The organism is Lysinibacillus sp. FSL L8-0312 (assembly GCF_038003285.1).
GTDB classification, from domain to species: domain Bacteria; phylum Bacillota; class Bacilli; order Bacillales_A; family Planococcaceae; genus Lysinibacillus; species Lysinibacillus fusiformis_D.
In genome coordinates, this window is record NZ_JBBOOV010000001.1 from 804,415 (window position 1) to 862,085 (window position 57,671).

General features: G+C 36.0%; 51 protein-coding genes, 2 pseudogenes and 5 riboswitches (2 of these 58 only partly in view). Of the genes and pseudogenes, 39 read left to right on the forward strand and 14 right to left on the reverse strand.

Annotated features, from left to right (window positions below):
• Positions 1–1,294, forward strand: the 3' portion of a protein-coding gene (locus MHI22_RS04195; RefSeq protein WP_036126369.1) for a DHA2 family efflux MFS transporter permease subunit. Its footprint begins 236 nt before the window's first position; the window shows 1,294 of its 1,530 coding nt (coding positions 237–1,530); its start codon lies off the left edge, out of view; its stop codon occupies positions 1,292–1,294.
• A gap of 518 nt (positions 1,295–1,812) precedes the next feature.
• Here the strand turns inward: MHI22_RS04195 and MHI22_RS04200 are convergent.
• A complete protein-coding gene (locus tag MHI22_RS04200) occupies positions 1,813–2,727 on the reverse strand; it encodes a C40 family peptidase (protein WP_058844408.1) in 915 nt (304 codons plus the stop codon).
• 469 nt (positions 2,728–3,196) lie between these two features.
• Between MHI22_RS04200 and MHI22_RS04205 the strand changes: the two genes are divergently transcribed.
• Together MHI22_RS04205 and MHI22_RS04210 are read left to right on the forward strand one after the other, a co-directional pair.
• Positions 3,197–3,463: a DUF4304 domain-containing protein gene (locus MHI22_RS04205; RefSeq protein ID WP_340812695.1), complete on the forward strand. Its 267-nt coding sequence runs from the start codon at positions 3,197–3,199 to the stop codon at positions 3,461–3,463.
• A 20-nt stretch (positions 3,464–3,483) separates the two neighbouring features.
• Entirely contained in the window at positions 3,484–3,687 is a 204-nt protein-coding gene (locus MHI22_RS04210; RefSeq protein ID WP_340811117.1) for a hypothetical protein, read from the forward strand.
• Positions 3,688–3,753: 66 nt separating this feature from the next.
• Here MHI22_RS04210 and MHI22_RS04215 read toward each other — a convergent pair whose 3' ends face one another.
• A complete protein-coding gene (locus MHI22_RS04215; RefSeq protein ID WP_036126364.1) occupies positions 3,754–4,371 on the reverse strand; it encodes a YczE/YyaS/YitT family protein in 618 nt (205 codons plus the stop codon).
• 124 nt (positions 4,372–4,495) lie between these two features.
• On the opposite strand from MHI22_RS04215, the gene MHI22_RS04220 reads away from it, so the two are divergent.
• The gene (locus tag MHI22_RS04220; protein WP_340811118.1) at positions 4,496–5,014 is read left to right on the forward strand and encodes a GNAT family N-acetyltransferase; all 519 of its coding nucleotides are present in this window, start codon (positions 4,496–4,498) and stop codon (positions 5,012–5,014) included.
• A 48-nt stretch (positions 5,015–5,062) separates the two neighbouring features.
• Here the strand turns inward: MHI22_RS04220 and MHI22_RS04225 are convergent, their stop codons facing one another.
• Entirely contained in the window at positions 5,063–5,680 is a 618-nt protein-coding gene (locus tag MHI22_RS04225) for an FMN-binding negative transcriptional regulator (RefSeq protein WP_340811119.1), read from the reverse strand.
• A gap of 168 nt (positions 5,681–5,848) precedes the next feature.
• On the opposite strand from MHI22_RS04225, the gene pdxR reads away from it, so the two are divergent.
• Positions 5,849–7,264: a MocR-like pyridoxine biosynthesis transcription factor PdxR gene (pdxR, locus tag MHI22_RS04230; protein WP_340811120.1), complete on the forward strand. Its 1,416-nt coding sequence runs from the start codon at positions 5,849–5,851 to the stop codon at positions 7,262–7,264.
• 233 nt (positions 7,265–7,497) lie between these two features.
• Here pdxR and MHI22_RS04235 read toward each other — a convergent pair whose 3' ends face one another.
• The 3 genes from MHI22_RS04235 to MHI22_RS04245 form a co-directional block, all read right to left on the reverse strand.
• Complete coding sequence (locus MHI22_RS04235; RefSeq protein WP_036126354.1) at positions 7,498–7,863, reverse strand: hypothetical protein; 366 nt, start codon at positions 7,861–7,863, stop codon at positions 7,498–7,500.
• A gap of 229 nt (positions 7,864–8,092) precedes the next feature.
• Positions 8,093–8,785, reverse strand: coding sequence for a DUF3888 domain-containing protein (locus tag MHI22_RS04240; RefSeq protein ID WP_340811121.1), 693 nt, complete (start codon positions 8,783–8,785; stop codon positions 8,093–8,095).
• Between the two features lie 213 nt (positions 8,786–8,998).
• On the reverse strand, positions 8,999–10,480 hold the full coding sequence (locus MHI22_RS04245) for an Lsa family ABC-F type ribosomal protection protein (RefSeq protein ID WP_340811122.1): 1,482 nt from the start codon (positions 10,478–10,480) through the stop codon (positions 8,999–9,001).
• 555 nt (positions 10,481–11,035) lie between these two features.
• Positions 11,036–11,214, forward strand: a riboswitch (cobalamin riboswitch).
• A gap of 179 nt (positions 11,215–11,393) precedes the next feature.
• On the opposite strand from MHI22_RS04245, the gene metE reads away from it, so the two are divergent.
• From metE to MHI22_RS04290, 9 genes are all read left to right on the forward strand, one after another.
• On the forward strand, positions 11,394–13,691 hold the full coding sequence (gene metE / locus MHI22_RS04250; protein WP_340811123.1) for a 5-methyltetrahydropteroyltriglutamate--homocysteine S-methyltransferase: 2,298 nt from the start codon (positions 11,394–11,396) through the stop codon (positions 13,689–13,691).
• Between the two features lie 171 nt (positions 13,692–13,862).
• Positions 13,863–14,055, forward strand: a riboswitch (cobalamin riboswitch).
• A gap of 386 nt (positions 14,056–14,441) precedes the next feature.
• Positions 14,442–16,055: a nickel ABC transporter substrate-binding protein gene (gene nikA, locus MHI22_RS04255; RefSeq protein WP_271913446.1), complete on the forward strand. Its 1,614-nt coding sequence runs from the start codon at positions 14,442–14,444 to the stop codon at positions 16,053–16,055.
• A 70-nt stretch (positions 16,056–16,125) separates the two neighbouring features.
• Positions 16,126–17,079, forward strand: a complete 954-nt coding sequence (gene nikB / locus MHI22_RS04260; RefSeq protein ID WP_036126343.1) for a nickel ABC transporter permease — start codon at positions 16,126–16,128, stop codon at positions 17,077–17,079.
• Between the two features lies 1 nt (position 17,080).
• The gene (locus MHI22_RS04265) at positions 17,081–17,893 is read left to right on the forward strand and encodes an ABC transporter permease subunit (RefSeq protein ID WP_036126340.1); all 813 of its coding nucleotides are present in this window, start codon (positions 17,081–17,083) and stop codon (positions 17,891–17,893) included.
• A gap of 11 nt (positions 17,894–17,904) precedes the next feature.
• Positions 17,905–18,678: an ABC transporter ATP-binding protein gene (locus tag MHI22_RS04270; protein WP_340809008.1), complete on the forward strand. Its 774-nt coding sequence runs from the start codon at positions 17,905–17,907 to the stop codon at positions 18,676–18,678.
• Between the two features lie 10 nt (positions 18,679–18,688).
• Positions 18,689–19,489 (forward strand): ABC transporter ATP-binding protein, encoded by an 801-nt coding sequence (locus tag MHI22_RS04275; protein WP_036126334.1) that lies wholly within the window; start codon positions 18,689–18,691, stop codon positions 19,487–19,489.
• A 272-nt stretch (positions 19,490–19,761) separates the two neighbouring features.
• Complete coding sequence (locus MHI22_RS04280; protein WP_141904351.1) at positions 19,762–20,127, forward strand: DUF2089 domain-containing protein; 366 nt, start codon at positions 19,762–19,764, stop codon at positions 20,125–20,127.
• A 13-nt stretch (positions 20,128–20,140) separates the two neighbouring features.
• Positions 20,141–20,527 (forward strand): SHOCT-like domain-containing protein, encoded by a 387-nt coding sequence (locus MHI22_RS04285; protein WP_036126329.1) that lies wholly within the window; start codon positions 20,141–20,143, stop codon positions 20,525–20,527.
• A 9-nt stretch (positions 20,528–20,536) separates the two neighbouring features.
• A complete protein-coding gene (locus MHI22_RS04290) occupies positions 20,537–20,818 on the forward strand; it encodes a hypothetical protein (protein WP_036126328.1) in 282 nt (93 codons plus the stop codon).
• Positions 20,819–20,873: 55 nt separating this feature from the next.
• On the opposite strand, the gene MHI22_RS04295 is transcribed toward MHI22_RS04290, so the two are convergent.
• Positions 20,874–21,347 (reverse strand): NUDIX hydrolase, encoded by a 474-nt coding sequence (locus tag MHI22_RS04295; RefSeq protein WP_340809009.1) that lies wholly within the window; start codon positions 21,345–21,347, stop codon positions 20,874–20,876.
• A gap of 248 nt (positions 21,348–21,595) precedes the next feature.
• A riboswitch (cobalamin riboswitch) is annotated at positions 21,596–21,790 on the forward strand.
• Between the two features lie 193 nt (positions 21,791–21,983).
• Here MHI22_RS04295 and mmgD point away from each other — a divergent pair.
• The 24 genes and pseudogenes from mmgD to MHI22_RS04415 all read left to right on the forward strand — a co-directional run bounded on the left by mmgD (position 21,984) and on the right by MHI22_RS04415 (position 48,518).
• The gene (gene mmgD, locus MHI22_RS04300) at positions 21,984–23,105 is read left to right on the forward strand and encodes a citrate synthase (RefSeq protein ID WP_340811124.1); all 1,122 of its coding nucleotides are present in this window, start codon (positions 21,984–21,986) and stop codon (positions 23,103–23,105) included.
• Between the two features lie 98 nt (positions 23,106–23,203).
• Positions 23,204–24,637: a 2-methylcitrate dehydratase gene (gene prpD, locus MHI22_RS04305; RefSeq protein ID WP_271913460.1), complete on the forward strand. Its 1,434-nt coding sequence runs from the start codon at positions 23,204–23,206 to the stop codon at positions 24,635–24,637.
• A 174-nt stretch (positions 24,638–24,811) separates the two neighbouring features.
• Positions 24,812–25,726: a methylisocitrate lyase gene (prpB, locus tag MHI22_RS04310; protein ID WP_036126321.1), complete on the forward strand. Its 915-nt coding sequence runs from the start codon at positions 24,812–24,814 to the stop codon at positions 25,724–25,726.
• 44 nt (positions 25,727–25,770) lie between these two features.
• Positions 25,771–27,438: an acyl-CoA dehydrogenase family protein gene (locus tag MHI22_RS04315; protein WP_036126319.1), complete on the forward strand. Its 1,668-nt coding sequence runs from the start codon at positions 25,771–25,773 to the stop codon at positions 27,436–27,438.
• Positions 27,439–27,454: 16 nt separating this feature from the next.
• Positions 27,455–28,240: an enoyl-CoA hydratase-related protein gene (locus MHI22_RS04320; protein ID WP_036126315.1), complete on the forward strand. Its 786-nt coding sequence runs from the start codon at positions 27,455–27,457 to the stop codon at positions 28,238–28,240.
• Positions 28,241–28,254: 14 nt separating this feature from the next.
• Positions 28,255–29,319 carry an enoyl-CoA hydratase/isomerase family protein gene (locus MHI22_RS04325; protein WP_036126313.1) on the forward strand — a complete coding sequence of 355 codons (1,065 nt, stop codon included), beginning with the start codon at positions 28,255–28,257 and terminating at the stop codon, positions 29,317–29,319.
• Positions 29,320–29,454: 135 nt separating this feature from the next.
• Positions 29,455–29,642: riboswitch (cobalamin riboswitch) on the forward strand.
• Between the two features lie 200 nt (positions 29,643–29,842).
• Entirely contained in the window at positions 29,843–30,043 is a 201-nt protein-coding gene (locus MHI22_RS04330) for a hypothetical protein (protein WP_036126310.1), read from the forward strand.
• A gap of 39 nt (positions 30,044–30,082) precedes the next feature.
• Entirely contained in the window at positions 30,083–30,739 is a 657-nt protein-coding gene (locus MHI22_RS04335; protein ID WP_340811126.1) for a hypothetical protein, read from the forward strand.
• Positions 30,740–31,022: 283 nt separating this feature from the next.
• A riboswitch (cobalamin riboswitch) is annotated at positions 31,023–31,200 on the forward strand.
• A 114-nt stretch (positions 31,201–31,314) separates the two neighbouring features.
• Entirely contained in the window at positions 31,315–31,539 is a 225-nt protein-coding gene (locus MHI22_RS04340) for a glutaredoxin family protein (protein ID WP_271913469.1), read from the forward strand.
• Positions 31,536–31,895 (forward strand): class Ib ribonucleoside-diphosphate reductase assembly flavoprotein NrdI, encoded by a 360-nt coding sequence (gene nrdI / locus MHI22_RS04345; protein WP_141904342.1) that lies wholly within the window; start codon positions 31,536–31,538, stop codon positions 31,893–31,895. The genes MHI22_RS04340 and nrdI overlap by 4 nt, the downstream gene beginning before the upstream one ends.
• Entirely contained in the window at positions 31,892–33,985 is a 2,094-nt protein-coding gene (nrdE, locus tag MHI22_RS04350) for a class 1b ribonucleoside-diphosphate reductase subunit alpha (protein WP_340811127.1), read from the forward strand. The genes nrdI and nrdE overlap by 4 nt, the downstream gene beginning before the upstream one ends.
• The gene (gene nrdF, locus MHI22_RS04355) at positions 33,973–34,941 is read left to right on the forward strand and encodes a class 1b ribonucleoside-diphosphate reductase subunit beta (RefSeq protein WP_340811128.1); all 969 of its coding nucleotides are present in this window, start codon (positions 33,973–33,975) and stop codon (positions 34,939–34,941) included. Before nrdE ends, nrdF begins: the two co-directional genes overlap by 13 nt.
• 11 nt (positions 34,942–34,952) lie before the next feature.
• Positions 34,953–35,390 carry a dUTP diphosphatase gene (dut, locus tag MHI22_RS04360; protein WP_036126296.1) on the forward strand — a complete coding sequence of 146 codons (438 nt, stop codon included), beginning with the start codon at positions 34,953–34,955 and terminating at the stop codon, positions 35,388–35,390.
• Between the two features lie 386 nt (positions 35,391–35,776).
• A complete protein-coding gene (locus MHI22_RS04365; protein WP_340811129.1) occupies positions 35,777–37,228 on the forward strand; it encodes a M1 family metallopeptidase in 1,452 nt (483 codons plus the stop codon).
• A gap of 202 nt (positions 37,229–37,430) precedes the next feature.
• Positions 37,431–38,105 carry a copper amine oxidase N-terminal domain-containing protein gene (locus MHI22_RS04370; protein WP_330493305.1) on the forward strand — a complete coding sequence of 225 codons (675 nt, stop codon included), beginning with the start codon at positions 37,431–37,433 and terminating at the stop codon, positions 38,103–38,105.
• 524 nt (positions 38,106–38,629) lie between these two features.
• A complete protein-coding gene (locus tag MHI22_RS04375; RefSeq protein ID WP_340811130.1) occupies positions 38,630–39,754 on the forward strand; it encodes an ABC transporter in 1,125 nt (374 codons plus the stop codon).
• A gap of 55 nt (positions 39,755–39,809) precedes the next feature.
• Positions 39,810–40,982, forward strand: coding sequence for an ABC transporter permease (locus MHI22_RS04380; RefSeq protein WP_340811131.1), 1,173 nt, complete (start codon positions 39,810–39,812; stop codon positions 40,980–40,982).
• Positions 40,983–40,993: 11 nt separating this feature from the next.
• Entirely contained in the window at positions 40,994–41,920 is a 927-nt protein-coding gene (locus MHI22_RS04385; RefSeq protein ID WP_058844400.1) for an ABC transporter ATP-binding protein, read from the forward strand.
• A gap of 259 nt (positions 41,921–42,179) precedes the next feature.
• Positions 42,180–42,686, forward strand: coding sequence for a MepB family protein (locus tag MHI22_RS04390; protein ID WP_036126282.1), 507 nt, complete (start codon positions 42,180–42,182; stop codon positions 42,684–42,686).
• A gap of 262 nt (positions 42,687–42,948) precedes the next feature.
• Entirely contained in the window at positions 42,949–43,545 is a 597-nt protein-coding gene (locus tag MHI22_RS04395) for a hypothetical protein (RefSeq protein WP_058844399.1), read from the forward strand.
• Positions 43,546–44,297: 752 nt separating this feature from the next.
• Positions 44,298–45,758, forward strand: coding sequence for a serine hydrolase domain-containing protein (locus tag MHI22_RS04400; RefSeq protein ID WP_340811132.1), 1,461 nt, complete (start codon positions 44,298–44,300; stop codon positions 45,756–45,758).
• A 399-nt stretch (positions 45,759–46,157) separates the two neighbouring features.
• Positions 46,158–46,696, forward strand: a pseudogene (locus MHI22_RS04405) (FadR/GntR family transcriptional regulator).
• Between the two features lie 21 nt (positions 46,697–46,717).
• Positions 46,718–47,566 carry an acetyl-CoA carboxylase, carboxyltransferase subunit beta gene (gene accD, locus MHI22_RS04410; RefSeq protein WP_340811133.1) on the forward strand — a complete coding sequence of 283 codons (849 nt, stop codon included), beginning with the start codon at positions 46,718–46,720 and terminating at the stop codon, positions 47,564–47,566.
• The gene (locus MHI22_RS04415) at positions 47,559–48,518 is read left to right on the forward strand and encodes an acetyl-CoA carboxylase carboxyltransferase subunit alpha (RefSeq protein ID WP_340811134.1); all 960 of its coding nucleotides are present in this window, start codon (positions 47,559–47,561) and stop codon (positions 48,516–48,518) included. The genes accD and MHI22_RS04415 overlap by 8 nt, the downstream gene beginning before the upstream one ends.
• A gap of 1,003 nt (positions 48,519–49,521) precedes the next feature.
• Here MHI22_RS04415 and MHI22_RS04420 read toward each other — a convergent pair.
• Positions 49,522–50,733: an endonuclease domain-containing protein gene (locus tag MHI22_RS04420; RefSeq protein WP_340811135.1), complete on the reverse strand. Its 1,212-nt coding sequence runs from the start codon at positions 50,731–50,733 to the stop codon at positions 49,522–49,524.
• A gap of 188 nt (positions 50,734–50,921) precedes the next feature.
• The gene (locus tag MHI22_RS04425) at positions 50,922–51,260 is read right to left on the reverse strand and encodes a GNAT family N-acetyltransferase (RefSeq protein WP_340811136.1); all 339 of its coding nucleotides are present in this window, start codon (positions 51,258–51,260) and stop codon (positions 50,922–50,924) included.
• A gap of 335 nt (positions 51,261–51,595) precedes the next feature.
• Between MHI22_RS04425 and MHI22_RS04430 the strand changes: the two are divergent.
• A pseudogene (locus MHI22_RS04430) lies at positions 51,596–52,510 on the forward strand (IS1182-like element ISBsp5 family transposase); the annotation flags it as partial.
• Here the strand turns inward: MHI22_RS04430 and MHI22_RS04435 are convergent.
• The 5 genes from MHI22_RS04435 to MHI22_RS04450 form a co-directional block, all read right to left on the reverse strand.
• On the reverse strand, positions 52,457–53,218 hold the full coding sequence (locus MHI22_RS04435; protein ID WP_340811137.1) for a competence protein CoiA family protein: 762 nt from the start codon (positions 53,216–53,218) through the stop codon (positions 52,457–52,459). The pseudogene MHI22_RS04430 and the gene MHI22_RS04435 sit on opposite strands and share 54 nt — an antisense overlap.
• Before the next feature lie 273 nt (positions 53,219–53,491).
• A complete protein-coding gene (locus tag MHI22_RS04440; protein ID WP_336637846.1) occupies positions 53,492–53,848 on the reverse strand; it encodes a hypothetical protein in 357 nt (118 codons plus the stop codon).
• Positions 53,841–54,122, reverse strand: coding sequence for a helix-turn-helix domain-containing protein (locus tag MHI22_RS23380; protein ID WP_419719895.1), 282 nt, complete (start codon positions 54,120–54,122; stop codon positions 53,841–53,843). The genes MHI22_RS04440 and MHI22_RS23380 overlap by 8 nt, the downstream gene beginning before the upstream one ends.
• 29 nt (positions 54,123–54,151) lie before the next feature.
• Entirely contained in the window at positions 54,152–55,201 is a 1,050-nt protein-coding gene (locus tag MHI22_RS04445; protein WP_340811138.1) for a hypothetical protein, read from the reverse strand.
• Between the two features lie 1,901 nt (positions 55,202–57,102).
• Positions 57,103–57,671: the 3' end of a hypothetical protein gene (locus MHI22_RS04450; RefSeq protein WP_340811139.1), read on the reverse strand. It continues 1,786 nt past the right edge of the window; the window shows 569 of its 2,355 coding nt (coding positions 1,787–2,355); its start codon lies beyond the right edge, outside the window — the gene reads right to left on this strand; it ends in the stop codon at positions 57,103–57,105.

Below are 57,671 nucleotides of genomic sequence, written 5' to 3' on the forward strand. Positions count from 1 at the left end.
TAAAAAATTATTTATTACCGCGATGGCCTTGTTCACATTGGGTACATTTTTAGCTAGTATTGCACCTGCATTTGGTGTGTTACTAGGGGCGCGAATGATTCAAGCTGCAGGATCAGCGATTATGATGCCTCTATTAATGAATGTTATGCTGACTGCATTTCCGGTCGAAAAACGAGGCGCTGCAATGGGGATGTTCGGTCTCGTAATGATTACAGCTCCAGCTATTGGACCGACTCTTTCGGGGTGGCTAATTGAGCATTACAGTTGGAGAATGTTATTTGATCTTGTACTACCAATTGCCATTCTAACATTAATTTTCGCAGCCTTTAAATTAAAGAATGTGACGCCACAACGTCCTATTAAGCTCGATGTAATTTCACTTATTTTATCAAGTATTGGATTTGGTGGCTTGCTTTATGGCTTTAGTTCTGCTGGAGAAAAAGGATGGGATAATGCCCTTGTATACGGAACGATCATTATTGGAACGCTCGCTTTAATTACCTTTATCCTTCGTCAGCTACGACTGGAGGAACCAATGCTTGAGTTTCGTATTTTCAAATATCCAATGTTTGCCTTATCATCAGCCATCTCCATTGTCATTTCGGTGGCAATGTTTTCAGCTATGATTTTAATGCCGATTTACGTTCAAACAATCCGTGGTATTTCACCAATGGATTCAGGTCTACTCATGCTACCTGGTGCGATTGTGATGGGGATCATGTCACCTATTACAGGGAAGCTTTTTGATAAATATGGGGCAAGAAGCTTGGCCGTATTTGGCTTGATTATCACCATTGTGACGACGTATTACTTTAGCAAAATTAGTATGGATACGGCTTATTCTACACTAGTGGTGCTGTATACATTACGTATGTTTGGGATGTCCATGGTAATGATGCCAGTAATGACAAATGGTTTGAATCAGCTACCAGCGCATAATAATCCACATGGAACAGCGATGAACAACACATTACAACAAGTTTCAGGCGCAATAGGTTCAGCAGTATTGATTACGATTATGAACAATAAAACAACTGTCAAAGCAGAGGAATTAGCTGCAAGTGCGATGAACAATATGAGTGCTAATGCAACTCAAACAACGTCACAGTCTGCTGCGGAATTAAAGCAACAATTGATGAACGAAGCCATGCTACATGGTATAACTTATACATTCTTCCTGTCAACATTGATTGCAGCGATTGCACTCGTCCTTGCCTTCTTTATTAAGCGAGTTAAACCTAGTCATGAAAATCATGCTAGTGGGGAAGTTAATGAAAAAATAGTGGAAGAATAAATAAACGGGCGTTGCTAAGCTTAAGCAACGCCCATTTTTATTTGGATAAAGGGGATTTATAAAAAATTATCGATACAACTCAATAATTTGGCCGGCTATCTATTCAGAGCTAAAATGAATCCCATCTTTGAGCAACTCCTAGTACAGAAGAAGCAAGAATATCCATTGATAATGTTATTTCTTTAGGATTCGCAAACTCTCTCTATCACGATCAAGTCCGTTAACATCATATAAACTTTTCTTTTGAAGCAAGGGTGTCAATCTGCAAAGTCAGCGTTATTTTTACCGACAAATCGTTGGAAATATCGTACACTACTTGTTTTAATAGATCGTTCATATCTATAAAATGCAAATAAAAAGTGGCTCGATTTAGCTCGGTACGTTCGGCTAATATAGCGTTTATCTTAATCTATTTATATAATTTTGATGTGAATATAATTAGTGCGGGCTTTGGAGGTGGGGGAGCTACAGAACAAAAAGGCGTCTCATCCATAGATGAAACACCTCTTTGAAGTTAGTTATTGAGCTAATCGTTGGATAAAAGCATCTAATTGTACGAGTGTAACATTGTCATTCACCCCAAATACATTGTCACCTTTACCAACTGTAACTTTATTGGAAGCGAGGATGGATACATAATTGTTTGCCCAATGCGCACTTGGAACATCGACAAATTGTTCTGCCGCTCCTTGTTGTTTTAAATGAAATGCTTCCACTAAAACTTTCGATAATTGACCGCGTGTCATAGGAGAACCTGGATTGAATTTGCCATTTTCATCCCCCGTAAAAACGCCGATTTTTTTAAGTGCCTCAGCAGCACCCGCATATTTAGACGATGGTTTTACATCAGGAAAACTTGAATTGGTGCTACTAGTATCTAATTGTAATTGCTTAGCCAGTTTAAGAGCTACTTCTCCACGTGAAGCATAAACGCTAAAGTCGATTTCAGCATCTTTTACTTCTCCAAACTCATTTTCAGTGAAGTTCGCCACGCGTTTTGCCCCTACGTAACGAGATCCCCAGTAATAAGGGTCATTGATGTTATCAATTTTAACACCAGAACTTGTAGTAGCTGAAATAAAACTGTTGTCACCTATGTATATGCCGACATGGGAGATACCACTTCCCGAAGTATTAAAAAATACTAGATCACCAGTCTTCAATTGATCTTTAGCAATCGAAGTTCCTTGCTGATATTGAGCTTTGGATGTACGTTCTAGTGAAATCCCTAGCTTTGAAAAAACAATTTGTGTAAATGCAGAGCAATCCACACCTGTCTTAATATTTGTGCCCCCGTATTGATAAGGTACACCTATATATGCTTTTGCTGTATTTGTTATATCTGCTATTGTTGCCGCTTTCGCTTCATGAACACCTATGCCTGTGAAGAACATAAATGAGGCGAAAATGGGTAGTAACCATTTTTTCTTCAATTAAATCTTACTCCTTTCAAAAAACTTTCGCTTTTGAACTAAAGTAAGAATAGCATGAAAGAGACAAGCGTTATTTTTCAATAATATTACCGATTACCCCTAAACAGCTAAATTGAAACCTTAATTTTAACTGTGTAAAACTTCTGCAATAATCACGGGTAATTTTACCAAAAATATATGAAATTATTGGATGTGTAGGGATATAAGTGCTATTTTATATATTTCATCTATATTAAAAAACCAAAAACCATTGAACAAAATATAAAAACATAGAATTATGACAAATGATTTGGGAAGAATTAGTCGATAATCAAGAGGTGAAAAAATCCATTCAAAAGAGAAGGACATCATTTTAACAGGAAATGAAATTAACCTGTGAACCTCATTACTTAATAACCTGATAGGAGGGATTCTATTGCAGCAGATTTTTAATAAGTTAATAAAACAGAACATCAAGCCATTCCTTTCGATGCTTGGCTACAACAAGAAAAGTTTGAATTTCTATAAAACAACCGACAATCTTAACTATATGTTCAATTTCCAAAAGTCTGCTAATAACATGTGTTATATGAATTGCTATATTTACGCAACCGAGTTGGCACACGTTCAATCGAAAGAGATTCTGACAGCATCAAAAGAAGCAGAATGTCACTTCCGAGCAAGAATTGAATCAATTGTCGAAGGTATACCTGATCTCGATGTCCCATCAGTCCTACTACGAATATGGATGATTTAAGAAAAATGCTACTTCGTGGGATGAAAGAGGCTCATCATTTCTTTGAATCGATGACTAATGCCAGATCCATTATAAACTATTACACGTCTGGCCCATTTCTACATTTAAATGATGTAACAGCAGCTAAGCGTTATTATCATGAATGGCAGAAAAAGCATGGAACTGAACAGCGATGGGCCATTTTCGAAAAAAATATAAGGCTATCTTCAATCAATTTGGAGTGAAACTTGATGAAGAGTAGCTATCACAAAACTAGAACTCCTTCTTCATCGAGTAGCTGGTTTTCTATTTTAGCTTTTATTTTGATCATTTACAGTCGTATTCAGTAGAGTATCTAGTATTCTTCCAGTAATGGGCATAAAGAAATGCAGGATAAAGCCACCTAAGCAAACCGTTAATAATGTACCGACACCGATTGGTCCTTTACACAACATCGCCAACACTAAGAAAAAGAGGTAAATAACCGTTCTTGAGAAAAAAATCGATTTGTTTGTTAGCTCTTTTATAATTAAGGTTAGTCGGTCTACAGGAATTGGCGCAAAATTTGTATGTAAATAGGTTGCCGTTCCTAATCCTGTCACAACTAGCCCTATGCCAAAATAAACCACCTGATTATACCATAGTATTGCTAAATCATTTAATAGCAGTAACCACATATCAATTCCTATACCTGTGATAAATGCTGTGATCAGCCCTACTATTTCAGGCTTTTGTCTAGCTAATATGGAGTTACTACCGACTAATAGGATAGCCAAAATGATTTCCCAGCTTCCTACAGTTAGACCTACATGATTAGACAATCCGACTAAAACCGCATCAAAAGGGGAAGTCCCAAGGTTGGAATGAATTGTTAGAGAAATACCTAGCGTTAAAATGAAAATGCCTACTACATAAAAGATATATTTCAAACGAAAGCCCTCTTTTCATTTTTATTGCAAATACAATAAAATTACGTTAAATTGACTATATACTCTTTTTGTTGCATTTGCAATATAAAATCTAGAAAGAGTTCACGATAAGGGAGTGGAAGCAATGACCGTTAAATTAGAGGAATGTAGTCTAGCAAACTTAAAAAAGCTTCAAGAAATAAGCATCGAAACATTCAATGACACGTTTAAAGACCAAAACTCGCCTGATAATATGAAAGCTTATTTAGAGCGTGCATTTCATGATCATCAGCTAGAGCATGAATTGACCAATGTCGATTCAGCCTTCTATTTTATCTATGATGATGAAGAAGTAGCTGGCTATTTAAAAGTAAATGTCAATGAGGCACAATCCGAACAAATGGGGGATGAGTCACTCGAGGTGGAGAGAATTTATATTCGACATAAATTTCAAGGCAAAGGGCTCGGTAAATACCTCATCAATAAAGCAATGGAAGTAGCTATTGCACACAACAAAATAAGCATTTGGCTAGGCGTTTGGGAGAAAAATGACCATGCTATCGGTTTTTATAAGAAACTTGGCTTTGTTCAAACAGGTGCTCATTCTTTTTATATGGGGGATGAAAAACAAATGGATCTCATCATGACCAAAACGCTCGAATAAAGTGAAAATGGCAGAAACGTTGATAAAACAACATTTCTGCCATTTTTATTAGTCATTTCTATTTTTCTTCATGGCATCTGCCAATGCATCAGCTTGAGGTTGTTGTTCTTTATAAAGCTCGCTAATAATATTGGCATAATCATTAGCATTACGATTTTGGCTTAATTTATAGGCAGCCTGCACTTCGTCTACCTTTATTTTAAATCCTTTAATCCCTTTTATTTCTTGCTGTAAAAGCTCAGGCGATAGTTTATCCCACAAAACAGGCTTTTCACGGAATTTCTCATATTTTTCTAGTAAGCTAGTCAAATCTTGCTCTAACTCTTTTCCGTTCATAAGGCTTGCTTTTCCGTATATATGGACAGCTTGATAATTCCAAGTTGGCACATTTTCATGCTCATACCAAGAGGAAGAAATATAGGCATGAGGCCCATTAAATATGACGAGAAGGTCATTCACGTCCTCAAAGGTCTTCCATAAAGGATTTCCATAAGCTAAATGACCTGTCAGGTAATAGTCATCCTGAATTTTATTCAGCAGTACAGGGATATGGGCTGCTATTGGTTTACCTTTTCTAATTGAAACAATTGTCGCAAAGGCATTGTTTTGAATAAAATCTTTGATTTCTTCAAAATCTGTTATTTTGTAGTACTTTGGAACATACATGCAAACCTCTCCTTATCTCATCAAACCATTGTGAGCTTTTTGAATAAACAAACTATTGTGATTACACGTCTTTACATTTTCCCCTCTACAATGTAGATTTTATTATAATCAATCACTGGTACCTCTTAAAAGTGCCAGTAAAGCTATTTTCAAAGGAGCCAATAAGCCATGCTCGAAATGACACCTAACTTGCATAATGAAGAACCACTTTATCTTCAGTTATATAGCTATATAAAAGCTGAAATTCAAAATGGAAATATTTTAGCTCAAACCAAATTGCCGTCTCAGCGCAGCTTAGCTAAACATTTACAGATTAGTCGCAACACGGTTGATGCAGCTTACCAGCAGCTCCTTGCAGAGGGCTATGTAATTAGTAAAGAACGAGAGGGGCTTTATGTTGTAGAACTCGAAAGGGGCTATTTTCAAACAAGTTCTAATCATTTTGAGCCGCAGTTAGCAACTCCGCAAGAACAACAACTACCTTCAATTAAGTACAACTTTAATTATGGAGATATCAATTTAAAAGATTTCCCCTATAAAATATGGCGTACATTAACACTGCAAAGCCTGAATGAAGAGCAGGCTCATCTGCTTTTATATGGAGATCCGCAAGGGGAGCTTGAATTAAGGAATTACATTGCAAGCTATCTTTATGAAGCAAGAGGGGTACAATGCCAAGGAGACCAAATTGTCATTGGTGCAGGTTTGCAATTTCTAATGGGCATCGTATGTAATTTAATTGGAAGAAATGAGCTTTTTGCTATGGAAGATCCAGGGTATTATCGCGTTCGTTACTTGTTTAAGGATCATGGTATAAAGGTGAAACCTATCCCTCTCGACGAACATGGCATTCATATCAGCCAGTTAAGAAATAGTAGGGTCAAGGCTGTTTATGTCACCCCTTCCCATCAATTCCCCATCGGAACGGTCATGCCGATTTCAAGAAGACTAGCATTATTAGAATGGGCCAAGGATGAAAATGCTTATATTATTGAGGATGATTATGATGGGGAGTTTCGATATGCAGGTAAACCTATACCTGCTCTACAAGGATTAGATTCGAATGACCGCGTCATCTATATGGGCACTTTTTCAAAATCATTGATTCCTTCCATCAAGCTAAGCTATATGGTTTTACCAAGGGAATTAACCCTTTTATTTAATAACAACAACTACTATGTTCAAACTGTATCGAGACTTCATCAGCATACCTTACAGTTATTTATGGAAAGTGGGCATTGGGAGAGACATTTGAATAAAACACGAAATGGCTATAAAAGAAGATATGAGGCTTTACTAAAGTCCATTCATCAAATATTAGGGGATAACGTGAAAATACATGGGGCTAGTAGTGGCTTACATATTCTACTCGAACCAAATAATAAAATGTCTGAAGAAGAACTAATTGAAACAGCAAAACGGGTAGGTGTAAAAGTATACCCAACCTCTATTTTTTACGCCAATCCTTCCGTCATACAGCACGCAAAAGTTTTGCTTGGATTTGCAAATTTAGGGGTAGAAGAGATTGACAAGGGGATTAAGCTATTAAAACATGCTTGGTTTGATAGCCCCAGCATGTTGTGACTGTCTTTGAAAGCTCTATTTCTATAGATTAGTGGAAGTGGAGAGGGACTTATGCATGTAACAGCAAAAGTTATGTTAAATCATATTATTGCGGAATCAGCATATTTTATTGGCATTGCACAAACCATCTTATTTCAACAGAAATGCTAAGACTTGGCGAGTTAAAAAATGGAGTTTGGTAGAAGAAACTCTTACCAAATTCCATTTTTCATAACGCTATCTCTGTCACAATATTAACTATTCGGAATTTTCTCTTTATACTTTAAGGAAAGAAGGCTTAAAGAATAATTCTTAAGTGTATCTGTGTTAATAAAATCATTTAGAATACCTTCAATGGAACTACAATGCTGATTAATTAAATTGATTTCTTCTATATAATTTGAATCAATCGAAGCTTCTCTTAACGTTTTAAACACTACTTTCTGTTCATTAAACAAATAGACCAATTCAAACCTAGCATTCAGTATCAAAATAGTAATCTCCGGGAAAACAATTCGATCTTTTAAAACTTCAAGAATGCAATCGACAGACTTTACGCCTTCTATCGCATGCAAAGATGAAAAAACACCATGTAATAATTCTTCAAAATCAACCTTCATTTAAATCCTCCATCAATCATAAATCCTTTCTGATCATAACACTTTTTCAGAAAAATTTTAATGCTTAATATTTTCCTTCAATAATGTGGAATGGACTCATGCAAACGATAAAGATAATAAAGATTTAGCCATTAAGGAGTTCCCACAAATGGGATGATAGAAAAATGTTAATTATAAAATTATTTAACAAAAGAAGAAGAATCGGAAAAATTACATTTCCCATTCTTCTTTATATATACCAGGGTAATTGATGCTGCATTTTCTTACCTGGCTTACTTGCTTTATTTATTACGGTCCATGTGCCGTCTTTCTTTTGCAGCTGATAGCTTACATTGGTCCCATCTGCCCTTTTAAAGAGCATATAGCCTGTATTGTCTTTGATAAAGGTGACAGGGTCAACTACATTTTTATAGGGTATCTTTCGCTCAGGAAATAAAATATTGTTTGCTATTTCATCTGCAATCGTAGCAAGAGGCTTCATTTCATTATTTATTTCAGCCTTGTATTGCAATTGATTGTATCGATAGGAAATGAACGAGGCTAAATTCAAATTAAAGCTCTGCTGTATATCTGAAAGTGTTGTGCGATAGAATGCATCTATTGCTTTTTCTACATTATCTGCCTCATGTTTATAGTGAAGGGTGTTCACATCAGTTGGACTGATTTCAAACGTAATGATTTCCTTGCTATATGGTGGGGAATGGGCATGTTCAAAAGTAGTAACTTGAACGTTAACCCTAAAGCTAAACTGACTTTCCCTAGTAACGTTCAAAATGTTCGCATCATACAAGCCATACTGCTTAGGATAGCCGTAGTAATGGTCAATTTCCTTTTCTATAAATGGATTAAGGATTGTTATCAATGTATCAGTGATGAGTTTCTCATCAGCTTGTTCGCTTTGTGCATAAATCTTACTGGGCATAATCAAAATAATGACTATAGTCATTAAAGTAGCGATTTTTTTCATGGGATTGCTAGCCTTTCTATAAAATATTTCTTTATAGTGTGCGTCGATCACAGAAAATTATTAAACGTTTTATAGTTAAAGATAAAAATAATAAAGGTGTCACTTGGTTTCAATATCATTAAAAAGAAGAATCCATTTTGAAAATGGACTCTTCTCTATATGATTCCTTTATGACAAAGATATTGTTTTCGTTGCCACGGTTTGTTGAAAGGCTTGGTCATGCTCCACAAAAATCATTGTAGGATTAAAACTTTGAATAAGCTCTTCAATCTGCATGCGCGAATAAATATCAATAAAATTTAAGGGTTCATCCCAAATATAGAGATGTGCTTTTTCACACAAACTTTTGGCAATCAACAGCTTTTTCTTTTGCCCACCTGAATAATGTGAGATGTCTTTATCAAATTGAATCCGCTCAAAGTCCATCTTCCGCAGAATAGATTTAAATAACGTCTCATCTATAGCATGCTCTTCAATAAAATCCGATAACGATCCCTTCAAATGAGCAGTATCCTGTTGAACATAGGAGATAATAAGGCCAGCAGCTAAATGTATAGAGCCTGTATGCTGTATAGGCTTGCCAAGAAGCAGCTTTAGGATACTACTTTTTCCGCTTCCATTTTTGCCATCGAGAACAATACGATCACCTTGCGTCACTTTGAAGCTAATAGGCTGATTCACAAAGTTGTCATCGTACTGAATTGATACATCCGTTGCAACAACCATGTCTTTTGATGGAAATGCTAATGGTTGTACTTTTAAAGATTCCGTTTTTTCAACATTTTTTAGCAGTTTTGATTTTTCATGAATCGCTTTTTGCTGCCTAGATTCCAAGTTCTTTGCTCGCTTCATCATCTTGGCTGCTTTATGTCCAACAAAGCCTTTATCCAGCTTAGAACCCGAATTCGTAGTTCCATTTTTGGAAGCCTCCACTTGATTAGACCAACCTACCGAACGCTTGGAAGACAGCGTTAAACGGTCGATATCTTTTTGCAGACGTTGATTAGTTGCTTCTTCATGTTCCTGCTGTCGATCAAAATTTAACTTCCAAGTCGAGTAGTTACCACTTTGAACATCAATATTGGCTCTATTGATCGATAAAATATGATCAACACAGCCATCTAAAAAGGCTCTGTCATGCGAAATTAAAATAAATCCTTTTTTCTTGCGTAGATAATCAGAGACCGTCTTTCGTGCATCTGTATCGAGATGATTGGTTGGCTCATCAATTAATAGAAACTGTCCCTCTGTTAAAAAGAGCGCTGCAAGCAACACCTTTGTTTGCTCTCCATTAGATAATGTTTGAAAAGGGCGATACATGACCTCAGCATCGACATCTAGATAGGCTATTTCACGAATATATTCCCAATCTTCTGCCTGAGGGCAAATTTCTTCAAAAATTTCGTACGTATATTTATTTGGGTCTGAAACAGGATAGGGGAAATAAGTAAATTCTACTGAAGAAATGATGTTCCCACTATACTCATAATTCCCTAATAGCAAATTAAAAAATGTTGTCTTCCCACGACCATTCCTACCGATAAATCCAAGTTTCCAATCTGTATCAATCTGAAAGTTGACACCCTCAAAAATATAATCAAAGCTGCTTGGGTAAGAAAACGTTAAGTCTTGTACTTGTATCATTGACATGATAATTCCTCCTTTGTATAGCAAATCATTTTTCTTTTATACAAAGTCGGTACATCCATCTATGCTAAATTTCTCCGTATAAGTTGATGGATGCTAACGACTTATACGGAGCATCACATGCGTCACAATAGGTTCAGAATCGCTCATTTTTTTCTCTCCTTTATTAGGTAGATGAAAGATACAGAATAAACTATGAGAGCAAGAAAAAATCCCCCCAATTGGATATTGGAAGGATTAGTCTCTCACTGAATAAACTTTATTTGCCAATGACATCATGACAAATAAACGCAAACTGATTGTTAAAAATGGATAGACTAATCCTATATTTTGTCGTTTGAAGTGATTCATTTCAAATAAAAATATAGATTAGTTCATCATTGTCCATTCATCAGTCCTCTCATAATTGTATTTTTATAGTAACAAATTTTTTTATGGAATACAATGTAGCCTTATCTTCTTAAACCAATCCCTACAATAATTATAGAAATAATTTAGATAATCGTATAAAAATTATTTCTACTATTCTGAAAGATATGTTATAGTAGGAGCATAATTGAATAATGTGTAAGAATTGGTGCCAAATGAAAGTTTGGCTTAAAAGGGAAGTCGGTGCAAATCCGACGCTGTCCCGCAACTGTTATTCGGAGCAAATCACAAAGGCCACTGGGAAACCGGGAAGGCTGTGAGGCGTGTTGATGAGAAGCCAGGAGACCTGCCAATTTCTAGTACACACCAAATACCTACGTGGAAATAGGTGGTGAAAAGTGACCAAATCGGCACTGTGCGATAACAAATGATTTATGCGAAAGTAGATACTTTTTTCGTATTGTTTTAGCATTAAAAATTTTAACTAGCAGCCATTCTCCTCCTTGGAAAATGGCTTTTTATTTTTTTCTGAAAAGGAGATATAAAAATGACCTATACAAGCACACTCATTGGTTACCCGTATATCGGGGAAGATCGCGAATGGAAAAAAGCATTAGAAGCATTTTGGCGCAACGAGCTTTCTGAAGAAGATTTTGAGGATAGTTTAAAGAAAATCCGTTTAGCTAGAATTGACAAGCAGCTACAGCTTGGCATCGACATGGTGACAGTTGGCGATTTTACGTATTACGATAGAATGTTAGATACAGCATTAATGTTTGGTCTCATCCCAAAACGCTTTAACTGGCAGGGAGGGAAAGTAGATTTATCTACCTACTACAGCGTAGCAAGAGGGAATAAAACAGCTGTAGCTAGTGAGATGACAAAATGGTTTAATACAAACTATCACTATATTGTTCCTGAATACGAGGGACAGGCCTTGAAACTAACAGAAAATAAAGTGTTGGCCGATTTCTTAGAGGCGAAAGAAACGTACGGTATTATTGCAAAGCCAACATTGATTGGTCCCTATACATTCTGCAAGTTAACAAAAGGCTATAGCAAATTCACACAGGTTGAATACTTATTAGCTCTAATACCGCTCTATACGCAAGTATTAAAAGAATTAGTGGAGGCAGGTGCAAATTGGATTCAACTAGAAGAGCCATCACTTGTCACAACCCTTGATCCAGCAGACATCAAGCTTGTGCAAGAGATTTACGACCAGTTAGCCGTTGCGGTTCCAGAAGCGAAAATCATGCTGCAAACTTATTTTGAAGCATTATGCAGCTATGAAACATTGATTACATTGCCTGTAGAAGGATTTGGCCTAGACTTTGTTCATGGCTATAAAGGAAATATGGCGTCACTTCGTCAATATGGTTTCCCTCAGGACAAAGTATTGGCAGTCGGGGTTGTTAATGGACGTGATATTTGGCGTTCCAACTTAGCGGAGGTCAATGCTACAATTCAGGCAATTGAGCATTTAAGTAATGCGGCAGAGCTATGGATTCAACCATCCAGCAATCTACAACATGTACCGATCACAACTGCTCTTGAAAATGAGATTGACCCTGTTCTGAAGCATGCCTTAGCCTTCGCAGATGAAAAAATTGTAGAAATCACGGAGCTAACTAAATGTAGACGAGATACAGAGGGTATCTTACAGCATAATTTTTCTGAAAGTATGAAGGCAATTGAGGCTCTTAAAAACCATCCGATCCGTCAAAACAAGTTGATCCATCAAGCAGTTCAAACTGTGACAACGCAAGATTTTGAACGACATAGTGAATTTGCTCAGCGTCAAAAGATGCAGCAGCAAGCGTTAGCGTTACCGCTATTCCCAACAACAACAATCGGAAGCTTCCCACAATCTGATGAGGTGAAAAGGAATCGTAATGCTTGGCGTAAAAAACAATTATCAAATGAAGCCTACGAGGCATTTATAGAGCAGGAAACAAAACGCTGGATTACGATACAAGAGGAACTAGATATCGATGTACTCGTTCACGGTGAATTTGAGCGTACAGACATGGTCGAATACTTTGGTGAAAAGCTGACTGGCTTTGCCTTTACAAAAAAAGCATGGGTCGTTTCCTATGGCTCACGCTGTGTCAAGCCACCGATCATTTATGGAGATGTTGCGTGGTCTTCAGCAATAACTGTAAAAGAGTCAGCCTATGCTCAAAGCTTAACAAAGCGCTTTGTAAAAGGTATGCTGACAGGACCAGTGACGATATTAAATTGGTCCTTTGTACGAGACGATCTGTCACGTAAAGATGTCGCTTATCAAATTGCATTAGCACTTCGCAAAGAGGTTGAGGCACTCGAAAACGCAGGTATTTCAATTATTCAAGTGGATGAGCCAGCTCTAAGAGAAGGTTTACCGCTACGAAAAGAAGAATGGGGAGCTTACTTAGAATGGGCTGTTAATTCCTTTAAGCTGGCTACAGCTAGTGTCAAAGATGAAACACAAATCCATACACATATGTGCTACTGCGAATTTAACGATTTCATCGAACCGATTAGTGCACTTGATGCAGACGTGATTTCCATTGAAACATCAAGAAGTCACGGGGAGCTCATTACATCACTGCAAGGGCAACCTTATCAAAAGGGCATTGGCTTAGGCGTTTATGATATTCATAGTCCTCGTGTGCCAAGCAATGAAGAAATGCTAACTATTATGAGAGATAGTTTACAGGTGTTAGATTCCCATCAATTTTGGGTGAACCCAGATTGTGGTTTAAAAACAAGAAAAGAAACTGAAACTGTTGCAGCTTTGGCTAATATGGTTGCTGCAACGAAAACATTACGCCAGGAAGTACAACAATCTATCTCGAGATAACGACATCATTTTATAAATCTACTACAACTACTACATCTTCTCTCCGAAATACAACAAAGACCAGGAAAAAAATGGACCTGGTCTTTTGTTGTTTCATTCTTTTAAGATTTTTATTATATTCAGAAAATAAAATTGACGTGAACAATCGAGCATGTTATGTTTATAACGAATTTCATAGCGATCATTACAAGTTTGAGTGAAAAAGACTTTCATTCAATTAAAAGGAAAATGGGTGTAAATCCCATGCTGTCCCGCAGCTGTAAATGAGGAGTTTTGTTTCAAATACCACTAAGTGATTACTTGGGAAGGTGAAGCAAAATCATGATTCATGAGCCAGAATGCCTGCTTGTAAGGAGATTCATTGATGATCTACGAAAGATAGGGAGATGGATGGAGGCTTACTCATTGTAAGTTTTTCTGTCCTTATTCTTTTTTAGAATAAGGTTTTTTTAGTTTGATTCAGCAAATGTTTTTGTAGTAGCACATACAGAAGACTTCTTTTTCTATAAGAAGATAAATAGTCAATGGCTGTTTAAATGCCCTCTGAACGTCAAAAAGCACCACGTCCTGTGGCAATGTCGGTGTGTCTAAAGCCTCTAGCGGATATCACAAACTTTGAAAAGGTGTCTGCACAATGCAAATCAACTTCTACTCGTTAGCTCGAAAAATTTGAACGCATTGTTGATACCTTCTTTCCATCTATCTATAACTAGATTCATTTGTACCACGAATAGAGATAGGAGACAGAAAATGAGATTGACTAAGTATGTACTTCCCTTCATCCTTGTGTTAACTTTCAGCGTACTTGCTGGTTGTACAAGCACAGATCAAGAAAAGGGAGAGACAGGAACACAGCAAACAAATGAAAAAATGATAACAATTGGGTGGCCATTAGATGTCGGCCCATTGAACCCCCATACATATTTACCCAATCAAATGACCGCACAAGCGATGGTCTATGAATCTTTGGTGGAATACAACGACGATGGAACTGTTAGTCCAAAGCTAGCAGAAAGCTGGGACATATCAGAAGATAAAACGACTTATACTTTTCATTTAAGAAAAGATGTTAAGTATTCAGACGGAACTGCGTTTAATGCAGATAATGTGATTCGTAATTTCAATGCAGTATTAGCGGATCGGGAAATGCATTCTTGGATGGGTATGGTCAACCATATGAAAGAGGTTGTGAAAGTGGATGATTTTACAATTCGCTTGCAATTAGATGAACCTTATTATCCTGTCTTAAACGAGCTTGCCTTTGTAAGACCATTCCGTTTTTTAGGGGATAATGGATTCCCAGCCGGAGATGCGACACAAGATTCGATCAAGGCACCTATTGGAACAGGTCCATGGGTATTAACCGAGTACAAAAAAGATGAATATGCTTTATTTAGTCGCAATGAAAACTATTGGGGAGAAAAGCCTCTCGTAGAACAAATTAAAGTTAAAATTATCCCAGATTCAGAATCGATTTCATTAGCATTTGAAAACGAGGAATTAGATTTAATTTATGGTCGTGGCATCATTAGTTTAGATAACTATACGTATTTAAAAGATAGCAGTAAATACAAAACCGCTACCTCTGAGCCTTTGTCTACGAAAGCGTTACTCTTCAATACTCAGTCGGGACCGTTAGCCGAATTAAAGGTTCGTCAGGCCATTCAATATGCTATCAATAAGGAACAAATGGTTGACAGTATTACACATGGTACAGAACAAGTGGCTAACACATTATTTTGGGATGCCATTCCTTATGCCAATATAGAGTTAGCGCCAATCTTATATAATCCTGAAAAAGCGCAGCAACTACTAGATGAGGCAGGGTGGACGTTACAGAAGGGCGAAAAAATTCGTTCGAAAAACGGGCAACCATTATCATTAGATTTAATCTACATCGCAACAGATGCAATCCAAAAGCCAATGGCGGAATTAATGCAAGGTGAACTAGCAAAAATAGGGGTACAGTTGAATTTAGAAGGTGCAGATGTGATGGTCGGTCTTCAAAAATTAATGGATGATCAGGTGGATATTAATTTCTGGCGTACAAACGGACCACCAACCGACCCACATAGCTTTGCAAATGAGTCAGCTACGCCAAATGCTAGTGGTGTTTATGAGGCAAAATTAGGCTTATCTAACGCTACAGACATCGATACGAAAATTCATCAATTATTAGTGGGAACAGATGAAGAGGAACGAGTGCAACTTTACACGGATATTTTATCCATATTCCATGATCAAGCACTTTTCTATCCTATCTCTTACGAAACAAATAATGTAATTTATCAACCATATATGAAGGATTTTGCTCCACGTGCATCTGAATATGATATTCCCTATGCACAAATGGATAAAGAGTAATAAAAAAGAGAGAGTATGTCTTGCACAGACAGCTCTCTCTTTATCATAGGAGTGAGTAGGAAGTGACAGCATGTATGAATCGACATGGATGTTTTGTTTAAAAAGAATTTTGACTTTGCCGTTTGTCTTACTAGGAGTTTCCATCCTAACCTTTGTATTTATTCGTTTTGTACCGATAGAGCCTGCTGAGGTCATCCTACGATTGGCAAGAGTTGCTCCAACCGAGGAAGCTGTTCAGGCATTACGCGAAGAACTAGGGACGGACAAACCTTTCGTTCTTCAATATTTACTATGGGGAAAAGGCGTTTTACAGCTAGATTTTGGTACATCCTTTGTGAGTAAATTACCAGTAGCACATGAGCTATTCGCGAAATTACCTGCAACCATTGAATTAGCTCTTGCCGCATTTGTCCTCATTTTAGTATTCAGTATACCATTAGGGATTATGAGTGCATTGTCTAAGTATGCCATCATCGATAAAATCATTAGATTCTTTAGCATATTGAGCGTATCCATTCCAACATTTTGGTTAGGTTTCCTACTGCTCTATCTATTTAGCTTAAAATTAGGGCTCTTTCCGACAAACGGAAAGGGCACACTCGCTCATTTAGTTTTACCAGCCTTCGCACTGGCATTGCCAACCATTGGTCTGTTCATCCAGTTTATTCGTTCCACTATCCAGGAAGAATTACAGCAGCAATATGTTCAATATGCGCAGCTAAGAGGATTAAAAAATTCTGTAATCCTCAAACGTCATGTGTTACGAAATGCTGCCATACCTTTGACTTCCTTATTAGGTATGACGCTCGGTAGTTTACTAGGTGGAGCTGTAATTGTGGAGCAAGTTTTTAGTTGGCCAGGACTCGGTAGGTATTTAATCGAATCCATTACGAACAGAGATTACCCCGTTGTACAATGCTATGTATTGATTATTGCTGTGATCTATGTGTTGACCAATCTATGCACAGATGTATTGCATCGTCTATTGGACCCTCATCTGATGATGAAGGACAGGAGAGATTGACATGAAGCGATTACGAAAAAGAAGAGATCCTATTCTAGGGTTATTTAGCTTATCCCTCCTTGTAATCATTGTCTTACTGGGATTGTTTGCACCCATTTTAATGCCACATGATCCGTTAGCTGTCGATATAACTAAGAAATTTTTAGCCCCTTCCTGGGATTACCCATTCGGTACAGATCACTTAGGAAGATGCGTCTTTTCTCGCATGCTTTTAGGTATTCGCTATTCATTAGGATCCGCACTCTTCATTCAAGTCGTTGCTATTGTTTTAGCTGTCCTACTTGGTGCCTTTGTAGCGTTGAAAAGAGGTATAATCGATGTGGTATTTATTCGAATATGTGATGTTTTATTAGCTTTTCCGACACTGGTACTTGCATTTGGACTTTTAGGTGTATTAGGCCCTAGCTTAAAAAATGTTTTAATAGCCCTTATTTTTACACAGCTTATTTATTACTCCAGAATGGTTCGAAGTTTATGTATTGGGATGAATGAAAAAGATTTTATTCAAGCTGCTAGGATTACTGGCACTACAGGCATTAAATTAATCATTCGTCATTATATCCCTAACATACTGCCAGCTATTGTCACGATTGTGGCGTTAGATATCGGGAAAGTCATTTTAGAAATCGCTGGCTTTTCCTTTATAGGTCTGGGCGTGCAGTCGCCGATTCCAGAATGGGGCATGATGGTAAATGAAGGGAAACAATATATCCGTCAGCATCCCGATTTAATGCTTTATCCTGGGCTTGCCATTGTCCTAGTGGTGTTATTCTTTAATCATTTAGCCAATCGTTTAAAGAAGTTTGATTCGTGAAGGGGGAAGTTATGGAGAAGGTTTTAGAAGTGAAAGATTTAAACGTCAAAATTGGGGAGAAAAATGTATTATCCACTATCAATCTGACAGCCTATAAAGGGCGTGTCTTAGGAATCATAGGAGAAAGTGGTAGTGGCAAGACCATGCTTTGCCATGCCATCATGCAAACATTACCATCTATCGCACAGGTGACACAAGGGGAGGTTCTTTATCAGCAGGAAAATTTAATGAATGTTTCAGCTACTCAATTAAGAGCATATCGTGGGCGGCATCTTTCGATGATTTTGCAAAATCCATCCGCTGCCTTCGATCGTATCCAAACGATTGAAGGCCATTTCAGAGAAACATTAAAGGCACACTTTAAGCTGACCAAAAAAGAAATGAGACAAATAGCTCTTGATGCCTTACATAAAGTGCATTTACCAAATCCAGAGCAGATTTTACATTATTATCCTTTTCAGTTGAGTGGTGGCATGCTACAGCGAGTGATGATTGCCTTATCATTGGCGCTACAAGCCTCCCTCTATATTGCTGATGAACCAACGACAGCTCTTGATACGATCAATCAAAAACAAGTATTAACACTATTTGATCGTATTCGCGTAGAAACAGAAGCTGCCATACTTCTTGTTACACATGATTTAGGTGTTATTGCTGAACTAGCTGACGATGTGGCTGTTATGTATCAAGGAAAAATCATTGAGCAAACGAATGTCTATGATTTCTTTGATGCACCTCAGCATGCCTATACAAAGAAACTATTACAAGCAAGAATGCTATTTTAGAGGTGAAAAAATGACGCTGCTAGACGTGAAAAATATTGATATGCATTACGCTCAAAGACCATTTCTATTCCAGCGTAAGCAGGAAGTTCCCGTATTACAGAAGGTGTCATTCTCACTTCAGGAGGGGGAATGTCTAGGAATAGTCGGTCAAAGTGGTTCAGGAAAAAGCACATTAGGTCGTATTATTTTAGGAATCGAACGACCAACAAACGGGGAGTTGCTCTTTCAAGGTGTCAATTTATACGAAGCACCAAGCAAGCATAAAAAAAGAATACGTAGAGATTTACAGGCAGTTTTTCAAAATAGCTATCATTCATTTAATCCGAAGCAGACGATTTTTGAAATACTCGAAGAACCGTTTCTGAATTTCGAGCATTTTAGCAAAACAGAGCGACAACATAAAGTAAGGGAATTACTAGACTGTGTAGAGTTAGAGAGGGCAATGGCTCAAAACTATCCTTCGCAGCTTAGTGGGGGGCAACAGCAACGAGTCAACATCGCTAGAGCTCTTGCGCTAAAGCCAAAATTAATTGTCTTAGATGAAGCGATTAGCAGTCTTGATATGATTTTACAAAAAAAGATTATACAATTACTACAAACACTTCAAAAAGAGCGACAGCTTGCTTACATTTTCATTTCGCATGATTTACAGGCAACACGTTTTATGTCAGACCGTATCCTTGTCATGCAGCATGGTCGGCTAGTGGAGGAGATTGGCAAGGATGGAGCATATGAGCATCCTGCTTCACAACAATTATATCATGCTATTTTGCCTTCACACCCGCGAGAAAGAAAACATAAAACGAAATGATCATAATATAGAAAACACGTATACAATGGGCATGGAGGTATGGGCTGGTAATGATAGAGGCCAGTTGGATTACCTCATTTGCTCCAAACATTAGTAAGAGTCATCTATTAAAGAAACGCCATTTTGCATTAGAATGGTGTTTTTCTTTTTATTAATAATATTAATCAGGTAATTAACTTTATTGATATTTTCATTTAATAAATTAATTTTATTATTTACTTTTTTAAATTATTTGGTATATAATCAATTTAACTTAAAGGAAGGAGTTCACTATGGCTTATCAAGTAATCACAAATTGTCCTGTCTGCAGTAAAACATTGAAAATTACGAAGTTACAGTGTTCTCATTGTCAAACGACGATTGAAAATGAGTTTGAATTGTCGAAGCTAGCATCCTTATCACAGGATCAGCTTCATTTTGTGGAAGTATTTTTAACATGTCGAGGGAATATTAAGGAAGTAGAAAAGGAACTGGGCATTTCGTACCCAACTGTGCGAGGCAAGCTAAATGACATTATCTCATCCCTTGGCTATGTCCAAAAGAAGAAAAATGAAGTAGACGAGAAAAAAATTGTAAGCATGTTGGAAAATGGCGAAATCACAACTGATGAGGCCATAAAACTCTTAAAAGACGAATAGGGAGGAATGCTACATGAAAGAGGAAATTACTAAAGTGTTAACCATGATTCAAGAGGGAAAAATTGATGCTGATAAAGGGTCAGAGCTGATTCAAGTGTTACAAGAGAAAGAGGAGTCAGGTAATAAATTTCTGGAAAAAACGAAGTATTTAGATAAAACGTTAAAGGTTCGTGTGGTGTCCACTGAAAATGATAATGTCACTGTGAATTTGCCTATAAAACTTGTCAAGGCTGTGTTAATGGCTGGACACAGTATCGCTGCGAGTATTCCGCAATCGGAAAAATACGTGAAAGATATCGATATCAATCTTCTTCTTGAAGCCATCGAAAATGAATTAGATGGACAAATTGTGGACATAAAATCGGCAAACGGAGATACCGTTTCAGTTTTCATTGAGTAGAGGCGACTTATGATGCATGTAAAAGTGAAAGCAAAAGACGTTCGTTTTACCGTTCCTGTTCCATATGCTGTGCTAACCATTGTTCTTTCCATTTTGACTTCAAAATGGATTCAGCAAAGTGTCAACAAATGGACAAAGGCATACTTCGACAGAAAAAAAATCGACTTTTCCTTTCCATTCATTGACAAAGAAATGCTCAAGCCTATTATCAAGGAACTACAAAATTATAAAGGGCTCGTGCTAGTAGATGTCAAGGCACAAGACGGTACAGAGGTTAAGGTTAGACTGTAATAACCTAATAGTTAAGATGGGAGCATGTTTTCATAAAAAGCATGCTCTTTGTTATTTAAAGAGAATTCTTTGCAAAAGAACTATCTAAATTCCACAATTTGTCCTCTAGATTGTCTAAGAGTGTTTTTGTTCTTTTCTCAAGATGATCTGGTAGCTCATTTTTACTGAAATAGGTAAGATTCAAACTCTCACCATCCCTCATCTCTAATACACCACTGACATTTTTCGCACTATAAAGATGAATAACTGTATAGATTTCATCCCCATTTGGATATTGAAAATAATAATTTGGCCCTGAAAAAACACCAATCAAGTCCAATTCATTCGCTACCAGTCCTGTTTCTTCATGAAGTTCACGGGTAGCAGTTTCATTCAGTTCCATTGAGCCACCAGGTAATCCCCAATCCAACGTATCTGAACGATGTTGAAAGAGAATTTTCTTGTCATCGTTGACTACAAGAATTGTCGCCCCGATACTGATAATCGGTCTACTACCGATGTGTTTCCTTAATTCTGAAATATAGCCCATATGTGCTCCTCCTCTATATTATAAAAAAACTATTCGCCTTTCTTATTATAAAGACCTCTATTTTACTTATAACCCTTGAAAATGGAGTTATGGGTATAGATGAACAATCTTTTTTTGTACAAAATAATGCTCAAAAATGCAGAATAGTCAATCAAAAATGAAAAATAGCTTTTTATAATCAGTCTTTTCTGAATTTTACCTATATTGATTGTTTTGAAAACTCTATGTTAAGGTAAATAGACAAATTGAATATGCTAAATTTTGGTGGTTCAAATGGGGTTCATTCCATTTGATTAAAAGGGAAGTTGGTGAGAGTCCAACACTGTCCCGCAACTGTATTTAGGAGCTCGATAACAAGGCCACTGTTTTGTTTGTCAAAATGGGAAGGTGTTATTGAAGTGTTGATTATAAGTCAGGAGACCTGCCACAAAATAAGCATCAATTGACCTACGAGGATAGGGAGGTGTTAGCTACTGCATGATTTTTGTGAATTCCTGTAAATTCACTGTTATTTGGTCTGTCATGCTTTTGTAGATTAACAACTTCTAAAAAGGGGTAGAAGTTGTTTTTTTGTTGTTCTTTCGTGTTGGAATGGTAACGCTTACAAGAATAATTAAACAAAGGGGCTGTCATTGAATGGAGTTAACTTATTCACCAGGTCTTGATGGGGTCATTGCTGCTGAAACAAAATTATCTTTTTTAGACACTGTAGGAAGTCAAATAGTTATTCGAGGCTATGACTTGATTGAATTATCACAGCGATATTCGTATTTAGATATTGTGTACTTATTGCTGCATGGAGAAATACCAACTACCGAGCAACAGGCTGACTTACAGGACAAATTAAAAGCACATTATCAGGTTCCACAAGAGATCTTCCAAATCTTCAAGCTCTTGCCTAATGAAACACATGCGATGGATGGACTGAGAACTGGAATTTCTGTTTTAGCAGGCTTTGATCAGCACATCAATGATCGTTCTACTGAAATGAACTTGACGCGAGCTTATAGACTTTTAGGCGGTATGCCTAACATCGTAGCCAATAGCTATCGTGTCTTAAACGGACAAGATGTTGTGGAGCCAGATAGTCAGCTTTCCTATAGCGCCAATTTTTATTACATGATTACTGGTAGAAAACCAACGGCGTTAGAAGAAGAAATTTTTGATCAGTCTCTCGTTTTATATAGTGAGCATGAGATGCCAAATTCGACGTTTACAGCTCGTGTTATTGCCTCTACACAATCTGATTTGTACGGTGCTTTAACTGGAGCTGTCGCATCATTGAAAGGAAATTTACATGGAGGGGCCAACGAGGCAGTCATGTACATGCTTCTAGAAGCCAAAACAGTAGCAGGCTTTGAAGCCTTGCTGAAAAATAAACTGCAAAATAAAGAAAAAATTATGGGCTTTGGTCACCGTGTTTATATGAAAAAGATGGACCCAAGAGCACAGATTATGAAAGAGGCTTTGCATAAATTATGTTTGGCACAAGGGGATGATCGCTTATATCACATGTGTGAAGCTGGTGAGAAGGTGATGGCACAAGAAAAGAGCTTGTACCCAAATTTAGATTATTATGCAGCACCAGTATACTACATGCTTGGCTTGCCAATTGAAATCTATACACCTATCTTTTTTGGCTCACGAACGATTGGCTTATGTGCTCACGTCATTGAGCAGCATGACAATAACCGATTATTTAGACCTCGTGTCCATTATATTGGCGAGCGTCATAACCTTGAAGAATTGTCGGTATAATCAAGTTTTAACAACTCGCCATAGAGCTGATGGGCATTCTGACCAATGCCTATCAGCATACTAGTATATCAAATTCATGCCTTGAAAGGAAGATATAGATGATTAAAACAAATGACATATCTAAGACAGATCAATTACTTACAGATATTGCGGATTACGTAGTCAATACAACTATTACAAGTGAAGAAGCATACGAAACGGCACGCTATGTATTATTAGATACATTAGGGTGTGGCATTTTGGCCTTACAATATCCTGAATGCACGAAACTTCTTGGCCCAGTAGTACCAGGCACAGTCGTTCCCAATGGTACACGAGTTCCAGGCACTTCCTATGTTCTTGATCCTGTAAAAGGTGCCTTTAATATCGGTTGTATGATTCGTTGGCTGGATTACAACGACACTTGGCTTGCGGCTGAATGGGGACACCCTTCTGATAATTTAGGGGGCATATTAGCTGTGGCTGATTATTTGAGTCGCGTGCGTGTTGCTGAAGGGAAAGAGCCACTTAAAATGAAAGACGTATTAGAAATGATGATACAGGCCCATGAAATACAAGGTATTCTCGCATTAGAAAATAGCTTAAATCGTGTTGGGTTAGACCATGTACTGTTTGTCAAAATTGCGACAACAGCTGTTGTGACAAAGGCATTAGGTGGCACTCATCAGGAAATTGTCAACGCCTTATCAAATGCTTGGATTGATAATTCGAGCCTACGAACATATCGCCATGCACCGAATACGGGTTCTAGAAAATCATGGGCTGCTGGTGATGCAACAAGCAGGGCAGTACACTTAGCCATGATGGCTGTGAAAGGCGAAATGGGCTATGCAACGGCCTTATCTGCACCTGGCTGGGGCTTCCAAGATGTTCTCTTTAATAAGCAAGAATTAAAGCTTGCTAGACCACTAGCATCTTATGTGATGGAAAATGTTCTATTTAAAGTTTCTTATCCAGCTGAATTCCATGCACAAACAGCTGCCGAATGTGCCGTTCATTTACACAATGAAGTGAAAAATCGTTTACAGGACATTGAACGCATTCAAATTACGACCCATGAATCCGCTATACGAATTATCGATAAGGAAGGACCTCTTAATAACCCAGCTGATCGTGATCACTGTCTTCAATACATTACAGCAATAGGGCTTATCTATGGCGATATTACAGCAGACCACTATGAAGATGAAGTGGCTGCAGATCCACGTATCGATAATTTAAGAAATAAAATGGTGGTTGTGGAAAAACCCCAATATACAATTGATTACCTAGATCCTGAGAAACGTTCGATTGCCAATGCTGTTCAAGTTTATTACAAAGATGGCACATCATCTGAGCTTATTGAATGTGAATATCCTTTAGGACACCGTTTCCGTCGTGAGGAAGCATTCCCTCAAATCATCGATAAGTTCCAGCAAAACATTAGCACCCATTATTCTCAAAAACAATACAGCAAGATTAATGAAGTTTGTGCTGATCAAGCACTTCTTGAAAATAGTGCTGTTCATGAATTCGTTAATTTATTTGTTTAACTTCTTTCAGGAAATTAAAGCCTCTGGCGAATGTCACGAATCGGGAAGGAGTTAATAAAGGATGTTAGCCTAAAATCCTCCCATCCTTGCGATAACGGCTAACTGACCTGCATCACAACCACTTTCGGACGTAAATATGCCGAGGCATCATTGATTATTAGGAGGTTTTTATAGATGGCGTGGATTGTAAATGAAGCAATAGCACAAAAACAATTGGCTGAACAATTTCGAACACTCATTACTCGTTCAACGATTTTACAAATCCCAGGAGCTCATGATGCAATGGCTGGCTTAATGGCTAAAAAAGTTGGCTTTGAGGCATTATATCTTTCTGGCGCTGCCTACACTGCCAGTAGAGGTTTACCTGATTTAGGCATGATTTATTCAAATGAAGTTGCACAGCGTGCGAGCGAAATTATTCGTGCGACTAATTTACCGCTGCTAGTGGATATCGATACTGGCTTTGGTGGTGTCTTAAATGTTGCCCGCACAGCTCGTGAAATGGTAGAAGCTGGAGTAGCTGCTGTACAGCTAGAGGATCAAAATCTTCCCAAAAAATGTGGTCATTTGAATGGGAAAACACTCGTTGCTCAAGAGGAAATGATACAAAAAATAAAAATGATTAAACAAATAGCTCCTACGTTAGTAATTGTTGCCCGCACAGATGCAAGGTCTGTAGAAGGTTTAGAGCAGGCTATTTTAAGAGCTAAAGCTTATGTAGCAGCTGGGGCAGATGCCATTTTTCCAGAGGCTCTCCAAACAGAAAAAGAATTTAAACATTTTGCTAGTGAGCTAGATGCTCCGTTATTAGCCAATATGACTGAATTTGGACAAACACCGTATTATACGGCTAAGGAATTTGAAAAGATGGGCTATTCGATGGTTATATATCCCGTTACATCGATGAGAGTAGCAGCCAAAGCCTATGAGCAAGTATTTGGCTTAATAAAAAAGACAGGGACTCAAAAAGAAGCTATTGAGGATATGCAAACAAGAAGTGAATTATATGAAACCATCTCCTATTACAAATTTGAAGATTTAGATAGTGAGCTGGCGAAAACCATCTTACCTAAAGAGGAAATAAAGTAGGAGAAAAGTTTACTTTTCTCCTCTTTCTTTCAAGGAGGACTAGCATGGATACATTAGAAAACAAAATGACCATTTTTACACCTGAGGACTTTCAGGAGGAGGAAGGGCTCATAGCAAAAACCGCAGAGCTGTTCATCAAACAAGATGTCGCTACTAATATGGCAGCTATTGAGCAGCATCAATATGACATCACTCGTCGGTTATTTCAAAAAGCTGGTGATCTTGGTTTACTAGCCATCGAAATACCCGAGGCCTATGGAGGGCTAGAACTTAATAAAAAAATTTCCGGGTTAGTTGCAGAAAGGATGGGCTATGGCAGCTCATTCAGTGTATCTTACAATATTCACGCAGGAGTCGGCACATTGCCCTATGTCTATTTTGGCGATGCGTCCCAAAAGCTGAAATACCTACCAAAGCTAGCTTCAGGTGAATGGATTGGCGCTTACGCTCTGACGGAGCCAGACGCAGGCTCAGATGCACTACATCCCAAAACAAATGCCATTTTAAACGAGGACGGCTCTGCATGGGTAATAAATGGTGAAAAGCAATGGATTACCAATGCACAGCTAGCAAATCTCTTTGTTGTTTTTGCGAAAACGAGTGAAGGCATGACTGCATTCATTGTAGAACGTACATTTAGCGGTGTATCTATTGGACAAGAAGAGGAGAAAATGGGCATTAAAGGCTCCTCGACTGCTACGCTTATTTTACAGGATGTTGTCGTGCCGAGGGAAAATGTTCTTGGCGAGGTTGGAAAAGGCCATAAAGTAGCGATGAATATATTGAACATGGCACGCTTAAAGCTAGCTTTCTCCAACATCGGCACTTCCAAACAGGCACTTCAGTTAGCTGTAACGTATGGTAGGGAACGGAAGCAATTTCACCAGCCAATCGTTCATTTTACCATGATACAGGAAAAACTTGCGGATATGGCAACCTCCATCTATGGGGCGGAAAGTGCTGCATACAGGACAGCAGGAGAAATAGATGATGCGATGGAAGTTACGGATAAAGAGTCAATGGTTCAAAAAATAGCTGATTTCGCTCTGGAATGCGCACTCAATAAAGTCAATTGCTCAGAAGTGCTTGGGAAAATTGTAGATGAAGCTGTACAAATCCATGGTGGCTATGGCTATATGCAAGACTACGAGGTTGAACGCTTATATCGTGACGCTAGAATTAGCCGTATTTTTGAAGGAACAAATGAAATCAACCGTTTAACAATGGCGAAGCTACTATATAAGAAGTATTCACAAGCAACATCTACCGAAAATGCTCCAGTAGCATATCAACCAGCAGAAAAGAATCAGCAATACATCCGTCTTGCCAAGTACTTAATGCAAATAGCCATCGCTGTCATTGCTGACGCACAGATTCAATTGGAGCAAGAGCAGGAATATATGCGTCTGCTAGCTGATATAGCAAAAGATATTTATGTTATGGAAGCTTCTTTACTGCGGACGGAAAAGAACGCATGTGACAATATGAAGCATTTGATGACAGATATTCTTTGTCAGGAAGGCTATCGTAAAATAGAAAAAAGGACAATCGACATTATTTGTGCTGCTGAAACAAATGAACAAAAGCGAAAAACAAGGTTAGATCATATTCAGCGCTTAAACATCCCACTCCATCAGAATCTCTTTATGAAAAAGCGAGAGATTGCAAGAGGGATCATCAACAATCCAAAATCGATCAGTTCATTATCATAAACAGGAGGGAAAAATCATGGTTGATACATTTGCCAATGTTAGTAAAGAAGATTCCATCACGCTTATTCATTTAAATCATCCACCAGCAAATACGTTGTCATCAGCTTCTATTGAACATCTTCGTGTCATTTTTAAAGAATTAGCTGAGGATGAAGAGACGAGAGCCATCATTGTGACCGGCTCTGGACGATTTTTTGCTGCGGGAGCAGATATAAAGGAATTTGTTGCTGCCTTTGGGCAACAGGATAGAGCATTACAAATGGCTGAGGCAGGCCAAGCGCTATGTGATGAAATTGAAGCCATGAAAAAGCCTGTTATTGCTGCTATTAATGGGCCAGCCCTTGGAGGAGGACTAGAGCTAGCGTTAGGCTGTCATTTCAGGATTGCTTCAAGTAATGCCATTGTTGGTTTACCAGAATTAAAGCTTGGCTTACTGCCGACATTCGGAGGCACTCAACGACTGAGCAGAATAACAACGCAAGCAAAGGCTCTACAATTAATTTTAACAAGCAAGCAATTAAGTGCTGATGAAGCACTACAACTAGGTATTATTCAAGTGGTGACGGAGCCAGATGAGCTTCTGCCAACTGCCAAAGCCCTTGCTCAGTCTTTTGTTGAGGGCAAAAGTATGACAAGTGTATCCCGTACAATTGAATGTATAATTCAAGGTGGGAAGGATCATCTCCAAAAAGGGTTGGAATTAGAACGAACACGCTTTGCTGAGTTATTTTTAACAGCGGATGCTAGAGAAGGCGTTCAAGCGTTTATAGACAAAAGACAGCCCAACTTTAAACATTTGTAAGGGAGGAAACTACTATGACAAATGAAGTAATATTTTCCGTCAGTGAGGGTGGCGCAGCAAGCATTACGCTGAATCGTCCTCAAGCTTTAAACTCACTTTCTATAGAAATGCTAAAGCCCATTGGTGAGAAACTAAAGGAATGGCAGGCGAATGATCAAATTCACTTGATTATTCTAAGAGGTGCTGGCGAAAAGGGCTTTTGTGCTGGGGGTGATATTAAAACACTCTATAAAGCTCGCTCCAGTCAGGAAGCTTTCCAAAATGCCGAAATCTTTTTTGAGGAAGAATATCACATAGATAGGGCAATCTATCACTACCCAAAGCCTATCATTGCTTGCCTTGATGGCATTGTCATGGGAGGTGGGGTTGGTTTAACGTATGGGGCTAGCCACCGAATTGTGACAGAGCGAACAAAATGGGCTATGCCAGAAATGAATATTGGCTTCTTTCCTGATGTTGGAGCTGCCTATTTTCTAAATAAAGCGCCTGGCTATGTAGGATATTACTTAGCTTTAACAGCTTCGATCATCCAAGCTGCAGATGTTCTCTTTGCTAATGGTGCAGATAGCTATATGACGAGCGATCATTTACACGCATTCCTCACACGCATTGAACAAACGAACTGGCATACAGTGGAAACTAGCACAGCTCTAAAGCAATTAATAGAGGACTATTCAAGTACACCAACAGCAAACAGTGAGCTTGCCAGCCTTCAAAATGAAATCGATCAACATTTCTCAAAACATACAGTGGAGAAGATAGTCGAATCCTTAGACAATGACCCAAGCAAATTTGCACAAGAAACAAAGCAGTTGCTTCTATCTAAATCTCCATCATCCTTAAAAATTACATTAAAGCAGCTGATAGATGCTCAACATAAAACGGTAGAAGAATGCTTTGCGACTGATTTAATCTTGGCAAAAAACTTTTTAAATCATGAGGATTTCTATGAAGGGGTTAGGTCTGTCGTCATTGATAAGGATCGAAATCCTCAGTATATCTATCAAACATTCGCTGATTTTACAGATGATATACTTGAAAAATTCTTTCAAGACAGTAGTGAAACCGTAAAGAAGTAAGAACAATGACATCTTCGCTCAATAAATGCTGAAACCATCTACTTGTTAAGAGGTAGGTGGTTTCTTAAGTGTTGTTCTGTAGATTTTCATAGGGTTTTGTCAGAGAACGTAGAATGATATGTTATACTATAAAAAACGGAATAAAAGGATAAAGGTACAAATTCAATAGAATTTGTTTAAAAGGGAAGAACGGTGAAAAGCCGTCGCTGTCCCGCAACTGTAATTGGGAGCACATTTTAAAAACCACTGTTATGTATGTAATGGGAAGGGAAAAATGTGTGATGATCATAAGCCAGGAGACCTGCCTTTATCTAGTACAGCCAAAACCTACGCGGATAGGGGGTGTTGAGTGTGACGAATTACCTTCATCATACTCATAGTGCGACAACCAAAAAAAGAGTCTTTATTCAATATAGACGACTTATTTTATATTGGTTGAAGAACTATGAAGTATGTCAGTCATAGCTAGCATCTTCCCATTAGGGCAAGATGTTTTTTTTATGAATAAATAGGGGTGAACAAGATGACATCACATTCAATTTCATTTTATATAAATCAGTTAAAGCAGCAAATTATGAACAACCTTTCTGGTGAGCATATTAGGCCATTACAGCTTTATATTAGGAAGTTAATAGAAGAAAACCCAAATGATTATACATCTATTAATGATGCCTATTTAACGATCAAGCATGAATTAGTCGAGACATGTCATGATAGTAGATAAAAAATCTGAAGTGAAGTGAATAATTAAATGGAATGCAAAATGAACAAATCTGAAGACATAATGGACAACATAGATATGAATCAAAAAGTTTTATATAGAAAATTGGATCATTTTGAAATGGAAAGAGGCTTGGTATTAGAAAGTTTAGACATTTTTCTAAGATGGAATCAACAAACACAATACCTTTCTGAAGACAAGCTTCAAAAGCTTTGGATGAAACTGGTAAGGAAGTATAAATTCTCTCTCGATGAATGGGAAAGAACTGCTGGTCATACAAATATCCATGCTTATCTAGTGAAGGAGCAAGGACATGGGTTACAAAAGTTGATGCGCTTTTACAAAGATCGCCACGGCATAAAATGGTTGGAAAATGCATTTCATTATGGAATGTCATTGCTCATTGAAGTTGGAAAAATGCCTGGATTAGAAATGTTTTTCCTAACAAATTTAATATGTTACAGATGGGAAAAGGATTATTTAGAGGATGCAGATGTTCAACAGTTTTTTTGTCATTCAATAAATGGTAAAGTGAAGGAGGTCTATGAAAGTTTCAGGGCTTTCGATCGAGAACAGAGTCTGTTAACCGCAACTACTCTCTATAAACTTTTATCAAAATATAATCCTCATTTTCAAGTGAATTCGGCAGCAACGCCTGAATTTTATAAGGAATTGTCCTTATTTGTCGAAATCGAGTAATCCATACGTTCGACATGTCAAACAGTCTATTATTCTTTAGAATATAGGCTGTTTCTATGTGAAATACGCTAGTATATTTAATGCTCATAGATCCGTAGTAACAAAAAATCTCGTACATAGTTTAGATACACAATGAATTAAGATATAAGTAATAGATGGTGAAATTCCTTCGAAAGTTATAATCGAAAATAATGAATAATCAAAAAATAAAGAAGTTTAGAATCTAGATTTACTTTTTATATGAAGGATGGTACACTTAAAACTATTGAACAACAACTATATATTGTGTTCGTTTTATATAGGTGCTACTATATGTAGTTTAAAAGGGAAGTTCGGTACAATTCCGACGCTGTCCCCGCAACTGTGAAGCTGACAATGATTACAACCACTGTGCATTCGCATGGGAAGGGAATCAGAGGATGAAGCAAAGCCAGGAGACCTGCCTCTATAAAACAATTAATCATTTCTTCGGGGATTAAGAAATGGGAACGTCAGTATTTTTGGTATGGTAACGTTTCCATTTAGCTATCTCTCTAGAGGAGATAGCTTTTTATTATATGAAAAGAGGGATTTCTATGAAACTTTATACGAAAACAATCTGTCCAAAATGCCTTTGGGTAAAATCTGAATTACAACGTGCAGGACTTGATGCAGAAATTGTCAACATTGATCACGATGAACAAGCTAAACAAACAATAATCGATGCAGGTTTTTTAAGTGTGCCTGTTTTAGAAATGAATAATACATTTATAGGAGATGTTAAGGACATAGTTTCTCATATTGAGATGATTGTTCTATGATCGTTTACGCAAGTCGTACAGGAAATGTCCGGAATATTGTTTCCAAATTAAGGGCAGAGTCTGTTGAGCTCTCTGAGGAATTACAATTGAATAAGCCTTATCTTTTAATTACTTATACTGATGGCTTAGGCGATATCCCTGCAAAAGTGGAACGTTTTTTAGAAAAAAACAGAGATTTTTGTAAAGGTGTAGTTGCCAGTGGGAATAGTAACTTTGGGCACAACGTATTTGGGGCTGCTGGCGAGAAAATCGCTGCTACCTATCATGTACCCTTAGTAAGAAAATTAGATTTACGAGGCAATCAAACAGATTATGAAGCCATACAAACGTTTTATGAAACGAGGGTAATAAGATGAAAACCTATTTAAAGCTAAATAATGACGTACTGAATCGTTATAGTTCAACTGGGCTACTTGAATTAGAAAAGGATCGTGAAGCTACACGCCGCTACTTTTTAGAGTATGTCAACGTGCGTTTACGTTACTTTATTGATATTGAAGAAAAAATCCGTTATTTAGTTGATGAGGGCTACTACGAGAAAGCATTTATCGACATGTATGAAATGGAATTTATTAAGAAGTTGTACAAAAAAGCATATGATTATAATTTCCGCTTCCCATCCTTTATGAGTGCAAGTAAATTTTACGATAGCTATGCTATGAAAAGTCGTGATGGAGAAGAGATTTTAGAAAAATATGAGGACCGTATTGTCATTATCGCCTTGTATTTAGCACAAGGGAATACGGTGCTAGCAGAACGTTCTGTCGAAGCAATGATGGAAGCTTATCAGCCTGCTACACCAACAGCATTAAATAGTGGTAAAAAAGCACGTGGTGAATTAGTGAGCTGCTTTAAATTATCGATGGATGATTCCATGAATAGTATTGCTGAAAATATTGGTTATTGCTTAGAGCTATCAAGACTTGGCGGTGGGGTTGGAGTTAACTTAACTGATTTACGCCCTTTAGGTGACCCTATTAAAGAGATTCTAAATCGTGCCAGTGGTGTCATCCCAGTTGCTAAACTGTTAGAAAATTCTTTCAGTTATTCCAATCAACTAGGGCAGCGAAATGGCTCTGGTGTTGTCTATTTAAATATTTTCCATGCAGACATTGAAAATTTCATTTCATCTAAAAAACCGAATGCCGATGATAAAATTCGCCTCGCAACATTATCAACAGGAATAATTATACCAAGTATTTTCTTCGAACTTATGAAACGTGATAAAGATATTGTCTTGTTCAGCCCATATGATATTTTCAAAGAATATGGCAAACGCATGTCTGAGATTTCCATTTCAGATATGTACTATGAGCTACTTGATAACCCTAAAATTCGTAAAATTAAACGTTTGAATGCACGTAGGCTGTATACAGAAGTGAAAAAAGCACAATTTGAATCGGGCTATCCGTTTGAAATTTTTGATGATAATGTCAATGAAGTGCATCCATTAAAAAACATCGGTCGCGTAAAAATGTCCAATCTATGTACCGAAATCCTGCAAGTTCAAGAAACAAGCATTATTACAGATCAAGATCAACCGAATGACTATGGATTAGATGTATCCTGTAACTTAGGGTCTATTGATATTCATGCAGCAAGTAAGGTCAATGATTTCGAAGCCTTAATCGATACGGCTATGCACCTATTAACAAATGTGTCGCAAATGACGCACATTAAAAATGTACCGTCTGTTGCAAAAGCCAATCAATTAATGCATTCAGTAGGACTTGGTTGTATGAACCTCCACGGCCATCTTGTGACGGAGGGCATTTTATATGGCTCTAAAGAATCGATTGATTTCATGGATCGTTTTATGGAAGCAATGAACTTTTATTCACTCAAATCATCGATGGAAATGGCTAAAGAAAAAGCTGCAACTTTTTATCGATTTGAGGACAGTGATTATGCATCAGGTAGCTACTTTGACCAATATGTCAATAAAATCGACGAAGAACTATCACCCGTTGTGTTAAAAGCACTTGGCAATGTTCCAATCATTACGAAAAACATGTGGGAAACGCTTAAGCAAGATGTGATGCAATATGGTCTATTCCATTCCTATCGTTTGGCTATTGCACCAACTGGCAGTATTTCCTACATACGTAGCTGTACGGCTTCTATTGCGCCATGTACTGAGCGTGTAGAGGTTCGTGATTATGCAGATAGTAGAACGATTTATCCAATGCCTCATTTAACAAATGATAACAGTCATTTATATGTAGAGGCATATGATGTTAATCCGTATGATTTAATTGATTTGTACTCTGCTTCTCAAAAACACGTTGACCAAGGTATTTCCATGACGCTTTATGTAACAGATAATTGGACAACTGAACAATTAGCTAAAGTATACATTTATGCATGGGTAAAGGGCATTAAGTCCGTTTACTATGTTCGTCAACGATTACAAAGCTTAGAGGAGTGTGTAGCATGTCAAATATAATTTATGAGGCGGTCAATTGGAATAAGGCAACGAGTGAACTTGCCCAAATATTTTGGGACCAGCAATGGAAGCAAATTTGGTTTCCTGAGGAAATTGCGGTCAGTAAAGATATCAAACAGTGGAAAAGCTTTGAGCATCAAGACACGTATAAAAAAGTGTTCGCGGGATTAACGTTACTGGATACAGTTCAGACCAATATAGGGATGAATCGTGTGGCCGCTTATACAGACGATTTACAAGAGAAGGCTGTCCTAACCGTTTTTGATGCATTTGAGGCAATCCACGCCAAATCCTATTCTTATATTTTTACAACGCTTTGTACAAACAAAGAAATAGATGAGTTATTTGAATGGGTCAAAAAAAATGAGTTTCTACAATATAAGGCCAATAAAATTGCGGATATTTATAATAGTATCGAAGAAAACGATCCAGAAAGCTTATGGAAAGCGATGTTCTCCTCCGTTATGCTCGAATCTTTCCTTTTCTATTCTGGCTTTTTCTACCCGCTGTACTTAGGAGGACAAGGCTTCCTACGAAACAGTGCTGAGATTATTTCACTTATTTTACGCGACGAATCCATCCATGGTGTCGCAGTTGGATTTTTTGCTCAAAATCTATTCAAGCAATTTTCAAAAGAAAAACAAGAAGAGCTAAATTTATGGGGCTATGAGCTATTATTAGATTTATATCAGAATGAAATGAAATATACGGATGATATTTATGCGGAAACAGGATTATCACCTGAAGTGAGAGCCTATGTACGATATAATGCTAATAAAGCCTTAATGAATGTTGGTTTTGAAGCAATGTTTCCAGAAGAAGAAGTCAATCCGATTGTGATGAACGGTATTCGTAATGAAGGCTCCACATATGATTTCTTTTCACAAAAGGGAGCTACCTATGCTAAAGCAAAAGTAGCGCCAATTACAGATGACACATTTAATTTTAATCGTTAGGATGGAGAACAATGAACGTAGAAGTAAAAATCAAAAGAGTACACGCGGATGCAATACTACCAATGCAAGCCAATCCTGGTGATGCGGGCATGGATCTCTACTCCATTGAAGCAGTAGAAATACCAGCAGGCGTAGCCAAACTTATTAAAACAGGTATACAGATTGAATTACCTAAAGGAACGGAAGCCCAAATTCGACCAAGAAGTGGACTAGCATTAAAGCATAGTGTAACCGTACTGAATAGCCCAGGCACAATTGATGAAGGCTACAGAGGGGAAATCGGCGTTATTTTAATCAACCACGGCCAAGAACCGTTTATCGTCGAAAAATCTATGCGTATCGCCCAAATGGTCATTCAATTTGTTCCATCCATTCAATTAGTAGAAGTAGATGAATTATCACAAACGATCCGAGGAGCATCTGGATTTGGAGCAAGTGGTACTAAATAGAATTGATTAGTTTAAAAAGATGACAAAGAAATCCTGTGTGTATATACATGCAGGATTTTTTTGTTGTCAGTAAGGATAGTCTGTTTAAAGCTTAGCAGAGCTACACATGAAAGCAATGGACATTAAAAAAGATGACGTCGGTTACTTACCAAAGTCATCCCATTACGGCATAATCAACAGCTACATCTAAAAATATAAACAGCTTTTAATTTTCATCTGTCTACCTAATAGGCAGCATATCACCACGAATATGTGCTCTTCTTTCTTTGTTCATCTTGGTAATTAACTAGATTCCAGATGAAAGATCGAAAGTATATGGTTTAAATTGGGATAATAATATAAAATTTATATATATACCATTTTTATTGTAGCTAATAGTGTTGGGATTGGGGGCGGAAATTATAAAGAAGAAATTATGGAGTACAGGTTTATTACTAGTATGTATTTTTCTCGTTGCTTGTGAGTTCAATCAACAGGAAGGGAAAGAAGCGTCTACTATTGCTCAAAAGGTGAATACAGAAGAATTTATACCAAAGGCGATAAGCCCTGGTAATTTTAGTGAATATGATATGGCACTTAAGATGGATAATGACGGGAAATTTCAGCTAGAATCAACCGTTGTTGTTAAAAACCTCTCTACCGATGATTGGGAACAATTGATATTTTATTTTATACCTAATATGTTTACAAAAGCTGTCTCACCCGAACTGGAGCATCCATCTACCATTGCGTTCCATAACATTACCATTGATGGAAAAACGGCAGCTTACACCCTTGAAAAAGATACACTCAACATTCAGCTTCAGGAAAAATTGAAACCTCATCAAGAAATGAAAGTTTATTTTTCCTATGAGTTCACTCTGCCTGAAGAGGGCTTAAGATTTACGAAGAGTAATGGTAATTATCATTTAGCTCAATTTTATCCGATGCTTGCCACATATAGAAACCATCAATGGAACAAAGAAGATTATCGTTTTAGAGGAGAGACGTATCATACTACATTCAGCAATTTCAAATTAACCTATGACATTCCTCAGGAGTACACGTTGGTGTCTTCATTTGATCAAGAGGCATTTCCAAGCCCAAACAAAGGGTTACTTGAAGTTGAGAACGTGAAGGAAATATTTGTTGCTCTAGTAAAAGATCCAATACTAGTGGAAAAAGACGAAGACATCGCCATTAGAGTATTTGGATTTGAGGAAAATAAAAAGGAACTATATCAAGAAATAGCAGACGAGGCTTCAGCTGTCATAAATTATTTTGAAGAAATAATGGGGCCGTATCCTCTCAAACAACTAGATATTATCATAGATGGAATGGGCATGGAGTACCCAGGAATTGTAACAGCCCATACGATTTACAACAGTGGTCCTAGTAGTTCTGAGCAGATTAAAAGTACAGTGGTTCATGAAATTGCTCATCAATGGTTTTACGGGGTCATTACCAATGATCCTTTTCATCATGCCTGGTTAGATGAAGGCTTCACGGTATTTGCTACAAATCTATTCAACTTTAAAAAATTGAATCTGAGCAAACCCTATACGATTTACAGCATTGATCCAGACCTAGTGCTTCCAGTCAATTTACCACTTGATCAATACCAATCTGATATGAGTGCATATGTCTATGGAAAATCGCCTGCAATGCTCTTGAATTTATTTGATGATAATGAAGAAATCAAAGACATTGAACAATTTTTAAAAAGTTATTATCAATTTTATAACTATAAAGAAATCGATTCCACAGAATTCGCGCGATTCACAAAATACTATTTTGATTTAAAGGACGATTCTATATTTGAGGGATGGTTAGATCTAGATAACATTAAAAATGAATGATTTAGCAATAGGTTCTCCACGAAAGAAAAGGGATATTGTGCAAGCAGTATCTCTTTTTTTATGTTCAAAATATATCAGCTTCACGATCAGGATTTAACCACCTTTTAGAGAAAAAAACATAAATTGAAAATTAAGTATTCTCTTAATCCTAATAATAAACTATACTTACAATTAATTATAGTTATAGAACAGGAGAATTGTCATGCTAAAACGGTTATTTTTTGTAAGTTTTGTATTTTATCTATGCTCTTTGATTTATGTAGAGGATAATAGCTATGTCCATGCAATTAACAAAGATGTAGTATTTTTTGATAGTGGTACTGCTATAAATGGTAGGACGATGTTACCGATGAGAAATATATTTGAATCATTAGATGCAACTGTTGCCTGGGATTCCTCAACCCAAACCATAACAGCAAGTAAAGGGAATACAACTATTCAATTAAAGGTTAATTCGTATAAAGCAATTGTTAATGGGAAGGAGACTTTTCTAGACAACCCACCTACAATTATGAACTCAACTACAATGGTACCCGTAAGGTTTGTTAGTGAGTCTTTAAAACTACCTGTTGAATGGGATTCAACACTAAGAGTAGTTAATATAATCACAGAAGGGAAAAATATTTTTATTTATGTTAATGATCCTACAATAAATACAGATAAGAATTCTAAAATTAATAACTATAATCAATTGGTTGATTTACATAATAACCTTTTATTTGTACTACAAAATTTGGAATATGAAAAATCGTTGTATCCTAATTATTCACAAGATTACCGTAATATATTAGAGAAACAGTTAACATTGTCTAAGCTAAAATTAAAGGTAATGCAAAGAATGGAAGTAATATTAACGGAAATTATAAGACAAGGATAGAGAGACAATTATTCAATCAAACTGATCCTCAACCGACATAAAAGAATGAAGGGTTGAGCATTTGGCTTTGTTATTAGATATGTAATAAAGCGTTAGAAGTTTATAAGGGGAAACTAACTCTCCATTCGCTGGCTATGAATTTTAACGCTGGTTTGTTAGATTGAAGTGTGATAAGAATTCATTTTTGATTAACCATTTCTTCAAAATGGACTCAATAAAGAGCATAGACTTATCAATGATTTGAGTGAAGAATGCAGCTCTTTCTTAGTCATTGATTCAACTTAAAGTAAGAACTAATTATTAGCGAATATTACATTGGAAAGGCTACTTTAATATAAAATCCATGAAACTTTTTGACCATTTGAGGACTGTAAATAACAGTCCTCTTCTTTTTGTCGCTTACACGCGTACCAGACTTGAATAATGGTAAGAAGTTTTAAAAGTTAAAAAAATTTAAAAATTGAAAAAATATCCACAATATCTTATCATAGTAATGTAAAAGCTTACATTGAGAAGGGAGGCGGATGCCGGTGTTACGTGCATTAAAAGTAGGACTAGCAATTGAGCGAGCCAATCGGAAAAATTTAGTTGCGTTAGTCGCTGTTGCCATTATCGTTTTCGGCTTTATGTTTTATTTAAAGGCACAGGCCGTTGGTAATCAAATCGTTGAAAAAAAGGGTGACTATTATTCCATCCAGGCTGTACTATCAAAATTTCAAGTGAAAGATGCTTCAGAATCAGGGGATGGCAGCGATTTATATAAAAGTTTAACTAAACAAAAAAGCAAAATTGCTTTACAAATAGCAACATTAACAATGGATAGACAATCTATGTATTATGAGGCTTCACTTCAACTCGCTAAATTAAGGCAAGAGGCATTCGAATTAGAAGGATACGAAAATATTGCCGAGTTGTTACCCTCTAAATTACAAAATTCGATGGACTACCTTTATTTTAAATGGATGATAGATGAGGGAAAGGATACACGATCTGATCTATTTCAATACATACCGTTTTTATTATTTTTATTTAGTCACGTAGGTGCAGGCTGGTACATATTTATTAGCTTCCATACGAGTTCTATTTTACTGGATGACTTTGAGCATCCTAGTTTAATTCAAGGCTTTCCTGTGCGGTTTGATACCTATATTTTATCTAAATGTCTTATTTCTTTGTTATCCATAGTGACTAGTATTTTACTCATTTTTATTTGCGCAAGTCCGTTATGGATACTAAATGGACTTGGTAACCCACTAGAGCCTGTCGGGATTTATCTAGGAAATGCCACATTAATATCTACGCTTCAATATATCGCCATAAGTGTTGGCTATATGTTCGTCATTTCAATTTTTGTCATGCTGTTGTCGATTATTTTAAATGTGCTACTGAAAAATATGTATTTAACACTATTTGTACACTTTATTGTATTCTTTTTACCGATGATTTTTCCATCTCTTATTAGTTTATTCCCCTATAATCCTTTTAATTTCATGAATTTTAATGATATTTTACGAGGGGTACCGGTAGATTTAGCAGAGCCTGTTGCTATTACGATGAATCTAGGCTTAATCATCCTATGTTTAAGTATTATTTTAATGTTGTTTGTAATTAAAACATTCTTCTCAACAGGAAAAATCAATAGGGCATAGGGGAGGGAAAATAAGCATGTGGAGTTATTTTAAATTTGAATTCAAGCAATTTTTTTTGAATAAGAAAAACTTAGCAATCTACTTTTTACTTGCTTTTGCAACCTTTTTTTATGTATTTAAAATAGCACCAGCTTACGATCCGATTGAAAGTGTAGACTCTGAGGAGATTGAGGCGCGCTATTTAACACGTCAGGAATTTTTAGATCATATGGAAGGAAGAAAACTACATGGTCTGCATCCTGCCGTTATTTTTGCTATTGAAATATTTAGCGAGATTAACCCTATAGATAAAGCAAGATTAGATGCATTAGAAAAGGGCAATTTAAAAAAATATGCAGATTTAACGCGTGATTGGTACTACTTTACCAATGCGATTACCTATAAAAGTGATTCATTTTCATATAACTCAAAGTATTTTATAAAAAATAATGAGTATGCAGAAGATGATGCCTTTTATGCTTATTTAGAGCATGCAGTCCGTTATGATGCATATTCGAAAGCAGATTATGAATTATCAACGGAAATATTTGAACAACGCACGGCACTACAAACGCTCGAACGCTTATTAAAGGGTATACTGTCCATTATATTGATTGTCTGTGTGCTACTTTTAGCAATTGATATGGTTGCCAAAGATAGACGCCATCCATCCATTTTGAAGGGGTTTCCGATTAATGATTGGAAAAAGCTCCTGGTGAAAATGGTCGTTGTGCTACTAGGTAGTGCCGTATTATTTATACCACTTATTGTTGGCTTCTTTATTGTAGGACTACAATCTGGCTTTGGGAATTTCCATTTGCCCTCTCCAGTATATGCGCCGCATCTCGACTGGCGTATGGAAGGTAAATTTGAAATGATGACATTAGGTACGTTTTTAGGACAATCGCTGGCTTTGCTTTTTACCTGGTTCATCGTCATCATCAGCGTTGTACTATTATGCAGTATGCTATTCCGCAATGAGATGGTCAATTTCGCTGTTGGCATACTCCTTATTTTTGGTGAAAATTTTTATTTCAGCCGTTACGTTGGCTTTTTCTGGGACGTTCAAAATTATCCAACATCCTATATTCAAGTCGGACAAATTATTTCAAAACAGCGGAATTTTTATTATATGAATGATCATTTAAATTTTACTTTAGGATTACAGTTATTACTTGGACTAGCTGCCATTGTCATTTTTTTCATCATACTGACGGCATCGAACAGGCGATATAAGCTAATTAAATAGGGGTGGTAAAGATGATTGATATTCAAAATATTACCGTGCGATTTGGAGAAATGAACGTGTTAAATAATATTTCCATGGCCTTTGAGCAAGGGCAAATGATTGGGCTTGTTGCACCAAATGGAACGGGAAAATCTACATTTATGAATGTGTTGATGAATTATGTGAAACCGTTGAATGGCAAGATCGTTTTTAAAGATGGCCTATGTTACTCAACTAAACAAAATGAAGTGAAAATCCATACATTCGTGTCAATGATGCCAGACCAAAGTGACTTGTATAATCATTTAAGTGGGCGAGAGCATTTAAAAATGTTTGCTACGATGTGGAAATCGGATTTAAAACTGATTGACGAAACAATCGAAGCATTAAATATGGGGCATTATGTGAATAAAAAGACAGGTACCTATTCTCTTGGGATGCGCCAACGTCTATGCTTTGCCATGCAAATTGTTACAAATACAGACATTATGATGATGGACGAAGTGATGAACGGGCTTGATCCAAATAATGTGGAAATTATTTCGAAAATATTATTAAAGAAAAAGGCGGAAGGGAAAATTATTATCATTGCCTCCCATTTACTTGATAATTTAGAGAAATATGCAGACCGAATTTTCTTATTTAACGAGGGAAAACTAATAGATACCAATCAAATAATCGAAGATTTTAGTCAAGCGCATATTAAAACGATTCGCATAAAAAATATGGAAAGTAATACGAAAAAACAGCTTCATGAGCTATATCCAAATATCAAACTTCAAACACTGACAAATGACATGACACTCATCCATTTACCAAGTTCTGAAGCCAGCTTATTAAGTTCACTTACATCTTTTTTAGTTGAGAGAAACGTAGTAGATTTTGCTTTTGGGAAAGTTACATTAAATGATTTGTATGCAATGTATTATCACGAAGAAAGCAATGTGACAGCTAGTTAAAGAGGAACAATCACTTTTATTGTTATAATTAGTTCTTGCTGTAAAATATAATGATTATTTACGGAGCTGCTTTTGACTTACTCTAGTTTCCAAAAACATAGTATTTACTACCTTTTCAGTTAAGATTACATCCTCAGATAATTATTTATTGTTTGGTCATCATTGTTAAAATAATGTGAGACATATGATTGAAAAATTACGGTGACAGGTCCACAGGTGATATACTGGTATATCTTAGTATAAGAAAAGGGGTAAAACTATGAATAAATTTAATAAGACATTAGCATATATAAATGAATTACTTTATGAACCTAATAATTTAACAATAAAAGATATCCATGAAGAAACTCAAAACTCAGATTATGGGGCTGGGCTATTTCAGTTAAATTCTAAATCGGTTAGATTTAGAGTCGCAAAAATAACACCTAATAAGATAGGACAGTTTGTTTCCTTTTGGGAAAAGGATGAAACTAATAAAAACCAAGCATTCTCATATGATAATGCCACTGATTTATTGGTAATAAACACTTTTAATGATAATGGTGATTTTGGCCAATTTGTTTTTCCAAAAGAAGTTCTTTTAAAACAAAACATCCTTAAAACCGTTAATACAAAGGGTAAAATGGCAATTAGAGTTTATCCTAGTTGGGATACTCCCACTAGTCAACAAGCGCTAGCAACACAAAAATGGCAATTACCTTATTTTATTAAAATTGACCATGCTAGTAGTTCAATACATGAGCTATTAAAACTATACTCCAACTAATTTTCTTAAACAAATGAATAAGCAACAGATTTATTACAGAAATTGCGCTATTCATATTTACTGAACAGTTGGAGGGAAGCAATAAATAAGGTATCAACTACTGATTACGATTATCAAGATTTTGAAAAGGATCTATTTAAAATAAGAGCCTTTCTACGATAAGCAAACACAGGGACGATTATTCAATTAACGCAGTCTCTTCTTATATTACCAGGGCAGTTTAGTTATTCTTTAATATTACGTGAAGCAAGGATGTGATTGCATGTTTCAAGATGGATTTCCCAAACATTTAAATGAGGATGTGACGACAGTGGTTGGAATGATTCCTCATAAAACTTATAATCATGTCACGATTGCTGTGTCTGAGGATACTATCCACTATTTTCAAAATAATACCGTGATTAGATTTCCTTATCGTACCTACTACATTGATAGTTCAGATGAAGTTATAGAAAAACTAAGTCTACAACAAAAAATGATTTTGCATTGTATATATTCAAGAAGTTGTGATGGATTTGTACGTCAAAAGCATATTTATTCGTTGCTACAGATGGATTACGAAGACTGGGCTATTCCTTATATCGTCAAAATATGTGATGAATATGTCGTAGAGATAATAGAATTAGCCTATGATATTTTAAAAGAGCAGGATACAGAACGGATTAAGAGATTTTGTCTTGAAAATATTGTGCCATTTTGCAAAAGCTATAATCGAATGATTAGCTATTGGAACGAATTTTACCGATATAGATACAATCATTTTCAAACATACATTGGCAGGAAGTTATTTAGAGATTGTTTTGGTTACTCTAAATCAATGGAGCGCAGGGCAAAGAGAATTGTGGAGCACTTAACCTAAAGTAACTGGGGCTTTAATTGAATAGGACTCATTTCATTTTACGAACGGGCCAGATTGTTGAGGAACATTTTCAACAAAATTGATATTATTGTTGAACTATCGAGTAAGGTTGTGAAGATTATTACTTAAACTAACGGCTCAGGATAGTTAAAGTATATTTAGGGCACGTTACTTCAAAAAAGGAGTAATCTAAATGAAAAACCCATTCTTAATTAGTTCATTTGTGATGTGGAAACAAAAGAAATGGTGGCAGGTGGAAGTACTTATATGCCAAAGCTCAATCTTACAATGAACACTTATGATAAAGAAAGTTTAGAGAAAGTTGCAAAAGGGATGTATTCGTCTAGTTGAACTAACTGTAGCGATAGTGCAACTTCCTATAAGCAATTTTAGACATACTTTAGTTATTTCATTAAAGGCGCAATTCTGCAGCAAGAATTGTGCTTTGTGTAGAATTGAAATAAAGTTACGATGTTTTAAAAAAAGATACGATGTTTATAAATTATCAAGACCTAATTTTAAAAAAGATAGAAAAATTAAACATACTAACATTAGTAGCACAAACCATGGCCCTGGTTTGTACTACTAATGTTAGTATGTTTCTTCTTTTACTAAAGCACCCGTTAGTTTAAGTGTAACTCTTCACAATTACTTGATATTATATAGTTAAGTAGAAATATAAATTAGAATTTAGTTTATAGTTATAAAAATAAGTTTTTTATACTCTTATAATTCTTCAAAAAGGAGAGTTTATGAAAAAGACTATTGTTTTTGTATTAACGATACTTATATTATTCTCGGGATTCGCAACACAAAGTTATGCGTTGTCAGATTCGAAATCTGTGGCAATACAAGCGTTGCTAGATGATGCCTCTCGTACATCAGGTGTGCCTGGAATGTCAATCTCAATACTTGCTAATGATGAAGTGTTCTACTTTTCTTCTGGGTATGCAGATCTTGAAAAGGGGTTGTCTGCAAGTGAAAATACACTCTATGAGTTGGCCTCGGTGAGTAAAGCTTTTACTGGTATGGGGATTCTGCTATTGGAAGAGCAAGGGCTGCTATCAATGACTGACCCTATCCAAAAATATTTACCTTGGTTTACGTTAAAGTATCAAGGTAAACCTGTTGATATGCAAAGCCTTACACTAAATAACTTCCTTCACCATACCAGCGGCTTAACAAATATTAGACATACTCAAAATATTCCACAAGGCAATACGCCTGATATGTTGCAAAAGACTGTGGAAACGCTGGTAGATGCTGAATTGGCGTTCTCTCCCGGTGAACAATATAACTATGGAACCGTTAATTATGACGTATTGGGTTTGGTTATTGAGATTGTATCACGACAAAGCTATGAAGACTTTATGAGGGAACAGGTATTTCTACCCTTAGGTCTTCACCAGACGTATGTTTATAAAGAAGATGCTCAAGCCACTGGACAGTTAGCACAGGGCTACCGTTCTTCCTTTTTCATAACAACTCCATTTAACGCTCCGGATTATGCTGGGAATAAACCTGCCGGCTATATCATTTCTAATACAAAAGATATGGCGCGTTGGATGGGCATACAGATGGGTATCGTGCAGGACATACCCGAAATATTTCACAGGGTTATCGAAAAATCACATAGGGGTGATATGTCTGTTTCGGCTGTCAACGATATGTATTATGCGGCAGGTTGGTCGGTAAACGCCGAACAAACGTTTATAGAACACACTGGGGGTAATCCGAATTTTAGAACCGAAGTAGCCATACTGCCAAATGAACGAACAGCCATCTGCTTACTGAGCAACGGCGCAAATACCAATATAAACCTGGTACTAAAAGTTAAAGATATATTAGACGGCAATCTAACTCAGTCATATGAGATAAGCAGCACACAGCTTTTGGACATCATTTTGTCGTCTACCACAATTATTCTTTGCCTATTGGCCGTTCTGTTATTTCTCTTAGGATTAAGAAAAAGGAAAACGAATGAGCAGCAGCCAATTACAAAAAAGAGAACAATCGTAACAATTATTTTCCTAATCGCTACGATTGCCCAGTGTATAATGTTTTTTGCCTTCGATTGGTCAACGATACTTATTTGGCAAACATATAGTGTTCTTACAGCTTTGATTTCGTCAACATTATTAACAGCAAGCATTACTTGGTATATACTCACCGATAAGATGCCTCGCTCCGAAAATAAGTATAATTTTAAGTAATTAAATTCCACTTTATCAATATTCTTAATTAAAAAAACATAAGACACCTCGGTGTCTACAGTCTGAAACTGCATAAATTTTTATGCAGTTTTTTCTTTACTTTCAAATAATTATTTTGTAAGATAAAGCCAACTTCAAAAGTGGCCAGACCACTTTTGAATTCATTCAGTAAGAGACGCCATCATCTGAAGGTGGTGGATTTTGTTTCTTTTTAGTAGGTACCCAAACACCTACTGAATGAAGATAAAGCCTTTGGATGCATTGTTTATCTGCGCGAAAGGAAAGCGACAGCAATAATTATTCCAAGGCAAATAGATTGACCGAGGAGTTGATCGTATGGATAAAAAAACCGAACAAAAGAAAGTGTTTTTAGATATCGTCCAATAATTACGACAACTTATTAAAATAGAAAAAACACAGGCTGGTGAAAAGTCACCTTCCGAAAGAGTCTTTTCAGAACGTCTAGGTGTCAGGCGATCCTCTGAGAGAGAGGCATTGCGAAGTTTAGAGTTATTAGGTCTTATTGAAACGAGACATGGGGAAGGTATGTTTCTAGCTTCTACATAAAAGCATCAGCTCGTAGAAATATTGTCGATGTTTATATTAGAAGACATGAAAAGGAAGCCATTCGCATTATAAGTTGTACAGAAACTCTGCAAACACTACCAGTGTGGGGCAGTTTTTTTGTAAAGCTAGAGATAGAAAGTACGATTAATTGTCGGGATGTTTTACGAGAAATAATCATCACGTCAGGAAATCGTCTTTCACTAAAAGTCTAGTTTCAGTTAGCAGTTTATGCTGATGACCGTTTAAATCGAAACTCAACAGAAGAAGAAAAATTAATCATTCAAACTATGTTGAAATCGATGCAGCTTGGCTATGAAAAAGAAGCATTAAAAGCTTACCAACAGTGGATGAATGCTGAACAAGGCATTTAGACAACAAAGGGGGAGTAAAACATGGTAATACGTAGCTTATTTAGTAAAAAGAAAGAGGACGGACAGGAAAAGGGATTTCCAGAAGGACTTATGACAAAATGTCCAGAATGCCGTCACATTCAGTTAACAAAGGAATTAGAAAAAAATCATAAAGTGTGTACAAAATGCGACCATCATTTCAAAATGACTGCACAGGAGCGCGTAGCATATTTCTTAGATGAAGGTTCATTTGTTTCAATGGATGATCATTTACAAACAAGTAATCCACTTAATTTCCCTGATTATGTAGAAAAAATTTCAGTGGCTAAACAACAAACGGGATTAAGCGAAGCTGTACTGACTGGGTTAGGAACTCTTGATGGAGAAGAAATTGTTGTAGCCATTATGGATTCTCATTTCCGTATGGGCTCAATGGGCTCCGTTGTAGGAGAAAAAATCACACGTGCCGTTGAAAAAGCTATTGAATTACGTGTACCGGTTATTATCTTTACTGCTAGTGGTGGAGCGCGCATGCAAGAAGGTATTCTATCATTAATGCAAATGGTAAAAACGAGTGTGGCATTAAAACGTCATAGTGAAGAAGGACTATTATTTATTTCGATCATGACGCACCCTACATACGGTGGCGTTTCAGCAAGCTTTGCTTCTGTTGGAGATATTAATATTGCTGAACCACAAGCATTGATTGGCTTTGCTGGTCGCCGTGTCATTGAAGAAACATTAAGAGAAAAATTACCAAATGATTTCCAAAAATCAGAGTTTTTACTAGCACATGGTCAGCTTGATGCAATTTTCCATAGGAAGGATTTACGAAACCAAGTAGCAATACTTGTAAAAATGCATACAAAAGGCGGTGTGCAACATGTCTAAAAATTTAGCTTTTGAAGAACCAGTAGTACAATTACGAGAAAAAATTGATGAATTAAAAACGATTGCTACAGAGGCAAATGTAGACATGACAGGCGAAATCGAAAAGCTTGAAACACGTCTAACACAGCTAGAACAATCTATTTATGCCAATATGAAGCCATGGGATCGTGTACAGGTTGCTAGACATCCAGAACGACCAACAACTTTACAATATATAGAAGCTATGTGTGAAAACTTTATTGAGTTACATGGAGATCGTACATTTGGTGATGATGCAGCTATTCTTGGAGGAATTGCTCTCTTTGAAGGACAGCCCGTAACAATTGTTGGACATCAGCGCGGAAAATCAACTAAAGAAAATATTAGACGAAATTTTGGTATGCCACACCCTGAAGGATATCGTAAGGCATTACGCTTAATGAAGCAAGCTGAGAAATTTAAGCGCCCAATTATTTGTTTTATTGATACAAAAGGAGCCTATCCGGGTAAGGCAGCCGAGGAACGCGGCCCAAGTGAAGCCATTGCTAGAACTCTCTCTGAAATGGCCATTCTAACAGTACCAGTTATTAGTATTGTTATTGGGGAAGGCGGAAGTGGAGGTGCCATTGCATTAGGGGTAGCTAATCGCGTCTTTATGTTAGAGAACTCAACGTATTCGGTTATCTCGCCTGAAGGGGCTGCATCGATCTTATGGCGAGATGGTAGCCTAGGGAAGCAAGCTGCAGAAGCAATGCGGATAACAGCACCTGACTTAAAAGAGCTTGACGTTATTGATGGAATAATCCCTGAAATAACGGGTGGAGCACACCGCAATGTTGTGAAGCAAGCATTTTATATAAAAGAATGTATAAGCGTCACACTAAAAGCATTGAATTCCCTAAATGGCGAACAATTAATAATTGAAGATCGCTATGAGAAATTCAGAAAGATTGGACAATATACAGAAGCTTAAATTCATTTTTAGGTTTTTGGACATGTGAATTTGTTCGTAAAGAGAGAAAAATTGTTTCTTAGATAAATTAATATCCCAATGATGGAAGAAAAAAGAGTTGTATTTTGTAATATAGTTTGAGAAAAATAATTTCGCATTTAAATAAAACCCACGCATTTTGATAAAAGTTTGATCAAAATGCGTGGGTTTCTTCTATAAAAAATCAACGTTTGCAACAAAATCAAACTTTATTCCAAACCAATATGAGCTAATATCGATTCTATTTAGAAAATCGTGAATTAAAGCCTAAAATATACAAAAGGTAATTATAATAATTCGATATTAAAATAATCGTTTTTTATCAATCATTTTCAAAAGTTTAGACTTTGATGTCTATGTACAAGTCATTTCGTCTCACTATTATTAGTATACTTTTCAATGAAACATAACTTCCTATAATTTATATTATGTAAACTAAAATTATTTGGCGTGGAGGAGGGCTTAGATACGTCAACTACCCATTGTAAAAGGACACAAAGATGTCTCACTTCGGGACACAAAGTACGCACATTCGCAATTTATTCGTAATTTCGAAAAAATCGGGACACGAAGTTTACACAGTTAGTCATTCTGATTTTTTATCATTAAAATTAAGTCCACTCTATCTTACAGTAATTTTACTCATATAAGAGACATAAAAAATGTATAAGTTCCTTATATGGGGAAAAGGATAAATAGTTCTGATTCTGAAATGTTCGAAATGGTTTAGTCAATTCATTTACTATATACGAATAAGAAATGTCCAGACTACTAAAAAGACCATACACAGTCTATTTCCTCAACAAATTCAACTACTTGTTAATCCTATACGTTTTCCACCTCCTATGTATATCTAGTGTCTAAGTGTATATGGAAAGTTTTATCATTTTTTTGGACTTAATCTTAATAAGATTGTGTTTCTCTCAAATGTTTAACTATAAAAAATAAAAAGAATCCATTTCATAATGAATTCTTCTCTAGTGAATTAGTTTACTATTTTATTTCGGAAATGCTGAATGGTTAATGCTACATCATGTAAAGTATATGGGACATTTTTAAAGTAAATGCCCTCCCTTTTAATCCATTCGACTGCGATATCCATTGCTTCTGTTTCTTCATTTAAATATGTGTCTTTTGACAAAAGAAACTGCTCTATGGATATCAATATTTTCTCGTACATTACTTTTTCAATAGTTGAAAAAGGCTTTGACAATAAAGAAATTCTAAAATGATTGAGTGTGTATAATCTCTTATATACTTTTTTTAATTTTCGTTCCAGTTTTTCTGCTTCTTTTATCAATTCGTCGCATTGAATAGCATCAAAATTTTGTTCATAATAATCCACTAAGTCACTATAAATAACCTTGTTATTGTTACTAGTTGTTCCATTCAAAATAATGAAGGATTTCCCTTTGAATAATTTGCTTGGTGTAACAAAAAGAATGATAATTTTAAGTATTGTAGGATCATTTGCTAACTCTTTAGGGAATTTAACTTCTTGCATTCTACTAGCAACAATAATAAAACAAGGAATGTTATAAGCGCCGAAAAAGATATCTATATGATTTTTATAGTTTTCCAGCTGAGGAGAGTCGAAATAAGCAAAAGTATTATTTATTTCTGCATATCCCGATTCAAAAATAGATTTCCGCAGGGCATTAACTATAAAAGGCTTTTTACGGTTGGTGATTTTGATCTTCATATGAGCATTATTACAGACATGTTGAATTACTTTGGATAAATCTTTATAAATGTATTCTGCATCCTGCTTTGGTACACAAGTAGGAATTTTAGTTATATCGAAAACGAATTTCTTCTCCTTATCATACTTTATTTTGTCATAAGCATGAATCATATTATTAATTTGTTTAATGCAGCCATCTAAATTATATTTAATTTGCTCTGTATTGAAACGAAGTGTATCATCAAAAGCTAACTGTTTTACCCACAAATCTCTTCTTAAATCCCTTTCTCTTGCTTCTGAAGAGCCGTGATAAGTATTTCCGTCACATTCCACCGCAATCTTACAGAACTGTCCATATACAAGGAAATCAAGTATATACTTCGCATTCCAGTTGTCCTTATTACCATCGTAAACAGTATATTGAGCTTTAAATTTTATGTTAGCCTCATGAAGTGCGGATTCCATTAATTCTTCGAGGGGGCTATTTTCATTTCTTATTATTGGATTCATCATAGAATACCTTCTTTATGATATTTATAATAAAGGATAACATATACACATGGTAAATAATGATTTTTTTGGGAAATAGATTAGAATGTTTGTACTTGTATTGATAAAATTTATATATATTTACTAATTTATTATATTTCCGCACTACGTTTTTCCATTATAACTGTATCATGTCATTTTTTCCCTCGTTCCTACAACTTTAAAGCCCATCTTTTTATGTAATTGAATACTTGAAGCATTGATTGCAAAGATCGATGATTGAAGTGTCCAAAATCTGCTTTTTCACTCACTTCAATTAGTATTTCAAACAACTTTGAGGCAATACCATTCCCTTTACTATCACTTGATATATAGACACTTACTTCTCCAACTCCAGAATAAACAGCGCGTGTTGAGACAGATGAAATGGCAATCCAACCAACCACTCTATTGTGTTTTTCTGCTACAAAGCTCCAAGCAGCATGATGTCTTTCATCCCATATCTGTGCACTTGGCACAATTGTTGTATATGGACGAGAATCTACAGACATTTTGGACAAGAAAGTCCGGACACTCTTATTTTTAAATTATAAAGACACCAAAGTAAAATCTTTGGTGTCTCAGACTGTAGACAAACTCGATGAATTTTGAGTTTGCCTACAGTCTTTTTTCTTTTACAATGAAATAAAGTAAAGCCGTTGATTTCCACTACGGGCGGACGCTTTCCGCGGGCGGGGTCGAGCTGCTTCCCTCGCTTCGCTCAGTCCAGGATCTCGACTTTCCCGCTTTTCCCGCAGGAGTCGCCGCCCTTCGTTCCAATCAACTTCTACATAAAGAATTCCTTATTCATCTATTGATAAAAAGTAAACTTTTGAGGTGATCAACCATGATGACGAAGAATCAAACCAATGAACGTGAACAATTAGAAATGTTAACGATTGATCAATTAGTTCCCAACGATCATTTAGTGAGAAAACTGGAGGCTGCTATTGATTTTTCATTTATCTATCCTTTAGTAGAACATCTCTATTCACCTAATGGGCGTCCAAGTATTGATCCTGTTGTTCTCTTTAAAATGACGTTTATTCAATATGTTTTTGGCATTCGCTCCATGCGTCAAACGATCAAAGAAATTGAAACGAATATGGCGTATCGTTGGTTTTTAGGATTTGGCTTCCATACAGAAGTCCCGCATTTCTCTACCTTCGGTAAAAATTATGTCCGTCGCTTTCATGACACCGATATATTTGAACAGATTTTCTATCGTATATTAAAAGAGATTATGCATCAGGGACTCCTCCATGCAGACCATCTATTTATTGATTCCACGCATGTGAAAGCGAGTGCGAATAAACGGAAGTATGATAAAAAGGTCGTGCGAAAAGAAACACGAGCTTATGAAGAGAAGCTTCAATTAGAGTTAAATATGGATCGAGAAGAACACGGAAAAAAGCCCTTTCCCCCGGAGAAGTTTGAAAAAGAAGAATGGAAAGAAATAAAGGAAAGCACGACAGATCCTGAAAGTGGCTATTACGTGAAGGATGAACGTACGAAGCAGTTTGCATATTACTTTCATGCAGCCACAGATGAAAAGGGCTTTGTCTTAGGTGCCATTGTGACTCCGGGAAATGTGCACGATAGCCATGTATTACAGCCACTTGTTGAAAGGGTCATTCAAAATGTTCAAAAACCATTAGCTGTTGCAGCAGATGCAGCCTATAAAACACCAGCGATTACGAACTTTTTGTTAGAGAATCAAATGTTGCCTGTTCTTCCGTATACACGTCCTAAAACGAAAGATGACCGCGATTATATATCCATACGCATCCATTAATTGATTGAAACTTTTAGGGTTTCCACTAACGGTAAATACACCATCTTCATCATATCGCAAAGAACGGACCTCATTTGAGAAAGTCCCATCTTCATGTTTTATCACTTCAGTAATCGTAGTCCCCGCATACTGTTTCCCTTTAAAGTAACTTTCTAAAATTAACACCCACGCTGTAGGGATGCCCCCCATTGCATATGCCATTGTCCTTTTAGCAACTGTATTTGTATGAATATTATTATTCGCCTGAACTTCAACCACGATTTTTTCATTCCCTGTAATTGCTTCGACGAATACATCCGCTCTTGAATTGTAATCAGCATGGATACTTTTAAATACGCGTTCTAACTTTGGGATATATCCAGATTCCTTAAACAAGTTGTAAATTTTCAATTTCGTAATAGCATGTTCAAATGACTCAGGTAACGTACAATCCTTTTTATGAAAATGACTAAAACAATTGTTTTTAATACTATTTGCAACGAACTTCATATCCTCACCACAAGAAAAACATTTAAAACGACCTGAATCATGTTTCTTTAGCAAATCTCTCTCTTCTGAAGTCATTTTAGTTGATTGAAATAACCAAACCTCATCTCCTTCATACAGAAAGATCTCTCCTGTTTTATGTTGAACTCTTTTCCCTTCTTCATAAGGCAAATAAGCGTATAAAGACATTTATAAAAACCTCCTTATCGTTTAATAAACTGTAGTTCAGCTAAGTTAATATGTATTAATTAAACTTTTACAAATACTAATTCAGTCATTTAAAATCATTAAGCAGCAAATCATTACAACTACCGTAGATGACACGATGTCTAAAATTAAAAAGCCGTACATTTGTTATACGACTTTTGCGTTACTTATATCATTCAAGATATACTTCGATAGTTCCTTTAATCTCACTCCAGTTTTTAAATATCATTTTGTTGATTTAGTTTTCCCACATCTTTAATTTCTGTCATTACAATAATTCACCAAATAGATAATTCTATCTTTTAATGAGTTTAGATTACTTTCATCAGGATACTTTTTAGTTAATCTGTTCAAAATTTGGATAATTTTTTTTAGTTCTTTTTTAGGAACAAAAAGCTTTCCAAAGGAATGAAGTTTTCTAAATTCTAATAAATTGATAAGATTACCATTTTGATGACAGTGATCACAATACCATTCAGATGATTTAGAACTCATCTTTGCAGCATGCTGACAGTGGATACAAGGAAATTCTATCGTCTTAGAATACGGATGGTATATATAATCAATCTTTTGAGTTTTGAAGAATGAGAGATAAACATATTCGCTACTCATTAAGTAGTTGCTCCCACTTTAGCTTTACTTTAGAATTCCTCATAAACTGTTTAAAATCAGAGCCAGTGATAACGTATTTATTTCCAAATGAATAACTTGCGAGCTTTCCCTGTCTACACCATCGTCTTACGCTCTCAACATGCATGTTGAGTAATTTTGAAATGTCCTCAGGGTTAAGAATTGTATTATCTGGGACATCGAATAATTTATGGAGAGTTGTGTTTTTAGTCATTTTGAACCTCTCTTTTAATTTTGATTTTAAAAGTCGGAACATGTGGATATTCAATACATGTTCCCTGTTCCTTATACTTCGTCCCAAGTACTCTTGATATATACCTTTTTAGTTCCAAGAATATTGTTTTTTAAGGCTGCTTCCATAGACTGTGTTAGTTTATAACCATTTAACTGATACTCCCGATAGAATTTCCCCGAGCAACTAAGAGAACAAAATTTACTTTTGAAAAAGTACTTTTTCAATTGATACATATTCCTTTTATCAAAAGTTCTAGTTTTACCGCAATCAGGGCATTTATATAAAACAACATTTTTACCATATATATCACGACTTAGGCATTTATTTATCAACTCACGTTTCCGCTTTAAATACACTGGTGGGTCCCATGAATATAACCATTTTGCAATAGCGTGAACGGAAGCGGGATCACCATAAGATAATACATAGGTATTTTTATTCTTTCGTACAGTTACAGGTTTTACGCCTAATTCAGGTTCAAAAATGTCCTTTATTTGCATCATCATTGCTTGTGTGCCGTTAAAAGTCAATTGCGGCATCCCAGTGGACTTTTTAATACTAATTGAACCATCTCCATCAAATATCCCTAAAATAAATGGTCGATGATCCCAGACCTGTTCTAGCGGGTATTTAAGTTTAAATGTCTTTTGATGCTCTAAGCCGTATTTTAATAAATCCGAATAAATGATTTTACTGCCAAATGTGATTCTTGAATATTCCCTTCCCTTTGTATAATCAGGTTGTATTTGAGCTTCCGATTCAATTAAATTCTTGAGATACTCTAAAATATAGGCATCTCTTTTTTGAATCTTAATTTTTAAACCAGCATAATTTTTTTCATCATATGAAAATACGTGACCGTCACTATATATCCAACCAAGAAAATAAAGCTTTTCTAACGTATCTAACTTTTCAAAGAACTCTTCGTTTAATGGGTACTTTCTTGCCTTGTAAGTAAAACCTGCACTGACTAAACACCTTCTGATAACCCCATGGGTAGTGTTGTATTGCCATGCAATTTCTCTTAAACTCATTCCTTGTTCTTGATGTAATTCATTAAACATTTCAATGTCTTTCTGATTAAATCTTTTGTTAAACATATTCTATCTCCCCCTTTAAATGTTTGATATTAGCAATGTTGACAGGAAGATAGAAAAATATACTATCTTAATTTATTATTTTTTGAAGTTTCATATTTTTTTACTAGTTTAAACCATAAAAAAAACCATCAAAATGATGGTCCTACTTCAACAAATATTAACTTTTCACAATGTTTATTGAATGATCATGTTTTATATTTATAAACATATACACCCTCTCATTGCTCAAGACGTTCCAATTGCTCTATTAATAAAATTAAAAGACAGAGACTAACCTTCGTCTCCTGAATTAAGGAATCCTCTTTACCAGTTTTTTTATATTGATTCAATTTTGAGTTAACCATTTCCTTTTTAAAATCAACATTGCATTGTGCCTCGATATTAGAAATATCAATTGGTTCTGATGTAATTTTAGTAAACTCTTTTGAGAGATGTTCTGCCTCATCTATACACTAGCACTTAATGTGAAATATCTGTAATTAGAGTACTCTAATTGTATTTCGACAAGTATATTTAACTTTATTAAATCTTTAGTTCCTTGTTCAATACTACCAATGCCTTCTTAAAAATGTTCAACAATTTGAGACATTGTAATATCAAAGTTATACCTTTAATAAATACTAGTAAAGCTTTTGAGTTAGAGTTAATCTTTTTATTATTTAAAACACGAATTATTATAAAATCTATTACATCTGTGCTATTTGGGAACAATTCGACAATTAGAAATGCAAACCTTAATTTCCGTATTGAAACATGAATTAAGGTCTTTAAACAACTATTCAAATTTGATAAATATTCTCAATGAATTGAATAAATATTACTTCGTAGTTCATTTATTTACTAAATCTTTCAAAGTATTATCGAATAATCGATAAATAACTAACATAATTTTTCATCTATATCATCAACAAGCTCAACTAATTGCTCGTCCTCGAGGTATTCTATATTCCTATCTTTTTCCGCTCAAAACATCACCTTTTATAAAAGTTAGGGATACTTATACTTTATCACATGTAATTGCTTTTTATTGTTCCATTGTAAATATAAGATTGATCTTATAATGTATCATTTAATGTTGTTTAAGTTTAAATTGTGATAAATAAAATGCAAATGTGCTTTTATTTTTACCATGAACTAAAATGACCTCCTAATTTAAACTGTTGGCGCAGTTTTAATAGGAGGTCTTTCAATAAATATTCATTTCTGTTAAAACTAGGTTAGGTCAAACGTTTTGCTTATAATAACAAGTCAGGTTTTCCAGCACGTAGCCTTTTCTATTTAAGTGTTAAGTGTAGTATATTGTTTTTTAATTTTCCAATACCAGCAAAAGACTCAAAAAAAATGAGGGTTGAGAAGCGAGTGCCGATGTATCTAGCACTTGCGTAATTTCCGGGGCATGTGTTAGTTGGTCCGTTGCATCGTCTTATTGATATGATATCGGAGTAATCCAGCCTGATAGAGCTGCCTTGTCATCTTTATAGAGATAGGGAATTTTGGTTCATCATTTTAATAAACAGTTCAACTTTTTATCAAAACCTCAGTTATTATATCTTGAGCTTACTAGCGCTTTAAGTAGATTACGTTCATTAACTTTTGACTTATTAGTGAGTCAAAATCTTTCGGTAACAACGCTGCTTTACATACATAAGAAGCAATCATTATAGCAAATTTAGTAGCTTGGCTGTATTTTGTTGCTAACTGTCTCGAAAGAGTATAAATCGAAATTAGCTTCTATTATTGTTCATTCGCTTTTGATAACTTAGAGGTCACTATAAATAATCTATCCACAGCTCTACTTACACCAACAAAGTAAATCTTTTTTTAATCACTAACATGTGTTGAGTGTGAAATTTTGATCACTAAAACGATGGAACAGTATTCGCTTTTTGTTTTATATAGAATTAACTAAACATGTCCTCAAAATAGCTTTTTATACGTTCTATGTCCCATTCTGTTCCTTCCGCGGAAGGCCTAAACTTAATTCTTTCCGGATTACCTAAAGTTGAAAAGTACAAACTTAACGGAATAATTGAAGTATCTTTTAATCGGGAAAATTTCTTTTTGAATGATGGATATTCCCCCAATATTTCCTCATATATACAATCTCTGTGTATATAACTTTGCATACCGTATAATTTATGCTTATCACAATAAGCGAAAAAATTTTTTAGTAATTTCTCTTCAGAAATCCCTTCTTGTCTTAGGTGTTTTTCGAAGGAAATAATTGGCTCAATGTGATATATCATCCTTTGAGTTTTTTGAATTATATCAGCCCATGTCTCATAATGACCGTCAAAGTCGATGCCCATTAAACGTTCAGCTAATAACTTCATCAAATTATTTATATAGATAAAAGCAAGTTTGCCATCAACCGGGAAGAAAGTACCTAGAACGGATAAGCTACCAGTCCTAAGGAAAACATTTGCTATATTTTGGTACGCACCATTCATTACATGAGTTTTACAGGCAC

Bases quoted from the DNA above. Each gene is read 5' to 3' on its own strand.
- MHI22_RS04440 (WP_336637846.1), bottom strand. From the start codon at position 53,848: ATGAGTAGCGAATATGTTTATCTCTCATTCTTCAAAACTCAAAAGATT.
- MHI22_RS04245 (WP_340811122.1), bottom strand. From the start codon at position 10,480: ATGTCAATGATACAAGTACAAGACTTAACGTTTTCTTACCCAAGCAGC.
- MHI22_RS04320 (WP_036126315.1), top strand. From the start codon at position 27,455: ATGGTTGATACATTTGCCAATGTTAGTAAAGAAGATTCCATCACGCTT.
- nrdE (WP_340811127.1), top strand. From the start codon at position 31,892: ATGAAAACCTATTTAAAGCTAAATAATGACGTACTGAATCGTTATAGT.
- MHI22_RS04395 (WP_058844399.1), top strand. From the start codon at position 42,949: ATGTTTCAAGATGGATTTCCCAAACATTTAAATGAGGATGTGACGACA.
- MHI22_RS04210 (WP_340811117.1), top strand. From the start codon at position 3,484: ATGAAAGAGGCTCATCATTTCTTTGAATCGATGACTAATGCCAGATCC.
- MHI22_RS04220 (WP_340811118.1), top strand. From the start codon at position 4,496: ATGACCGTTAAATTAGAGGAATGTAGTCTAGCAAACTTAAAAAAGCTT.
- nrdF (WP_340811128.1), top strand. From the start codon at position 33,973: ATGTCAAATATAATTTATGAGGCGGTCAATTGGAATAAGGCAACGAGT.
- MHI22_RS04335 (WP_340811126.1), top strand. From the start codon at position 30,083: ATGAACAAATCTGAAGACATAATGGACAACATAGATATGAATCAAAAA.
- accD (WP_340811133.1), top strand. From the start codon at position 46,718: ATGGTAATACGTAGCTTATTTAGTAAAAAGAAAGAGGACGGACAGGAA.
- MHI22_RS04315 (WP_036126319.1), top strand. From the start codon at position 25,771: ATGGATACATTAGAAAACAAAATGACCATTTTTACACCTGAGGACTTT.
- prpD (WP_271913460.1), top strand. From the start codon at position 23,204: ATGATTAAAACAAATGACATATCTAAGACAGATCAATTACTTACAGAT.
- MHI22_RS04205 (WP_340812695.1), top strand. From the start codon at position 3,197: ATGCTTGGCTACAACAAGAAAAGTTTGAATTTCTATAAAACAACCGAC.
- nikB (WP_036126343.1), top strand. From the start codon at position 16,126: ATGTATGAATCGACATGGATGTTTTGTTTAAAAAGAATTTTGACTTTG.
- MHI22_RS04340 (WP_271913469.1), top strand. From the start codon at position 31,315: ATGAAACTTTATACGAAAACAATCTGTCCAAAATGCCTTTGGGTAAAA.
- dut (WP_036126296.1), top strand. From the start codon at position 34,953: ATGAACGTAGAAGTAAAAATCAAAAGAGTACACGCGGATGCAATACTA.
- metE (WP_340811123.1), top strand. From the start codon at position 11,394: ATGACCTATACAAGCACACTCATTGGTTACCCGTATATCGGGGAAGAT.
- pdxR (WP_340811120.1), top strand. From the start codon at position 5,849: ATGCTCGAAATGACACCTAACTTGCATAATGAAGAACCACTTTATCTT.
- MHI22_RS04400 (WP_340811132.1), top strand. From the start codon at position 44,298: ATGAAAAAGACTATTGTTTTTGTATTAACGATACTTATATTATTCTCG.
- MHI22_RS04240 (WP_340811121.1), bottom strand. From the start codon at position 8,785: ATGCCCAGTAAGATTTATGCACAAAGCGAACAAGCTGATGAGAAACTC.
- MHI22_RS04330 (WP_036126310.1), top strand. From the start codon at position 29,843: ATGACATCACATTCAATTTCATTTTATATAAATCAGTTAAAGCAGCAA.
- mmgD (WP_340811124.1), top strand. From the start codon at position 21,984: ATGGAGTTAACTTATTCACCAGGTCTTGATGGGGTCATTGCTGCTGAA.
- MHI22_RS04390 (WP_036126282.1), top strand. From the start codon at position 42,180: ATGAATAAATTTAATAAGACATTAGCATATATAAATGAATTACTTTAT.
- MHI22_RS04265 (WP_036126340.1), top strand. From the start codon at position 17,081: ATGAAGCGATTACGAAAAAGAAGAGATCCTATTCTAGGGTTATTTAGC.
- MHI22_RS04325 (WP_036126313.1), top strand. From the start codon at position 28,255: ATGACAAATGAAGTAATATTTTCCGTCAGTGAGGGTGGCGCAGCAAGC.
- MHI22_RS23380 (WP_419719895.1), bottom strand. From the start codon at position 54,122: ATGTTCCGACTTTTAAAATCAAAATTAAAAGAGAGGTTCAAAATGACT.
- MHI22_RS04225 (WP_340811119.1), bottom strand. From the start codon at position 5,680: ATGTATGTTCCAAAGTACTACAAAATAACAGATTTTGAAGAAATCAAA.
- nikA (WP_271913446.1), top strand. From the start codon at position 14,442: ATGAGATTGACTAAGTATGTACTTCCCTTCATCCTTGTGTTAACTTTC.
- nrdI (WP_141904342.1), top strand. From the start codon at position 31,536: ATGATCGTTTACGCAAGTCGTACAGGAAATGTCCGGAATATTGTTTCC.
- MHI22_RS04295 (WP_340809009.1), bottom strand. From the start codon at position 21,347: ATGGGCTATATTTCAGAATTAAGGAAACACATCGGTAGTAGACCGATT.
- prpB (WP_036126321.1), top strand. From the start codon at position 24,812: ATGGCGTGGATTGTAAATGAAGCAATAGCACAAAAACAATTGGCTGAA.
- MHI22_RS04280 (WP_141904351.1), top strand. From the start codon at position 19,762: ATGGCTTATCAAGTAATCACAAATTGTCCTGTCTGCAGTAAAACATTG.
- MHI22_RS04375 (WP_340811130.1), top strand. From the start codon at position 38,630: ATGCCGGTGTTACGTGCATTAAAAGTAGGACTAGCAATTGAGCGAGCC.
- MHI22_RS04290 (WP_036126328.1), top strand. From the start codon at position 20,537: ATGATGCATGTAAAAGTGAAAGCAAAAGACGTTCGTTTTACCGTTCCT.
- MHI22_RS04435 (WP_340811137.1), bottom strand. From the start codon at position 53,218: ATGTCTTTATACGCTTATTTGCCTTATGAAGAAGGGAAAAGAGTTCAA.
- MHI22_RS04275 (WP_036126334.1), top strand. From the start codon at position 18,689: ATGACGCTGCTAGACGTGAAAAATATTGATATGCATTACGCTCAAAGA.
- MHI22_RS04370 (WP_330493305.1), top strand. From the start codon at position 37,431: ATGCTAAAACGGTTATTTTTTGTAAGTTTTGTATTTTATCTATGCTCT.
- MHI22_RS04415 (WP_340811134.1), top strand. From the start codon at position 47,559: ATGTCTAAAAATTTAGCTTTTGAAGAACCAGTAGTACAATTACGAGAA.
- MHI22_RS04270 (WP_340809008.1), top strand. From the start codon at position 17,905: ATGGAGAAGGTTTTAGAAGTGAAAGATTTAAACGTCAAAATTGGGGAG.
- MHI22_RS04425 (WP_340811136.1), bottom strand. From the start codon at position 51,260: ATGTCTGTAGATTCTCGTCCATATACAACAATTGTGCCAAGTGCACAG.
- MHI22_RS04385 (WP_058844400.1), top strand. From the start codon at position 40,994: ATGATTGATATTCAAAATATTACCGTGCGATTTGGAGAAATGAACGTG.
- MHI22_RS04285 (WP_036126329.1), top strand. From the start codon at position 20,141: ATGAAAGAGGAAATTACTAAAGTGTTAACCATGATTCAAGAGGGAAAA.
- MHI22_RS04420 (WP_340811135.1), bottom strand. From the start codon at position 50,733: ATGATGAATCCAATAATAAGAAATGAAAATAGCCCCCTCGAAGAATTA.
- MHI22_RS04445 (WP_340811138.1), bottom strand. From the start codon at position 55,201: ATGTTTAACAAAAGATTTAATCAGAAAGACATTGAAATGTTTAATGAA.
- MHI22_RS04235 (WP_036126354.1), bottom strand. From the start codon at position 7,863: ATGAAGGTTGATTTTGAAGAATTATTACATGGTGTTTTTTCATCTTTG.